The sequence below is a fragment of the Neomicrococcus aestuarii genome (assembly GCF_014201135.1).
Lineage (GTDB): Bacteria > Actinomycetota > Actinomycetes > Actinomycetales > Micrococcaceae > Neomicrococcus > Neomicrococcus aestuarii.
The window spans coordinates 1,095,757-1,153,427 of record NZ_JACHDR010000001.1 but is presented as its reverse complement, the minus strand read 5'-3'; the positions used below and the strand labels follow the sequence as shown (position 1 = coordinate 1,153,427).

The window sequence follows — 57,671 nt, the reverse complement described above, 5'->3', positions numbered from 1 at the left end:
GTTGGCAACGCCAATCCTCATGCGTGTGATCGGCGGAGCGCTGACCTCGGCTGCAAAGGAAATGGCTTCGGTCCTGTTCCGCATGTCCTACTCGTCGATCATCCGCGAATCTGAGGACTTGGGTGCGGGCCTCTTCGACAAGGAGGGCAATGTCCTTGCAGAATCGGACTCCACTCCTATGTTCATGGGCTCCATGCCGAAGATTGTGCGCGGTGTGATGTCAGTTCTCGGCGAGGACATCCACGAGGGTGACATCATCCTCCACAATGACCCGTATTTGGGTGCCACGCACTCGCCGGACGTCGCGATCATCACCCCGATCTTCCATGAGGGCGAGCTTGTTGGTTTCGCAGGCGCTTCGGGTCAGCTCATCGACAATGGTGGTGCGTTCTCCGGCCTCATGGTGGACATCCAAGACATTCAGTCTGAAGGCACCATCTTCCGCGCGGTCAAGATCCAGGAGAAGGGCGTTCGCCAGACCTCCTTGATCAACCACATCATGAACAACACCCGGACGCCGACTAGCAACCGCGGTGACATTGAAGCCATGATCGCCGCGTGCTCCTTGGCCTCTAAGCGCTACCTCGGTTTGATCGGCAAGTACGGCTTGGACGCGGTTCGTGAATCTGGCCAGGCGTGGATCGACTACTCCGAGCGCATGCTGCGTCAGGAAATCGCGAAGATCCCTGATGGTGAGTACGAGACCGAGGTCGGCTACTTGGATGACGATGGCCGCAACTACGGTAAGCAGTTGCCCATCAAGGTCAAGGTCATTGTTGAAGGGGATGAGATCACGTACGATCTCACCGGCTCTAGCGAGCAGGTCCCGACCGCCTACAACTGTGCGTTCGAAGGAACTACGGTCTCCGCGTTCACCTTCATCACCCGCATGATCTTCCTGGATGAGGTGGCGTTCCCGGTCTTCGTGCCACAGAACGAAGGTATGTTGAAGCCGCTCAAGGTGATTGCGCCGGAAGGCACGATCTTCAACCCCACCTACCCTGCGGCCACGTTCTCTCGCTTCTCGCAAGTGCAGCGTGCCGTTGACTTGGCGCTTCGCGCTCTGGCACCGGTTATTCCTGAAAAGGTCACGGCCGGCAACTCCGCGCACATTCACTTCATGTCCTACTCCGGCTGGGATCAGAACTCCGGCGAGTACTGGGTGTACCTCGAAGTGAATGAGGGCTCCTACGGTGGCCGCCACAACTCCGATGGTCCGGACTCCGTGGACAACCTGATCGCCAACACGCGTAACAACCCTATTGAAGAGCTCGAGTGGCGCTTCCCGATGCGCACGGATCGCTACGAGTTGCGTGACGATGTCGCGGCTGCCGGCGAATACCGCGGGGGCATCGGCATTGTTCGCGAGAACACCTTTCTGACGGACACCATCATCACGTGTGAGGGTGAGCGTCACGATTCGGACGTTCCTTGGGGTGCTTTCGGCGGACACGACGGCTTGAACGCTTCGCTGATCAAGAACCCGGGTCGCGATGGTGAAGAGTCTTGGCCGTCCAAGGTGACGGGACGTCAGATTCTTGCCGGCGATTCCATCCAGATTACGGTTCCTAGCTCCGGTGGTTTTGGGGATCCTCGCAAGCGCGTACCCGCTCAGGTTCTTGAGGACGTCCTGGACGGCTTCACGAACATTGAGGCTGCCGCTCGTGATTACGGCGTGGCCATTGTTGAGGTCGACGGCAAGCTACAGATTGATGAGGCCCGCACTGCTGATCTTCGTAATTCGATGGTCTCGCAGCAGGCCTAGGATCCGCTGAAATAAGGGCACATAGTAGTACGACGCCGCAGCTCGCGTCCCGTAGTTTCCTCAGTTTGATCGGGGGGTGACGAGGGGCACGGGCTGCGGCTTTCCGCGGCGTAACCTAAAGCTGATGACAAAAGAACACGATCCCCTGAACCTGCGCAATATTTTCAAACTCGGTCCTTCTGGTGAGGATCACTGGGTTGCTTTGCGCTGTGGAATTGGCGTTTTTCTGCCGCTAGTTTTCCTCTTGGTCATTGACCGTCTGGACCTCGCGATTTTCGCGGTGTTCGGTGCGTTCGTGAACGTTTACGGACGAGTTCCGGGACACCTGAACCGACTCATCGCTCAGTTAAAAACGGGTGCGCTGTTCTGGATCCTCATCCTGATCGCGTGGTTCGCCTCGACGTATTGGATTGAGCACGGAACCACGCGTGGACTGTGGACGCTGGTAGCGCTGACCTCCGTGGTGGCCGGCGTGTGTACTTACCTGACGTCGATCCTGCGGGTGCGCCCGGCAGGCTCGCTGTTCCACATCTTCGCGTTCGCAGCGATCGCTTCAGCGCCGAACCTACCTAGTGTTTCTGACAGCATGTTCACCACTACCTGCACCATCATGTTGGCGCTCTTCGTGGGGCTCGCGGGTCGATTGCTCCCTAGCCGTCGCACTGAGTGGCAAGTCAGCCCGGTCAAGCCGTTCACTGCGGAGCTCCAAAAAGCTTTCGCCATTGAATCGGCCCTATATTTTGTGGCCGCTGCGGCCGCAGGATCCTTGGCCACGTTGTTGTCACCAATTTTCCAGACCAGCCACAACTACTGGGCTATGGTCGCGGCGGTTGTTCCGTTGGTAGGTAAAACCATGCGACACCGACTTGCTCGCGGTGTCCACCGTATTTTGGGAACTCTCGTGGGCTTGGTTCTTATGGCGCTCATTGTGGCGATCAATCCAGGCGCCGTGGTCACGATTTTGATCATTGGTTTGATGCAGTTCACCGCCGAAATGTTCATTGCCAGGAACTACTTCTTCGCCCAAATCTTCGTCACGCCTCTGGCCTTGGTGGGCACAGGGTTGTCGTCGGGAACCACCGATGGACTCGTGTATGACCGGCTGGTGGAAACCGTTATCGGCGCGATCGTCGGCATCCTGACCATGGTCGTTGGTTCGATGATCGGCAATGCTATCCGTCGCCGCCTCTCAGCGAACGCAGCGTCTTCCGTCAACTAAGTCAGAGACGGTGGGGGAGCTGTGGAGAACCGCGCAATGAATTCGGTGGAAAAGAAGCTCTCCGTGGGATCAGAGTCCAGCGTGGTCTCGCCCAACATAGCCAGCGTCTTGCGGGCTGCGGCCGCGCCTTGAAGTCCTGGGAATTGGGCGATGGTGGTCAGGCCGAAGAGCTCGCCAATCTCATGACCGTCGATGCCGATCACGGAAATATCTCGGGGCACGTCGTAGCCCAGATCGCGAGCGGCCATGATAGCACCGAAGGCCATCTCGTCCGAAGCGCAAAAGAACGCCGTAGGTTTCAGTCGCGGATTGACCAGTAAGTTTCTCACGCGCTGATAAGCGGTCGCGGTGGTGTAATCCGCAGGGATGCGCCATTCGGGAGGAACTTCCAGCCTGGCGGCGTCCATGGCGTTGAGATAGCCGCGTTCACGCGAGCTCGTGAGCTGGAAGTCGGCGTCCACTACTTCAGGCGAGCCGACGAACGCGATGTTCTTGTGTCCCAGGCTCAAGAGGTGTTCCGTAGCCAGCTCAGCGATCGAGACTTCGTCGACGCGGATGGTGGCCACGTTCGGAATAGCGCCGCCAACGGCAATGAGCGGTCGGCCGACCTTCGCCAGCTGTTCGAGCTCATCCTCCGTTGGCTTGAGCGTCACAGAAATGACGGCATCGAGGCGTTTTCGCAAGAGGAAATCGGAGAAGATCTTGCGTCGATACAGTTCATCGTTCTCGGTGGTGTACAGCGCTAGGTCGTAGCCGGCCTTATTGAACTCACTCGCAACAGCTTGAAGCAGCGAGGAGTAGTACCAGCGGCCCACAGTGGGGAGCACGATGCCCACGTTTCGCGTGCGACCCGAGGCGAGTGCGGACGCGGTGACGGAGGCTACGTAGCCCAGGTCGCGCGCGGCGGATTCGACGGCCGATTTAGTGTTTGAGGAGACTTTGCCGCGCCCGGTGAGCGCTCGCGAAACGGTGGCAACCGAAACTCCGGCGCGTGACGCAACATCGCGAATACTGGGCATGCGCCAATCCTAAGCTAAACCGCGCCGAATGTAACCGTTTCCACTCGGCACTTTCGCAAGCCAGCGTCGTCGTACTCCCTAGATTTTCCGTTTTTGGCGCACTAAAGCGGTAGTAATCGATGTTTCGGAAAACTCTCGGTAAACAGGATGTGAACCGCTTCACTTTTTCCGGTGGACGTGGAATGTGAAAACGCTTACACTTGCGTTTGTAAATACCGTGTTACACGTCTGTGAAGCCAACGTTGGCTCCCACTGAACTGTGACCTGTAAGAAAGGTTCACCCAATGAAGGTGCGTTCCGAAACCCTCAACAAGAGTGTTACCCGTCGCGCGTTTGCGATCGGTTCTTTGGGCACGGCTGCTGCCGCCGCCCTTGCAGCATGTAGCGGTGGAACGAGCACGGCATCGTCGTCGTCCGCGTCCACCAGCGCAGCTGCCTCCTCCTCTTCCGCACCTACCGGCGCCGCCGCAACGTTGACGTTGTGGACCGATGCCGAGCGTTCCCCGGCTCTGAAGGATATTGCTGCCAAGTTCAAGGCAGACAAGGGCATTGAAGTGAAGCTCGTGGTCAAGGACTTCGCGTCCGTCCGCGACGACTTCATCACCCAGGCTCCTACGGGCAAGGGCCCGGACATCATCGTTGGCCCTCACGACTGGCTCGGCAAGCTGGTCCAAAACGGCGTCGTTGCACCCGTGCAGCTCGGCGACAAAGCCTCCCTGTTCAACCCGGTTGCCGTCAAGGCCTTCACTTACGAAGGACAGGTCTACGGCTTGCCATACGCCGTGGAAAACATTGGCCTCTTGCGCAACAAGAAGATCATTCCGGAAGCTGCAACCACCTTCGAAGAAGTCGTGGCAGCCGGTAAGAAGGCCGTTGCCGCCGGCGACGCCAAGTACCCATTCCTCGTGGGTCTTGACCCCAAGCAGGCCGACCCATACCACCTCTACCCACTGCAGACCTCGCTGGGTTCTGTGGTGTTTGAGACCGGAGCGGACGGCGGCTACGACGCCACCAAGCTGGGCCTCGACACCGAAGGCGGCGCAGCATTCGCTAAGAAGCTCGCTGAGTGGGGCGACAAGGGCACCAAGGTCTTCAACTCCAACATCACGGCAAACATTGCCAAGGAGAAGTTCAACAAGGGCGAGTCCGGCTACTTCCTCTCCGGCCCATGGAACGTTCCTGACGCAGTTAAGGGCGGCGTGGACCTCGTGGTCGACCCACTCCCGACGGCAGGTGACAAGCCAGCGCAGCCATTCGTGGGTGTCAACGGTTTCATGATCTCCGCGAAGTCCAAGAACGCGTTGGCCGCCAACGAGTTTGTGGTCAACTACTTGAGCCTCGCTGAAGCTCAGGATTCCCTCTTTGATCAGGGCGGACGTCCTCCAGCACTGATCGAGTCCTTCGACAAGGCTGCCGCTGACCCGATCGTCAAGGCCTTCGGTGAAATTGGCACCAACGGTCTCCCGATGCCGGCCATCCCGCAAATGGATGCCGTCTGGGCTGACTGGGGAGCAACCGAACTCAAGCTCATCAAGGGCGGCGTAGCCGATCCTGCAGCTGAGTGGAAGAAGATGGCCGCCAACATCGCGGCGAAGATCAAGTCCTAGCAACAGGTGTGCCGGGATGCCTTTTCGTAGCGTCGAAGAGGCATCCCGGCACTTCTTGTTCTTAACCCCGATGACCCACACCGTGGTGGTTCCAGTAGGTTCTGGCTGCCCCGGTGAATCGCACCCTTGTGAGGAAGAATTAGCGCATGTCCGGAGCATCTGCCGTAGGGACTCTCGAGGCTGAATCCCCGCAGCCGCCTGTCAAGAAACAACGCAAGCAACACGCACCGGACTCAGTTCTGGGCACGCTGGCCAAGATTGCCCTGCTGGGCATCGTGGACGCGGTCGCCGTGTATGTGCTGATCCAGCTGGCTTCACAGCACGAATGGCTGATCTTCGCGGTGGCGCTCGCAGTCACCCTGGTGATCAACTGGATCTACTTGCGCCGCGGTGGTCTTCCCGCGAAGTACCTCGCCCCGGGCGTCTTCTTCCTCTTGCTCTTCCAAGTTTTCGTGATGGCGTACTCCACGTACATTGCGTTCACGAACTACGGTGATGGCCACAACTCTTCGAAAGAAGACGCCATCACCTCCATCCAGCTGGCCGCTCAAGAGCGTGTTCCGGATTCACCGCAGTACGCCAACACGGTGCTGGAAAAGGATGGAACCTTCTACCTGCTGGTGACGGAACCGGACGGTACGGCGAAGCTCGGCACCACCGGCGAGCCGCTCCATGAAGTGACTCCGTCCACCACTTCATCCACCGGTCAGGCGACCGGCGTTGACGGGTATCGCACCCTCGCGTTCACGGACTTGCTGCAGAACCAGCAAGCCGTCACCGCTGTTAAGGCCCCGATCTCTGATAACCCGGCGGATGGCTCTCTTGCCACAAGCGATGGCTCCACGGCGTACGTCTTTGCTCCAAAGCTGAAGTACGACGCCGCCGCGGACACCTTCACGGACACCACGACCGGTGCCGTTTATAAGGACAACGGACAGGGCGCGTTCGCCACCGCGGATGGCCAGCAGCTCAGCACCGGTTGGAAAATCGACGTTGGGTTCTTGAACTTCCAGCGCGCTTTCACAGACCCCAACTTGTCCGGACCGCTCTGGCAAGTAACGCTCTGGACGTTCGCCTTCGCGTTCTTCTCCGTGCTGACGACGTTCGCACTTGGCCTCTTCTTGGCTATTGCTTTCAACCGTGCGGACCTGCGCGGAAAGCGCATCTACCGCGTGCTGATGATCTTGCCGTACGCCTTCCCCGCGTTCTTGTCCGGCCTGGTGTGGTCCGGCCTGTTGAACCCGGAATTCGGCTTCATCAACAACACGTTGCTGGGCGGAGCGGACATCCCGTGGCTCACGGATCCGTGGCTGGCTAAGTTCTCCGTGCTCTTGGTGAACCTGTGGCTGGGTTATCCCTACATGTTCTTGGTGTGCACGGGCGCTTTGCAGTCCTTGCCTGAAGAAGTGGACGAGGCCGCCCGCATGGACGGCGCGAGCGCATGGCGCATCTTCCGCTCCATCAAGCTCCCGCTCTTGCTGGTCTCCATTGCTCCGTTGCTGATTTCCAGCTTCGCGTTCAACTTCAACAACTTCAACGTGATCTACATGCTCACCGGCGGTGGGCCGCGCTTCGACGGCACCACGTATGACGTGGGCGCCACGGACATCCTGATCACCATGGTTTACAAGGTGGCGTTCGGTGGCACGGGCCGCGATTACGGCCTCGCGAGCGCGCTGGCCATCATCATCTTCATCATTGTGGCCGTGATTTCTACGGTCAGCTTCAACAAGACCAAGTCACTCGAGGAGATCAACTAATGAGCAGCGAAGTGGTTCCTCAGCGCAACACCAACGCCAACGGCGAGATCAAAATGCCGTTCGGCCGCTGGTTCCGTGAGAAGGGGTGGCGGCACATCGTGGCGATTGTCGCGATCATCTTCTCGATCTTCCCGCTGCTCTATGTGCTCTCGGCGGCGTTCGACTCCTCCGGCACCATGGCCGGTTCCAACAGCTTGTTCTCCCGCTTTGATCTTGGCAACTTCCAGCAGCTCTTCGCTGACACCGAGCGCCCGTTCGGCAAGTGGTTCATGAACACGCTGATCATCGGTCTGGTCACAAGCGCCCTGACGGTGTTCCTTGGCGCGCTCGCGGCCTACGCGTTCTCCCGCATGCGCTTCAAGGGTCGGCGCGTGGGACTGCTCTCCTTGCTCTTGCTGCAAATGTTCCCGCAGCTGCTCACCGTGGTGGCCATCTTCTTGCTGCTGAATTACCTCGGCGACATCATTCCCGCGATCGGTCTGGGCTCCAGCCTGGGCTTGATCATGGTGTACCTCGGTGGCGCGCTCGGCGTGAACACGTACCTCATGTACGGCTTCTTCAACACGGTTCCGCAATCACTCGACGAATCCGCCCGCATTGACGGCGCAAGCCACGTGCAGGTGTTCTTCCAGATCATCCTCCCGCTCGTGACTCCGATCCTCGCGGTGGTGGGTTTGCTGAGCTTCATTGGCATTTCCTCCGAGTTCGTGATCGCGTCCGTGGTGCTGACGGATCCGGAATCTCAGACGCTCGCGGTGGGCTTGTACTCCTACGTCTCTGAGCAGCGTTCGGAGAACTGGGGCGTCTTTGCTGCCGGTGCCGTCCTCGCCGCGCTTCCCGTGATGGCTCTGTTCTTGTTCTTGCAGCGTTACATCACCTCCGGCCTGACGGCTGGCGGCGTCAAAGGCTAGCGCTAACAGGACCGTTGCGCCGATCTCGGATAGGTTTGATTCATGCTCTTTCAGCCGCACCATGATGGCTCTGCTTTGTACGTTGATCAGTTGCATCCCGAGCTCGGTAGTACTGTCCGCGTTCGCTTGCGAGTGCCCGCCGGTTTCGGTGAGGTAGAGAAGGTGTGGTTGCGTTCCGTAAGGGACGCTGAACCCCATTACGACGCCGCAGATCGGCTCCCGTTTGAAGCCAACGGTGGGGCGGACCTTGAGGAAGAGGGCTCTGCTGATGCGGGTGCCGACCAGTGGTGGGAAGCCCACCTCACGGTCATCAACCCGGTGCAGAAGTACCGGTGGTTTGTGCAGTCCAGCGGACGTTCGTATTGGGTGAACGCGCAGGGCGTCTTTACGCATGACGTCCCGGACGCCTCCGATTTCCGTTTAGTGGCAGGTCCCGGCGCACCCGCGTGGGCGCCGCAGGCCGTGATGTACCAAATCTTTGTGGACCGCTTCGCGCGCTCGAGCCAAGCGGATCAGCACCCCACCCCCGAGTGGGCTATTGCGTGTTCGTGGGATGACACCCCGGTGATCGGACGTGGGCCGGAAACCCCGTATCAGTTCTACGGGGGAGACCTCGACGGTATCCGCGAAAAGCTGGACCACTTGGTGGCTGTCGGCGCTACCTTGGTGTACTTGACGCCGATGTTCGCGGCGCGCTCGAACCACCGCTACGACGCTTCCGCGTTCGCCGAGGTGGATCCCTTGCTCGGCGGCGACGATGCACTCGTGCGGTTGGTTGAAGAGATTCACGCGCGCGGCCTCAAGGTCATGGGCGATCTAACTACCAACCACTCGGGAGATATGCACGAGTGGTTCCGCGCCTCGTTCCGGAACCCGGAAGCGCCGGAATCGGAGATGTACTACTTCGGTGAAGGCAACGAGGATTACGTTGCCTGGCTGGGTGTTCCTTCACTTCCGAAGTTCAATTGGCACTCCGCGCATTTGCGTAAGCGCTTCGTCCTTGACGACGACTCCATGGTGGCGCGTTGGCTCAAGCCACCGTTCAACCTGGATGGCTGGCGCATCGACGTGGGCAACATGACCGGTCGCCACGGCCGGGATGACCTGAACTACGAGGTTGCCAAAATCATCCGTGAACGCGTGACCGAGCTGAACTCGGACGCGCTCCTCTTAGCGGAGTCCACATCCGATGCGAGCGCTGACTTCCAGGGTGAAACGTGGCACGGCGCCATGACGTACACCAACTTCACGCGTCCTGTGTGGCAGTGGCTCTCTCGAGGAGAGTGGCCAGAGCTGACTCAAGAACAAGTTGAAGAGGCAGCTGGCGTCAACACCGCCACGCTGCTGTCCGTCTCCGGTATCCCAGTGCCAGCCGTGCAAACGTGGCCGGACTTCTACGGGGTGCCACAAAAAGGTCCGGACCGGATCGAAGCCGAGGAACTACTGGCGACCCACTTGAACTTCATCGCAGGTTTCCCGTGGTCGGTGCGTTTGTGCAACATGAACGCCATCGACACCCATGACACGGCGCGCGCAGCGCTCGCAGTCATTCCCGGCGGGCAAGAAGTTGCTGCTGCACTGCAGTTCTCCTTGCCGGGCATTCCGCTGGTCTTCGCAGGAGACGAATTTGGGCTCGAAGGATTCAACGGCGAAGAGTCGCGAACTCCCATGCCATGGGATGATCCCAGCCGCATCAAACGGGACCTGCGCGGTATCTACCGCGCGCTTTCGGAGACGCGTCGTCGTCACCCAGTGTTGGCGGACGGTGGAATCCGATGGCTGTTTGCCGAAGGCGATGCACTCGCGTTCATCCGTGAAAGCGACGACGAGTCGGTGCTGTTCATGGCCACTCGAAAAGCGCTTGAAGAGGGCCTCGAACTCCCGGTGAAGGCGCTCTGCCATCCTGCGACAGACATTGAAACTCTCTTGACCATTGGCGAAGGTGCACCGACCCTCTCAACCTCACCCAGCGGCGTCGTACGGTGGAAATCATCCGGCCCGGGAGTATCGCTGTACCGACTCCCAGGAGTGAAGGCTCCCGCCTAAGCGAGGGGCTGCGACTAGTCCGCGCCCTCGGTGATGTCCCTCGAGTCCAACACGAGCGCGCGCTCGTCGCGACGGTGCGCCAGTACGTTTTGGACGTAGGACTGAACTGTCTCTGACAAGGGAACGTTCTGGCCGCGGTGCTCGGAGATGAACCAGCGGTGTTCCAGGACCTCGTGAACAATCTGCGCGGGTTCTAGCCGTGTACGCATGTCATCGGGAATGCCGCTCATGATCTTCTCAAAAGTGTCCTGCATCCACCAGGAGGCGCCCAGTTCTTCGGGCATGCCCGGGTGGCGGCGCGCGGCATAGGCGTCGATGTCATTGAGGATACGTCGAGCTTGGAGTTCGCCCACGTCAAGGCCGGTCAGGCGCATGAGGCGGCGGGTGTGGTGGCCCGGCTCCACCACGCGGGGGACCAGCGTCAAGCGGTGACCGTCGCCGGTGGTTTCGAGCGAGATCTCACCGACGTCAAAGCCCAGAGCATTGAGGGAACGGACGCGTTCGTCCACGCGCCATCGCTCGGAAATATCGAAAGAGTCCGGGTGGGTGAGCTCGGCCCAGAGCGCTCGGTAACGCTCTACCAGGAGCTGGCCGGTACCCACAGCGTCGAGTTCTTCTTCGGCGAGACCGCCCTCGGTGAGGTCCATGACTTCGCCGGCAATGTTTTCCATGGCGATCTGAACGTCGTAGTTACGTTGACCGCGGGAAAGTGACGGGTGCAGCTCGCCGGTTTCGGCGTCCACCAGGTAGGCGGCGAAGCCTTCCGCGTCTCGGCGGAACAGCACGTTGGACAGCGACACGTCGCCCCAGTAGAAGCCCACCAAGTGCAGCTTCACCAACAGGACCGCTAGGGCGTCAATCAGTCGGTGCAAGGTGTCTCGCCGCAATTGGCGGGAGAAGAGCGCACGGTAGGGCAAGGAGTATGACAAGTGGCGGGTGACCAGAGCGGCGCCCAAATCATCTCCGGTGGGGGAGCGGCGGTTCAGGACGATCGCCACGGGCTCCACGCTGGGAACCTTCAACGCGTTCAGCCGGCGCAGCATGTCATATTCGTGGCGGGCCGGCCGCTCCACGGTCTCTTTGACGGCCACCACTTCGGTACCCATGTAGGCGAATCGCACCACGTGGCGGGAGAGACCGCGGGGCATGGCGGCGAGGTTTCCCGCGGGCCACTCTTCAAGAGGAGTGTCCCACGGGAAATCCACGAGAGCAGGGTTGATTGACGCCGAGATAATCCGAACGTCGCTCACATTCTCACCCTGCTTTCACTGCCGATTCACTGCCGTGCTGTTCGTTCAGCAGTGCTCTTAGTCGAGCCGTGCTGTTCGCTACTTAGTGTGCGTCCTCGGTGAGACCCTGGAGCGCGTGAACGTCCGCCAGATCCGCCACCGGGGTATCCGCTGGGGTCTCAGCGCCCAATCGCAGGCCAGATTCGGCATCGAAGAGGTGCACGTGACCTTCGCGAGGAACCACGTGAATGGAATCGCCACCGCGCGGCGGCTTACGACCATCCACACGGATCACCATGTGCTGTTCGGATCCGCCTACATTGGAGCGTCCATACACGTACGCGTCCGCGCCGAGCTCTTCCACTACGTCAACATCGACGGCCAAGCCGGAACCGGCTGGAACCAGGTCGAGGTCTTCGGGGCGAACACCCAACGTGACCGTTTGGCCCGTGGCTGCGTTCAAGGTGGACGAAGACACCGGGTAAATGGTGTCACCGAACTTCACGCCGCCATCCACTACCGGAAGCTGCAGAAGGTTCATGGCAGGGGAGCCGATGAACCCGGCAACAAACACATTTGCGGGGTGGTCGTACAAATTGCGCGGCGTATCGACCTGCTGGAGCTGACCGTCCTTGAGCACGGCCACGCGGTCACCCATGGTCATGGCTTCCACTTGGTCGTGCGTCACGTAGACCGTGGTGACCTTAAGGCGGCGGGTCAGTGAGGCGATCTGGGTGCGAGTCTGCACGCGCAGCTTGGCATCCAAGTTGGAGAGCGGTTCATCCATGAGGAAGACCTGTGGGCTACGCACAATCGCGCGGCCCATGGCCACACGCTGACGCTGACCACCGGAGAGCTCTTTGGGCTTGCGCTTGAGGTACGGCTCGAGGTCCAGCAGCTTCGCTGCCTCGAGGACGCGAGCCTCACGCTCGGCCTTGTCGATGCCGGCAATCTTGAGCGCGAATCCCATGTTGTCGCCCACCGTCATGTGCGGGTAGAGCGCGTAGTTCTGGAAGACCATCGCGATGTCGCGATCCTTGGGCGGAACGTTGGTGACGTCGCGGTCACCAATCAAAACCCGTCCTGCGTTGATGTCTTCAAGTCCTGCGAGCATGCGCAACGCGGTGGACTTTCCGCAACCGGATGGTCCTACGAGAACCAAGAATTCGCCGTCCGCGATGCTCAGGTTGAGCGAGTCAACAGCAGGCTTGACGCTGTTGGGATAAATGCGCGTGGCATTGTCATACGTTACTGAAGCCATGGAAAAACAACCCTTCACGGGCAGGTACGTGCCCGACGATCCGTAGTGATAGGAGTCTCAGCTTCTCACATCAAGGACCAGTTGCAATAGGGCAGGAAGGGATTCGGGGCCGGAAATTCTGAACTCGGCGATAGTTTCCCCGGATCCCACCTTCACGGTGACGTCTTGACCGGCCTTCAGCGCGGCGAATCCTTGCTCATCTGTGACATCGTCTCCGGCGAAAAGGAGGCAGTCAGCCCCCGTTTGTTCGCGCAACCAAATGAGCCCCTCGCCCTTGCTTGAGTGCGCAACCGCGGCTTCAAGGATTTCCTTGCCGTGCTTGAGGCTCACTCCGTTGAGGCTCGCGAGGGCTTTTTCCGCCATGACCACGGCGCCGCTCGCCTCCTCTGCCCCCATTCCGCGAGTGTGCAACACGGTAGAGAGAGTCTTGTATTCGAGGAAGGAGCCAGGATGCTTGCTTTGGACGCTTTCAAGAACCTCAGTAACGGTCGCCAACAGTTCGCGTTGCGCTTCCGTGAGCGGAACTGCGGGGTCCACGTTCGCGGTGACGGGGGTGCGGAGTTCGGCGCCGTGACTTCCTACAAGGAAGGAATGCTCTCCAGGTTCCGCAACTACTTGCAAACTCGCGATGTCCCGGCCGGACACGAGCGCCAAGAAAGTTGGACGGGCACTCGCAACCGTTGCTGCGGCGAGCTCATCCAGCTTTCGTAGGAGTCTCGCGGTGGCGGGCAGCGCTCGAGCGTCCTCGGGGCGAGCGACCAGCGGCGAGATGGTGCCGTCGAAGTCGAGGGCTATCAAAAGACGCTCTGCATTCTGCAGTCGCGCTCCGAGTTCGCTTTCGCGGCGGAAATTTTCCGGTACGACGACGCGGCTCACTTCTCTGCCCCAACTTCAATTTCTTCGTTACTCAAGGAGCGCAAGAAGGTTTCCGACCACCGCGTGACGTCTTGGCTGAGGATGTGGCGTCGCATGATGCGCATCCGTCGCTTCGCTTCAGCTTCCGGCATCTCCACGGCTTGAACGATCGCGTCCTTGAGTCCGTCGATGTCATGAGGATTGACTTGGATGGCGTGGCGGAGCTGGTCGGCGGCGCCCGTGAATTCGGAGAGAACCAGGACGCCCACTTGGTCGTCTTGGGAGGCTACGTATTCTTTGGCCACCAAGTTCATGCCGTCGCGCAGCGCGGTCACCAGGATGACGTCGGCGACCATGTACATAGCCACCATCTCTTCCACCGGGTACGAGTGGTGCAAGTAGCGGATAGCCGTGTGGCTCAAGGTGTCATGCTCGCCGTTGATGCGGCCCACGAGCCCTTCTACTTCTTCGCGCAGGTTCAGGTAACTGCCCACGCGTTCGCGGCTGGGGCTAGCAACCTGCACCAAACACGCTTGGCCCACCGAGAGGCGGCCGTCGTCTAAAAGTTCTCCGAACGCCTTGATGCGGTGTGCAATGCCCTTGGTGTAATCAAGTCGGTCCACCCCGAGCAGGACCGTGTCCGGATTGCCGAGTTCGCTGCGGATCTGCTTGGCGCGCTCTTGCACCTCGGGGGATTTCGCGAGGTCAATGATGCGTTGGGTATCAATAGAAATGGGGTGCGCCTCAGCGCGAGAAATATGTGTCGGCGTGCCTGCGTCGTCGTGCACATGAACCGCAGAACCGCGCACAATATGGCCCCGCAAGCGACGAATGCTGCGCAAGAAGTTGTTTGCATCGCTTTGCCGCTGGAAGCCCACCAAATCCGCACCCAGCAAGCCGTCCAAAATGCGTGCGCGCCACGGCAGTTGCGCAAAAATCTCATAGGGCGGGAACGGAATGTGGTTGAAGAAGCCGATCTTCACGTCGGGTCGGGCTGATCGTAGCATCGCCGGAACCAACTGCAATTGGTAATCCTGCACCCACACCACGGCGTTGGGAGCGGCAATTTCACTCACGGCCTCCGCGAAGCGGCGATTCACGCGCTCGTACCGGTCCCACCAGGTGCGGTGATACTCCGGAGAAACAATTACGTCGTGATAGAGCGGCCAGAGGGTGGCGTTGGAGAAGCCTTCGTAATACATCTCAACGTCCTCGGCGGACAACGGGACCGGCACCAAGTGCATGTTGCCTTGATCGAAAGGTTCCACCGTCTCGTCCGGAGCGCCGTGCCAACCCACCCACGCGCCGTCGTTATTCTCCATGACCGGAGCCAAAGCAGTTACCAAGCCGCCGGGGGAACGCTGCCACACCGGTTCGCCGTCTGCGCCGATTTTCCGGTCTACCGGAAGCCTGTTGGCCACCACAATGAAGTCATAGGCGTTCGCGGATGTTGCTACTGTCACCGTGGTGCTCCTAATGCAAGTGTGCAGATGGTCATCAATGAGGCGATCTACTGATTCAATCTATCGCCTTTCGGCTTTCCTCAGCAGAGGAACTTGAATCCTCAAGAAACCCTGAGAACCTTGAATAAGCCTTTCCTCTAGACTTTGACCGAGGAATCTCGAATAAGAAGGAAGCAACGACACATGGCTAACAACTCGCCGACTCCACGTGGAGATAGTGCCGCAGCCTGTGAGAAAGCACGTCAGTTCAGTGCTCAGCAGGCGGCCTCGCAAAAACGTAAGGGACTTTGGGTCAAGATCGGCGTGCTCGTGGCCGTCGTTGCGATCATCGCGATCGTGGCCGCTATTGTCCTGCAGCAGAACAAGGGACAAGTCGCTGACGCCGGCCCCGTTCCAGCTGGTGGTAACACCAACGGTGGTATCACGTTGGTGACCTCGACTGAACTCGCGAGCACCGAATCCGGCCAGACCGTTGACCTTAACAACGCCGGCGCTACCCCCACTGCTGCCGGAACCCCAGCCCCTCGTGGCGTTGTGAAGGCCGAAGCTGGCGATCCGCTCCAGCTCATCATGTACGTGGACGCTAACTGCGTGTACTGTGCTGACTTCGAGAGCGAATACGGCGACGATCTCAAGACGTGGCTGGACGCTAAGGACATCACCCTCGAGTACCGCAATGTGGCCTTCCTGGACCGCGGTTCACCAACCAACTACTCTTCGCGCGGCGCTAACGCTTTCGCATGTGTAGCTAACGAAGCTCCTGCTTCCTACTTCAGCTTCGCCACCGCTGTGTTCGCTCACCACGCTGAGGGCGAGATGACCAACGCCGAGTTGGCTCAGATGGCCAAGGACAACGGCGCTGACGTTGAAAGCTGCATCGAGGACGGCACTTACCGTCCGTTCGTCAAGTACACCACGCAGGCTGCCTTGGCTGATTCCATCAGCGGCACCCCTTCGATGTTCTTGAACGGTGAAGAATGGAACGGCACGTCCGATCCTGACTTCAAGGCTTGGGCTCAGAGCATCATCGACGCTCACAAGGGCTAAAGTTTCGTAAAAAGAGAAGGCTCGCACTCGCCGGTTGGCGGTGCGAGCCTTCTCTTTGCTCTGAGAAGTATCTTCTTGAACCCGCTACTTTGCTTGCTCGCGTAAGACGAAGCGTTGGATCTTGCCGGACGGGGTCTTGGGCAAGCTCTCCACATAGACCACTCGGCGCGGGTAGGCGTGCGCGGAGTATTCAGACTTGACGTGCTTCTTGAGCTCGTCCGTCAACGCCTCCGAGCCTTCGTGGCCGTTGGCGAGCACTACATACGCCACTACAACCTCGCCGCGAATCTCATCTGGCTCGCCCACCACGGCAGACTCCTGCACGGCAGGGTGCGTGGCCAGAGCTGACTCAACGTCGAACGGGCCAATGCGGTAGCCGGCCATCAAGATGATGTCGTCGTCGCGGGACTGGAAGTAGAAGTAACCGTCTTCGTCGCGGCGGCCAGCGTCGCCGGTGTAATACCACTTGCCGTCAGCGCTGAAACGTTGAGCGGTGCGCTCCGGGGCGTCTTTGTAACCGTGGAACCACGCGAGAGGAGACTCGGGGACGTTGACTGCAACCCGGCCCGGCTGGTTAGGGGCGGCGATCACGTCAGACTCGTTTTCGAGGACCTCGCACGTAAAGCCTGGAAGGGCATGCCCCATAGACAGTGGGCGAGCAACGCGCGCGAGCTCATCTGCCCATGCGTTCACAATGAACATGCCCAGTTCGGTCTGGCCGTACTGATCCAGGACCTCACTGCCCAAGTGCTCCTTGGACCAAACCGATACTTCGGGAGTCAGCGGCTCGCCAGCAGAGCTAGCTCGACGCAAGGAAAAGTTCGATCCCTCGGGAATTCCCGCGGCCCGCAAGCTGCGGTACATCGTGGGAGCTGACAAGAAGTTGGTGACCTTGAACTTCTCCATCACGGCAAAACACGTCTTCGCATCGAAGCCCGCGCGGAGGAAAAGGTTGCGTTTGCCGGAGACCATGGCTCCCAGAACGCCATAGTAGAGGCCCAAAGCCCAGCCCGGATCCGCGGCATTCCAGAACACGTCCTCATCCCGCACATCAAGGCTCGCCTCAATGTACTGGCGGAACGCGGCCAACGCGAAAATCGGAACCGGAACGCCCTTGGGGTGACCCGTGGTTCCGGACGTAAAGATCAGCACCAGCGGGGTGTCCTTCGTTCCCGCAAAGGCCGGGAAGCCCGGCTCCTCCTGCGCAACCAGCGCCTCAAGTGAGAGATCCTCGGGGACCTGAGCTGCGTCGTCGTACTCAGAAGCGGAACCAGAAATCACGACGGTAGCCGCGGTGTCCTCAATCTTGGTGCGCTGATCCGCGTCCACCACCACAACCTTCGCGGCGCTCGCGGTGAGCCGAAGCTCGATCGCAGGCCACGCAAACGCCGTGAACAGCGGAACCTCCACGGCGCCCAGACGCCAAATGCCCAACAGCGTGGCCAACATGTCTGCGGACTTACTCATGAGTGTCGCCACGTGATCGCCGGGCTTCACACCCAACTTGGACAGCGCGCTCGCAACCTTCTCAGAGCGCTCGCGAAGCTCACCATACGTCAGGTCAACAGCGTTCAAATCGGCATCAATGCACGTGAACGCAACCTTCGCAGGATCGTGGCGATCGTTGAGCAACTCTGCCGCGATCACCTTGTCAGTAGTCACGTCCGCCATATACTCGGCGACGGTAGGCAAACTGGTCATGCGCTTCCTCTCTCGAAGTCTCTCGTGAGTCTACGACTTTGCGCCCTGAAAATCCGTGGAAGAAACCCCGAATGAACTGATCTATCCGCGCGGCGGCCGGGTGGGATGTGGAGAGGCGATTCGTTCCGGTGCTGAAGTTCAGCTAACATTAACGGGTTGATAATTCGGGGGTTCGCCGCCGAATGTGAACGTGCCTCCTTAGCTCAGTTGGCCAGAGCACCTGTCTTGTAAACAGGGGGTCACCGGTTCGAATCCGGTAGGGGGCTCCACTTATGTCTGGAACGTCATGGCCTGACTCAATTCCACCGGATAGCGACCCGATTCGCTAGCTTTGGATCATGTCCAAGATCTGGAAGATCGTCCTCATCCTTTCGATAGCGCTGAACGTGCTGGGGCTTGCTGCTATTGGCTGGTACACGGCCCATGTTGGCCCTCGAACCGTGGCTGAACAGGCAGGGATCGTTGAGCCGCGTCGAACGGCCTTCCAGTTCTTCGCAGACGAAAGATTCGATGATTTACCTGGCGCAGACACGCTCGTTATTGGCGACTCCCTTGTAGAGCAAGGACGCTGGAGTGAACTGTTGGAGCGTCCGGTTGCCAACCGTGGAATTTACGGTGCAAAGACATCCGAAATTACGGGTTGGGCGTCCAAGATTCATCCTGAAACTCAAACAGTCATTGTGTGGGCCGGCACGAATGATGCGCTCGATTCCGTCGATTTTGCGCAAGACTACGAACAACTCCTGCGCGCCATCGAATCTGCAACGGATGCTCGCATAATTACACTCACGGCGCCTCCCGCTAGGGGGTTTGACACAAGCGCAGTCAACCTGACTATCAACGAAGTTTCCGCACAACATAACGCGGTTGTTGTCGACGTGACAGACGCGCTTTCGCAGGATGGAATGCTAGCAAACGACGGACTGCATCTCAGCGGCGCCGGGTACGTTCAAGTTGCGAAACTCTTGGCCTCAAAGTTATGAGTGAACGGGTCAAGGACCCTGTAGCGATCTAGAAGGATGCGGATCTCCGAAATCTTGTTGCAATGCGCGGTTAGAGTGCGCCACACCGTTGAAACCTCATCGAGCTATGGTGCTCCCGGAATTCGAAAAAACAAGTGCAAAGTGCGAACCGATATCCACTGCCGGCACCGTTATAACCGTGGAGTGACAGTGCAGTCATGTCCGCCGAAAATATCAACACTCCTACCGTCATGATCGCAGCGTTGCGGTCTAGATGTTGGGCAATTCCTGAGCGGGAATATAAAGCTCATGCGAGCCCTTGAATCACTCATTGACTTAAGAGATTTCGGTTTTATGGCGGGTGGTATTTGAAGCATTATAGTATAATTTTTGCACAGCATTTTCTCTATCAATATAGATAGCTCGAAACCACCCAACTCCATCCCATTGACCACCGCGACTATGCGGTGACACGCAGAGCATTAGAGGCGCGGGCTTCGCCCGTAGCTCTCATTTCACAACAGGAGAAGTCATGCAAAACCTCACGGTCCTCGGCACGGGTGTGCTCGGATCACAAATCGCTTTTCAGGCCGCATACAACGGTAAAGACGTTGTTGCCTACGATCTCACTGACGAGATTCTCACCAAGCTAGAGGCTCGCTGGGAGTACCTCAAGCCGTTGTACTTGCGTGACCTTCCGGACGCTACCCCAGAGAAGCTCGATGCTGCAGTAGCACGCATTCGCACCTCCAGTGATCTTGCACACGCGCTCTCTGACGCCGATCTCGTGATTGAAGCCGTTCCAGAAGTTCTAGAGATCAAGCGTGAGACGTGGGCCAAGGCCGGCGCTGTTGCGCCGGAAAAGACCATTTTTGCCACGAACTCGTCCACCCTGCTGCCAAGCGACATCGCAGACGCTTCGGGCCGTCCCGAGAAGTTCTTGGCCCTTCACTTCGCCAACGAAGTCTGGCGCCAGAACACCGGCGAAGTCATGGGGCACGCTGGTACGGATCCGCAGTACGCTGACGCCGTGGCACAGTTCGCCGAGGAAATTGGCATGGTAGCCATTCGCCTGAAGAAAGAGCAGCCAGGCTACATCGTGAACTCACTGTTGGTTCCACTGTTGACGGCAGCATCCAAGCTCTACGCGCGAGATGTGGCCGATTTCAAGGTCATCGACGAAACGTGGCGTCAGGCCACTGGCTCGCCGTACGGGCCTTTTGAAATTTACGACATCGTCGGGATGCTCACCCCGTACAACCTCAACGCCAACAGCCAGGACCCCGAAATGCGCGAATTCGCGGCGATCCTTAAGCGTGACTACATCGATAAGGGACGTTTGGGCCGGGCAACCGGCAAGGGCTTCTACGACTACGAGTAGTCGCATGGTGCGCTTGGCCTCCCAAAGGCTGGGCGCACCGCTTTTTTGTTTACTATCGCAAGCTTGCACTCTTCTGGACCACGAGCGAGCACCAGGCATTATTGATGTTTGAGGAACAATGGCTTCATGCGTCTCTGGAGCCTGCACCCTAGCTACCTCGATCGCCAAGCGCTCACGGGCGGTTGGCGTGAGGCGCTCTTGGCTCAGGCCGTGCTGGCGGAGCGCACCCGTGGGTACCGTTCGCACCCGCAACTCGAGCGCTTCCGAGAACACCAGAATCCTGCCGCAGCGATTGGTACGTTCTTGACCGCGCTCGCAGATGAAGCAACGTCGCGGGGCTACAACTTTGACCGCAGCCGCATTGATCGTCCCGCCGAACCCGGCGCGGAAACGGTGGCGAAGATCCCCGTTACGAGTGGCCAAATGGCGTACGAATGGCAGCACTTGTTAGCGAAACTTGAAAAACGCACGCCAGAAAAATGGGTGGAGCTGCGGCATCTTGAATTGCCGCAGCCCCACCCACTGTTCGTCAAAGTTCCTGGAGAGATCGCTTCTTGGGAGCGAGTCTCTTAGCTCGAGTTCGCCAACAAGAAGCTGGTGCGCAACATCAGGGGTTAACCGCACTCGGCTCCGCGGAGGGGCGGTTCAACTTGTGTTCCGGGGACACTACTATCGAAAGTAGGGTCCCCGGAGCCTCGAACGAGTATCGAGGACCAATTGCTGACACATGGAATCGGTTTCACCGGGGCAAAGTGGAAACCTTGTCAGCTTCGTGCTGGGAGGCCAACACGTGAGAGATAGCGGGGGTGGTTGCGGTGTATTCACAACGCGCAATCTTTATTGACGCAGGATTTTTGCATGCCGCCGGTGGCATGCACGTTGCAGGCACCAGCCTGCGCAAGGCCACCCGCATCGATCACGAACGGCTCATCAAGGGCATTCTCGAAACCACAGAAAAGCACAGCGGCCTGGACCTCTTGCGCCTCTATTGGTACGACGCCGCCAAGGACGCCCTCTTCACCCCCGAACACAAGAAAATCGGGCTGCTTCCCGGCGTCAAGGTCCGTCTGGGCCGGATGTCCTATGAGGGCAACCAAAAAGGTGTGGATCTCAAACTCGGGCTAGACCTCGTGGGAATCGCCAGAAACCGCGCCGCCTCCGTGGGCTACTTGCTCTCCGGCGACGATGATCTGGCCGAGGCCGTTGAGGAAGCCCAAGACTTGGGCATGAAAGTTGTTCTGGTGTGTCTAGAAGACGCCAGCAGTAGGCTCGGCGTCCGCTCGGTGGCAGAAAACCTTGCACTGCGCGTGGATAGCATCATCAACATTCCCAATTCGCTGATCGAAACAAGCTTCCTCCGCCAGGTTCTGGAATCCCCGGGTTCCGTGGAACCGCTACCTGGTGATCCAACCCAAGCCTCGCCTGTTGGCCCGGCCTCGGGGACCCCAGCTGCGTCGTCGTCCTCCGCGGATGCTCTTGCCTGCGCGCCGCAACCAGCGCGACCCACCCCGCTCAATATCAAACCCGCGCGGCCCAAGAAGCCGCTCGAGTACACGCCGCCACAGTTTGCGGTCTCAGAATCGACGCTCGTCTATAGCTCTACTCATCACAGCTCGGGGCTGGTACTGGGCTCGGAAGAGGACGCGCCGCTCAGCGTCGCCACAGAGGTAGGCGCCCGGGTGGCCACGCACTGGTACGGGACCGTGACGCAGCAAGAACTCAGCGACTTGCTGGTGGATCGGCCACTCTTGCCAGCGGATATTGACCGCGTTCTCCTCAAGGACTGCGCGCAAATCATCGGTGAATACAAGACGGACTACCGTTCTATTCGCCACGAGTTGCGGCGCGCGTTTTGGGCGGAACTCGAGGAACTGATCTCCGGAAAGCGAGTCTAAGCGAACCCCGGGAATCATTCACATGCATACGTTGTTGGATCAAGTAGTAAAGCAACAGCAATCTCATGGAGGATGACGGTGGAGGATCAGCAACCGCTGGCAACGTTAGGAATTCTTGGCGCCGGCCGCGTAGGTTCGGCGATCGCTAAACGTGCCGCCGAATCTGGAATCGACGTCAAAGTAGCTACCGCGAAGGATCCTCGCGAAATTTCGCTCATCCTCGAATTCATGGCGCCAGGCGCGAAAGCCGTGACGGCCGCCGAAGCGAGTGCCCAGGACGTGGTCATTCTTGCCGTCCCACTGCACAAATACGAGGACGTGGATCCAGCCTCGCTCGCCGGGAAGATCGTGGTGGATGCCATGAACTACTGGGCGCCCACGGATGGAACCGTAGACAAGTTTGAGAACGACCCACGCACGTCCTCGGAAGTGGTGCAGAGCCATTTCAGCGAATCCCGCGTGGTGAAGGCCTTCAACCACATTGGGTACCACGAGTTCGCCTCGGATGGGCGCCCTGCGGGGGATCCGGATCGCCGTGCGCTCGCGGTGGCTGGGGATGACGCCGCTGGGAAGGCTGCCGTAATGCAGATACTCGAGGTCATGGGGTACGACGCCGCGGATATCGGACCGCTGTCAGCTGGCGTCATTCTGGAGCCCGGAACGCGGATTTTTAGTGGCCGCCAGTCGTTGGATTCCTTGGTTGCGATTGTGGCTGAAGAGAGCGTCCTCGCGGGCTAATTCAGGTCCGCGAGCGATCGCGGAGTGGGTTTACGACGCAGCTCCCAATTTGGAGCCTGCCCGCATTTTGCGTAACCTATTCTGGTGCCGATTTCGGGAATCCGAATTTTGACACCTCGGTTCTTTAGCTCAGTTGGTTAGAGCGCTCGCTTCACACGTGAGAGGTCGCTGGTTCGAGTCCAGTAAGAACCACCCAGTATCAATAATGAACAACTTGGCGTCCGAGAGGGCGCCATTGTTGTTTCAGGGCTACGATCAATGTAGGTGCAGACTCGACCTTCATCAGCGGTACGCGTGAAAGGCCCACGTCATGATTCAGCCCGCAACGGATAATTCGCCAACTATTTCTGACAAGCCAAAACACCGCATTTTCCGAAACCTTGAGGTAGCGCTCGAGGAAAAACGAATTCCATCGGACAACCATTCGTTTCTCATTCAATTAATCGCAACGATCGACGTTCAAGAGATCAGCGAACGCTCCGCTTACATTCACGTCAAACGCCGCGAACCTGGCCCGGATATTCACATTCATTCAGGATGGACCGAAGGCTTTGCGTCGGCGCAAGAAATCACCAACGTGCATCCCACCGCCGAAATTCACGAGTACGGCACCAAGTTCAAACGCTGGTATGTGGTGCACCCGGAGAACCGTTTGCGCGGCCACGAAACAATGGCCGCGGCTGAGCGAATCCACGAAGTGTGCTCCGTGTGTTTCACTCAGCGCGCGGCCAATGGGACGTGCAGCTGCTATTAGCTTTTAGTCTTCGCTCAACATGTCAAGCACCATTGGCTTCACCTTGGTGCCCAACAGCTCCAGGCTCTTCATGAGGTAGGAGTGGGGGAGCGTTCCTTGGCTGTACTTGATGTCAATGCGGGACAGGCCAAGACCCTTGACCACGCGGACCATCTTGCGGGCCACCGTTTCTGGTGAGCCGGCCAGCATGTGACCGTTTTCGGCGAGGGCGGCACGCAACTCCATTTGTGATGCCTCTGGCCAGCCGCGCTCTTGACCAATGCGTGAGCGGTAGAACTGGTAGTGAGGCCACATCAGGTCAAAGACCTCTTCATCCGTCTCCGTCACGAGGCCGTGCAAGTGTGCGGAGATGGGCTGCTCGGCGTGGCCGAATTCCTGCAAGGAGCGGCGGTAGAGGCGCGTCAGTCCTTCGAAGGAGAGCGGGTTTCCGCCGATGATTGCGAGGGTGAGCGGCAGGTTGTGGCGAGCGGCGCGCACTACGGACTGCGGGCTTCCTCCAACACCCACCCAAGTCTTGATGGGGGCATTCTCAAGCAGCGGGTACACGGTCTGGTCGCGCAGCGGGGTGCGGGTCTCGCCGGACCACGTAACGGGTTCACCGGTGACAAGCTTGGCCAGCAAATCGAGCTTCTCTTCAAAGAGTTGTTCGTAGTTTTGCAGGTTGTAGCCAAAGAGCGGGAAGGACTCGATGAAGGATCCGCGGCCGGCGATGATTTCTGCGCGTCCGTTGGAAATGGCGTCCAGGGTTGCGAAGCGCTGGTAGAGGCGCACGGGATCATCCGAGCTCAACACGGTCACGGCGGTGCCCAAGTGGATGTTCTCGGTGCGGCTGGCGATGGCGGCCAAGACGATTTCCGGAGCTGAGACAGCCATATCATCGCGGTGGTGTTCGCCAACGCCGAAGAAGTCCAGTCCTACCTGATCGGCGAGGATGCCTTCGTTCACAACGTTGCGAAGCGCGTCCGCGTGAGATTCGAGCTGTCCGCTGTCGTCGAGCGCGATGTCACCGAAGGTCTCGGCGCCAATTTCAAGCTGTGCCATGGTGGGTATTCCCTTTTCGTTCAAATTTGTATGCATCTGAATGTACCAACGCAGGGTGTGCGCAGAGTATTCCCATTTCATCGGCATGTTTTCCGTCGTGTTTTCTACCACCTCAAGGGGCCGCTGACGCGCCTTACGTAGTAGCGTTATCCGCGAGAGATTGAGCGGCTAAACACGAGCAAGGGAGCGGCGTTGAGTAGCGTCCGGGACGGCGGCGAGGATGCGGAATTGCGCGCCTTGCAGGAAGCGGCTTTGGCCCGTGCAGAAGCGCGCCGCAAGTTAGGTTCAACCTCCCGCAAGGATTACGACGCCGCAGCTCCCGTTAAGCGGGACCCTGAAGTTAGTGCCGCTCGAGCAAGTGCCAGCGCGCGCACGGCGTGGAAGCGCATGTGGTCCGCCGATCAAGAACCCACGCAGGCTTTTTCCATCGTTGATCGTCTTGTGGGCAGCCCGTACGCCAATCCTCAAGTGCGGACCCTTCCGCAAGACGTCTTGGCCGTCAACACCATCGAATTTGTGTTGGATCTTGGCGAGCAGATGTTTCGCTTCGGCGCCGGCGCCCTTGAAGTTGAGACCAGCATGATCGCTGTCATGGCGTCCTTCGGTCTGCGCAACGTGGACGTGGACATCACCTACCAATCCATTCACGTCAACTACGCGCCACCGAACGGCGCTTCTCTGAGTTTGCTCCGAGTAGTGCGCTCATGGACCAACAACTACGCTGGCCTGGCCCTGGTGCACCAGTTGGTGACAGATATTGTCCAAGCCGGTGTGAGCCAGGCCGAGGCCGTGGAGCGCCTGCGTGACATCACGCGGCGACCTAAACCGTTCCCCAAATGGATCGTCAGCGCGGCCGGCGCAATTTTTGCTGGCCTCTTTGTGCTCTACATTGGTGGTTCGTTGGTGGGATCTTTGGTGGCTTTCGTGTCTTCTATCTTGGTGATGGAGATCGGCAAGCTTGGCTCTAAGTGGCGCGTTCCCGAATTCTTCGCCACCGCGGCCAGTGCGTTCGCAGCAACTGGCATTGCTATGGTGCTGTGGGCCTTTGACGCCTTGATTTCCCCGGCCATTGTGGTGGCCGGCGGCATCATGCTGTTACTCCCGAGCGCGCGCATTGTGTCCTCGGTTCAAGACGCGATCAACGGTTTCCCCGTGACAGCAGCAGGACGAGCGTTCTCGGCGATGATCACCTACGCGGCCATTGTGGCCGGCATCGTGAGCGCCTTGGTGATCGGTTCGCTTGGCGGAATCCCTAATCTCGATGTCGCCGAAGTGGTCAGTATCAGCTACCCGTGGTGGCTCATGCTCCTCATTGTGGGCGGGGCCAGCGCCGCAACTAGCGCCGTGGAGCAATCCGCAGTGCGACTCCTCTTGCCCACCGCGGCCATCGCGATGTTGGGCTTCATCGCCTACACGGTGAGCGACTGGATCGGCACCGGGGAACGGCTGACGCCAGCGATCGCCGCTGTAGTGATTGGTTTCGCGGCCCGACTTGTGGCGATGCGCATGAGCGCTCCGCAGCTGGTGATCGCCGTTCCGGCGATCGTGTTTCTCTTGCCCGGCCTGATGATCTTCCGCGCCATGTACGTCATCGCCATGAGCCCCTCCGAACTCGTAAACGGGCTCGCGGGCATGTTCAACGCGATGATGATCATCATGGCCATCGCCGCCGGAGTGGTTCTCGGCGATACCCTCGCCAGGCCCTTCACACGCGGCTGGTCCCGTAACGAGCGTCGCCGCATTAGGCGCCGCTAGACACGTTCCGTCTCAGTAAAAAAGACTCGCTTGCGCATCACCGGCAGGAATCTGCCAATCAATCGGCTCAGCGCCCTGCTCCACAAGGTACTGGTTGGTCCTGCTGAACGGGCACGAACCAAAGAATCCGCGCCGCGCGGACAGCGGTGATGGGTGGGCGCTCTGGATGAGAGGCGTCGAGCCAAACAGGGGCGCAAGAGTCTGCGCGGGTTTGCCCCACAAAATCCCCACAAGCGGATTCCCCATTGACGCCACTTCGCTCACGATCGCACTCGTGACCTCTTCCCAGCCCATCTTCTGATGAGCGCCCGCTTGCCCAGGAGCCACCGTGAGAACGCGATTCAGCAGCAGCACTCCTTGATCGACCCACACGGTGAGATCCCCGTGCTCTGCAGGGGCAATGCCCATGTCATCGTGGAGTTCCTTATAGACATTGCTCAAGCTGCGGGGGAGCGGCCGGACATGACGTTCGGTAGCGAACGCGAGCCCAATGGCGTGGCCTGGGGTCGGGTACGGATCCTGACCCAGTACGACGGCGCGCACCGCGGAAGGTGCCATCGCTAGGGACGCGAATACCCGCTCCGGTGCGGGCAAGTAAGCGGGAGCCGAGGCTGGGAGCCGGCTTGCGTCGTCGTATTGGGAATTTCGATCCTGAGAAGTCCTACCTTGGGAAGTCACACCCCGGGCAGAAATCCGAGCTGCAATTTGCGTGAGTTGCGGCTCAAAGCGCTCCAACAGCGGGAGCCAGTGCGGGTGAACCGCGGAAACATCGAAGCCGCCCAGAAAAGTACCCACAGTCATGTCTCCCATCTAACGCCGGAAATACAGCGAATGACAAGCGTGTAATTTGCGCCTAAACTGGAAAACTAGACTAAGAAGTGAGGATTTTAGCGTGAGTTCGGTAACGTCTCAGGCCGGCAACGCCGCCTTTGAATTCGATCAAACGTCATCGCTTTCTGAACTTGAACAGCGCATCTTGACGTTTGAGCGGCAGTGGTGGAAGCTTGCTGGCGCCAAAGAAGAAGCAATTCGTCAGCTGTTCGATCTTTCCGCGACCCACTATTATCAAACTCTGAACGCGTTAATCGACACGGAAGCGGCACTTGCCTACGATCCGATGTTGGTCAAGAGGCTTCGTCGCATGCGAAGCTCACGGCATAAGACGCGTTTGCAGCAGCGGCATCTTTCTGGCGCGTAGGTTCGCCCGCGCCCGCTGCGTCACTGGACGATGGAGAAGCGGACGTGCAATACCCTCAGGACGAGTTCGACAATATTCCGGAAGGCACCGGTAGCGCTGGTGCGCACCGGGGCTTTGGTGCGCCCCTTGCTGCGAGTTCAACCGCCGGGGCAGCAACTGCCGGAGCCGCTTCCGCGCCGTATGCCGCGAATTTGTCCGCCGATGATCCGCAGTACGCGGACGACTACGAATACATTTACGTCGATGACGAGCCCAGCCGCAAAGGCCTGCTCCCAATCCTGATCGCTGGAACTGCAGCGCTTGTGGTGGGTGCGTTGGCACTGTTCGTGGTTCCTAACCTGTTCAAGAACAACACCTCCACGCCTGTTCCAGTGGCATCGACGTCCACTGGATCATCGAGTCCTCTGAGCTCCTACACGTCTACTTGGACGCCGTCTTCTGATTCCACGGCCTCGTCTTCGTCTTCTTCTGCTTCGTCTTCGAAGGCGCCTGTGACCACGCAGGCTCCGCGAACCACCTACATCCCGCAGCCGACGCAGGCGCCGCGGACCACGCAGGCGCCGCGGACCACGCAGGCGCCTCGCACCACCACCAAGCCGAGCACCTCGAAAGCGCCGACCAGCACTAAGGCGCCGACGACCTCAGCGGCTCCAACGTCCGCGACGTCCGCGGCACCGACCACCACTAAGGCTCCGACGACTTCCGCTACTCCAACTTCTGTGAAGCCGTCGTCTCCAACGTCGACACCGCCGTCGACCAAGCCGACCGCTAGTTCTTCTTCGACAGCCTCGACGCCGCCTCAAAACGGAAACGGCGCATCGAAGACCACTACGCCAAAAAATCCATAGTCTTCGCGGGCTGTTCGCTCGTGGAAAGAATTCCTGCGCAAAGTGTCTCAGGAGTTTGCACTCGGTGACGGAGAGTGCCAACATGGAGTTAGCACTCACAGGCCGTGACTGCTAAGTTTCAGCCCTCGTGGTTGCACTTTGCGGATGCGGCCCCAGTGAACCCGGACTTCTCGATGAGGTTCTTGTGACTGCGGCTCCGTATGCCGTGGTGACTCGGCCGTCCGTCGCGGGCATTTGGAAGTCCATCAACGCATGAATGTTCCGAAAGGACCCTAGCCGTTATGGCCAAGATCATTGCATTTGATGAGGAAGCACGCCGCGGCCTCGAGCGTGGATTGAACACGCTCGCAGACGCCGTCAAGGTAACGCTCGGCCCACGTGGTCGCAACGTTGTTCTCGAGAAGAAGTGGGGCGCTCCCACCATCACGAACGACGGTGTTTCCATCGCTAAGGAAATCGAACTCGACGATCCGTACGAGAAGATCGGTGCGGAGCTCGTCAAGGAAGTTGCTAAGAAGACGGACGACGTCGCTGGTGACGGCACCACGACCGCTACCGTTCTTGCTCAGGCACTCGTGAAGGAAGGCCTGCGCAACGTTGCTGCCGGAGCCGACCCACTGTCCCTGAAGCGCGGCATCGAAAAGGCTGTTGAAGCTGTTACGGCTGAACTCCTTGCTTCCGCTAAGGAAATCGAAACCAAGGAAGAGATCGCCGCTACGGCATCGATCTCCGCTGGCGACTCCCAGATCGGCGAGCTCATCGCCGAGGCCCTCGACAAGGTGGGCAAGGAAGGCGTCATCACGGTCGAAGAGTCCAACACGTTTGGCCTTGACCTTGAACTGACCGAAGGTATGCGCTTCGACAAGGGCTACATCTCCGCTTACTTCGTCACCGACGCAGAGCGCCAGGAGACCGTCCTTGAAGATCCGTACATCCTGATCGTCAACTCGAAGATCTCCAACGTCAAGGACCTCGTTGCTGTCCTCGAGAAGGTCATGCAGTCCGGCAAGCCGCTGCTGATCATCGCCGAAGACATCGAAGGCGAAGCTCTTGCAACCCTCGTGGTCAACAAGATCCGTGGCCTCTTCAAGTCTGTTGCCGTTAAGGCTCCAGGCTTCGGCGACCGCCGCAAGGCCATGCTTGCTGACATCGCGATCCTCACGGGTGGCCAGGTCATCTCTGAAGAGGTTGGCCTCAAGCTTGAGAACGCTACCTTGGATCTCCTCGGTACCGCTCGCAAGGTTGTTGTCACCAAGGATGAGACCACCATCGTTGAGGGTGCTGGCTCTGCTGAGGAAATCGCCGGCCGCGTCAACCAGATTCGCGCCGAGATCGAGAACTCCGATTCCGATTACGACCGTGAGAAGCTTCAGGAGCGTCTCGCTAAGCTTGCTGGCGGCGTTGCTGTCATCAAGGCTGGCGCAGCTACCGAAGTTGAGCTCAAGGAACGTAAGCACCGCATTGAGGACGCTGTCCGCAACGCAAAGGCGGCTGTTGAAGAAGGCATCGTCGCCGGTGGTGGCGTGGCTCTGATTCAGGCTGGCGAGAAGGCTTTCGCAAAGCTCGTTCTTGAAGGTGACGAGGCTACCGGCGCTAACATCGTCAAGGTCGCCATCGAAGCTCCGCTCAAGCAGATCGCCTTCAACGCTGGCCTCGAGCCAGGCGTTGTTGCTGACAAGGTCAAGGGTCTCCCGGCTGGTCACGGCTTGAACGCTGCAACCGGCGAGTACGTTGACCTCCTTGCAGCAGGCATCAACGATCCTGTGAAGGTGACCCGCTCGGCTCTTCAGAACGCAGCTTCCATCGCTGGTCTCTTCTTGACCACCGAGGCCGTTGTTGCTGACAAGCCTGAGAAGTCTGCTCCTGCAATGCCAGGTGGAGACGAGATGGGCGGCATGGGCGGCTTCTAAGCCAACCGGACTTCCTTCCTAGGACGTCGCCCTCGCGTGAACCACACGCAATAAGTTCAGTAGAAGTGTCCAGCCGTCATGTGTGACGGCTGGACACTTCTGTTTTATAGGTGGGAGTTCGCCGTTAGAACCGCGCAATGAAGGCGTAACCGATGCTTGACCGTGCCCGTCATGTGCGAATGATGGAAGCGGAGGCCGCGGGCGGCTCGGCGAAGTGTGGGACGCCGTCGCCTCTCATTGGAGTGGCACACATAATTGGGAGTACTCATGACGGTTGCACAAGAAATCCTGGCCCATCTCGAACAAGAACTACCCTGGCAGCGCGAACTGTACGTAGACCTGCACCAACACCCCGAACTCAGCTTTCAAGAAACTCGTACCGCCGGAATCATCGAGGAAAGACTCGAATCCTTCGGCTTCGAAGTACAACGTGTCGGTGGCACTGGCGTCGTCGGAATCCTACGCAACGGCGAGGGTCCAACGGTCCTGTGCCGCGCGGACACCGATGCCCTGCCCGTCACGGAAGCCACCGGCTCTCCGTACGCGTCCACTGTGCGCACGGCACGTTCATTGCCCTGTTCCAGCCCGCCGAGGAAGTCGCCGACGGAGCAAACGCCATGCTGCATGACGGCTTGGTGAATCGCATTCCGCGCCCAGACGTGGCGCTGGCTCAGCACGTCATCAACTACGAGTCCGGGTACACGGGCATCAATGAAGGCCCCACCCTTTCGGCGGGCGACAGCATCAAGATCACGTTGTGGGGACGCGGTTCTCACGGATCCATGCCTCACAACTCCGTGGACCCGGCTGTTCTTGCCGCGTCCGTGGTTCTGCGACTCCAGAGCGTGGTCTCCCGTGAGCTGGCGCCCGGAACGTTCGCTGTGGTGACGGTGGGTTCCATTCAGGTGGGCTCCAAGAGCAACATCATCACGGATCACGCCACCTTGTTGCTGAACGTCCGCACGTACGATCTCGATGTGCGCGCCCACGTGCTCGCTGCGATCGAACGAATTGTGCGCGGTGAGTGCCAGGCTGCAGGATCGCCGGCGGAGCCTACGTTCGAGTACTACGACCAATTCCCGCTGACCTTGAATGACCCGACGGTGACGGAACACGTTCACTCCGCTTTGCGCGAGCACTACGGCGAGCAGTTGGTCTTCACCTCGAAGCCAGCCACGGCCTCTGAGGACTTCTCCAACATCCCGAACGCCTTCGGAACGCCTTACACGTATTGGACCTTCGGCGGAGCTGACCCGTACAGCTATCAGCAAGCGCTAGCATCCGGCCGGGTGGCTCTGGACATCCCAGCGAACCACTCGCCTTACTTCGCTCCGGTCATGGACCCAACGATCGGTACGGGAACCTCCAACGTGGTGGTTGCCGCGTGCGCCTACTTGGCCAAGTAGCGGGCACGGGCGTTTACGGGTCTTCGGTCCAGTGACCAGATTTTCTGGCTAAGGCTGTTTCCTTGGATTGCGCGGGCTACACGTTTCGTAGCTCGCGCAATTCTTGTTGGAGGTTCAAGCGGGCGCGAGACTCCCACAAAGTACGACCAGTACCTGTTTCGAAGAGGTGTGGCTTATCGAGAAGATCCTGGAGGATCTTCGCCCGGCCCTCACGGAAGAGCTCATCCGGAACGTGTCGGTATTCTTCCCGCACATCGTCCGTGTATCGCCGATAGTCCTTCTCGGCGCGCGCTAGAACTTCAAGGTCCGCGTCAACGAACACCTTGCCGGCTTGATCATCCGGGTCAGGGTCATGGGTTTTGGTGAGCAGGATCAGCCGGACGGTTTCGTCAATTACGGGTGCGTCCACGCCCATCTGGGACATCTCGGCAGCGGCCAGTTCGGCTGATTGTTCTTCGTCTGTACCGGGAACGCCGTTGTAGATGGCGTCGTGATACCACGCAGTGAACCCCTGGGCGCTGGGATACGTTCCGGGATCTTCGCTTCTAGATGACAAGAGTTCCAGTGCGTTCAGCACTGCCAGTAAGTGGGTGCTTGAGTGATAGTGGCGGTCCATGTGGGACCACCGTGCTACCAGCGCTCGCCCGACGTCCTCATGCCCGGGTGCCAGCTGATTCCACCGCCGCATGAGGATGGAATTCAGTTTCTCCGGCCGTTGGCGGGCCGGAACGCGCAATCCACTACGGACGAGACGACGAACCAGCTCAGTGCCTTGAACAGCTTCGGCGCCTCGAGAAACAAGCTCGTCATACCGGGCAAGTGGGACATCGTAATGATCTCTGTCGAACGCTCGGTGTGGCAGTTCTGCTGCTTGCGCGAAGGCGTGGAGCTCCTCAAGGGAGGAATCGGAGACCAAATGCGAAAAAACGGTTCCGTGGGCCGGCCACATCGGCGGATCAATCAGAATTGCCATGATGACAGCCTAGTGAACCGGATCCACGGACGGTGGACGGTGTCCCTCCGAAATGCCACCGTCCACCCGATCTCGTGCGTGAGAACAGACTGATTTAGAACGCAAACATGCTGGCGTTAGCCTGCTCGGCGTCGTCGTAATGCTGCGCGCTCTGGGTAAGAGCACGAGAAATCGAGTTCAACGATTCCTCAACCTGCATCTGGGTGGAGCGCCACTGCGCAACCACGCCTTGGAAATTGGCGCTCGCTACGCCCTGCCACGTGCCCTCGAGCTCCTGGAGGCTGGACTGCATGGTGTTGATGTCGGCGCGAATGCGTTCTGCGGTGGCCTGAATGTTGGCGCTCTTGGTGCGCATGTCTTCGGTGTTGGTGGCGAAATTGCTCATCATGGATCCCTTCACAGAGTCTCAAGCGGACCGGCTGGCCCGTCACCACCACGCTACGAAGACTCCAGAATCGGCGCAGACCGCAACCAGAAAATGTGGATAACCGCCGGCCCTCGGGCCACCGAAGAGATCCTTGTGGAAAACCAGGTCAGGGTTACCGATCAACTTTGAAGAACCGCTACGTCTTAGAACCGCAACTGCCTAGAACCGCTATTTCTTAGAACCCTTGTCCCGATTGCGCTGGAGGATTCCCGAGATGCGGTTGGTGCTCTCGGAACGGGTAGAGGACTCGGTGGCGGGTGCCTCTTCTGTGGAGCTATTCTCGGCATCCACATCTGCAGGTTCCAGCGGTTCAGCCGGAACGTGCGGCACGTGGATGGACATCGTGGCGCCGCCGCCATCGGTGTTGGTCAAACGGACCGAGCCGTCATGCTGTGCGGCGATGGCTGCCACGATGGCTAGTCCCAGTCCGGTGCCTCCGGTCTCGCGCTGACGCGAGGTGTCGGCGCGGTAGAAGCGTTCGAAGACGCGCTTGGCGTCAGCCTCAGAAATACCTGGCCCGTGGTCGCGGATCGCCAAGACGGAATCCGAGCGACCATTGATGACCGGCAAAACACCCACTGCGACCTCGATCGGAGATCCGGGCGGGGTGTAGCGCATGGCATTGGTCATGAGGTTTGCCACCACTTGGCGCAACCGAGCCTCATCGCCGCGCGTGGGCGCGGAGCGTGGTGGTCCTTCATCGATACCAATGAGTCGAACCACGCGGTCCGGAGCATTGACCTTGGCGTCTTCAACAGCGTCGGAGGCCAAGAGCAACAGGTCTACCGGTTTGACGTCCAGGGGGCGTTGCTCGTCCAGACGGGCAAGCGTCAGGAGGTCCTCCACGAGCTGGCCCATGCGCTTGGCTTCATTCTCAATGCGTCCCATCGCTTGAGCCACGTGCTCGGGTTCCTTGATGCCACCTTGGCGGTAGAGCTCAGAGTACCCGCGGATGGTGACAAGAGGTGTGCGAAGTTCGTGGGAGGCGTCCTGAATGAACTGGCGCATCTTCCGCTCGGACATGGCGCGAGCGCGGAAAGCCTGCTCAATGTGGGCAAGCATGGCGTTGAGCGAATGGGAGAGTCGGCCCACTTCGGTTTCTGGCGGGAAGTCCTCCACACGGCGGGACAGATCGCCGGCGGCGATGGCTGCGGCCGTGCGTTCCACCCGGATGAGCGGGCGGAAAGCGCGCGTGGTGGCTCCGTACGCGATCATCGAGACAATCAACGTGGAGAGCATCCCGGTGAACAGGATGGACGCGGTGGCTTGTTCCACGGTGTCTTTTGCCTGGTTCAGGGGCAGCGCGATGGTCATGTATCCCGAGTTGTCCGCGAGGGCGAACGTCTTCATACGCCAGCCATCGGATTGCGAGGACGTACCTGGGATGTCGAGGGAACGGTTCTCCAGCTCTTGAACTTGTTCAAGCGTGAGCGTGGGAATCTGCGGGGTATCCGTTTGCCCGGTGGTGGGAAGCGCGTAATAGACCGCGCCGTCCGGGGTCCGGATAGATCCGTTGAAGCGCAAGAGGCGCACGGTATCCGTGTTTGAGGGCTCGGAGTCAGAAGCATTTTGCTGATTCAACTGCAGCATCGAGTTCATGAGCGGACCCGAGTTCGCGGCCAAGTCCGAATCAATTTGTTGCATCAACGTGGACTGCAGGGTGTAGGACGTACCCCACGCGGTAGCCACGATGCCCAAAATCATGAGCCCAGACATGAGCGCCACGAGCTTTGAGCGCAACGAGATCTGGCGAAAAAACTTCTTGTAATGGTCCATGGGTCCCTATGAAAAAACGTCACCCGGCCGTCGAGACCGGGTGACAACAGCGTAGCTCTTAGCGGCGATCGGCTGTGCGCATCAAATAGCCCACACCGCGCTTGGTCTGAATGAGCGAAGGCCACTCGGGACGTGAATCGATCTTGCGGCGCAAGTAGGAAATGTAGGACTCCACGATGGAGGCATCCCCGTTGAAGTCGTACTCCCACACGTGATCCAAAATCTGAGCCTTGGAGAGCACGCGGTTGGGGTTCATCATGAGGTAGCGCAAGAGCTTGAACTCGGTGGGGGAGAGGTCAATGATTTCCCCAGCGCGGCGGACCTCGTGAGCGTCATCGTCCAGTTCAAGGTCATCAACGCGCAAGATTGCCGCATCATCATCAACGGACTGAGTGCGGCGGAGCACGGCGCGGATTCGGGCCACGACTTCGTCCAGGCTGAAAGGCTTTGTGACGTAATCGTCGCCGCCCACGGTCAGGCCGGTGACCTTGTCATCCGTGTCATCTCGGGCCGTCAGGAACAAGACCGGGAAGTGGCGTCCTGCGGCACGCAATTTACGAGTGACAGTAAAGCCGTCCATGTCAGGAAGCATTACGTCGAGAACCGCGAGATCCGGCTGTTCGCGCTCTACAGCTGCGAGGGCTTCGCGGCCATCGGCAGCCGCAACCACGTCGAATCCAGCGAATCGCAAAGACGTTGACAGTAGTTCGCGAATGTTTGGTTCGTCATCGACAACCAGCAACTTAGCCTCGGCATTTCTGGAATTCATATGACCATGGTGGAGGAGAAAGCTGGGAATCGACTGTGAGTCACCTTTATGAAATATCTACTAACGCTCCATGGCAGCGGTAGCCGAGCTGCGTCGTCGTGCTCGCAAAGAAACCAACAAATACGCAATCAGGAACATGAACGCCACCGGCAAGCCGTACAAGCCAATCGCAATCAGTCCGGGCCACGGCGTCACGCTCATCGCGTAGAGCACCAACGTGACAAAAAGCGCAATCAGTGACAGGCTCGCCACCCCCACCGCCAACAGGAGCAGGGTGCGAGAAACCGACGAAGTGGGAGTGGGATTTTCTGCAGCTTTCACGCACACAGCCTACAGCGAACACCGCCTCTGAGCCCGGTCTTCAAGCTGACTACAAGGCCTCGATAGCGTAACCTTTAAAGACTGACTTTTACGGTGCTATGCCTTTTTGCGCACCGCGAGGAGCTCTCACCGAAGACGAAAGCGCGGCGCACGCCGCAGAGGAACGCCCCGGATCATGCCGGGGCTGTTGTTTGATTAGAAGAGGTTTTGACGTGCCTACCGGCAAAGTGAAGTGGTTTGAACCCGCGAAGGGTTTTGGATTCTTGGTGACCGATGACGGCCAAGAAGTGTACTTGCACGCGTCCGCCCTCGAAGACGGCGTCACCAGCGTCCGAGGCGGCGCACGCATGGAGTTCGGCATTGCTCAGGGCCGCAAGGGTGCTCAGGCGCTCTCTGCGCGCTTGCTCGATGAAATGCCGTCCGTGGCTCGCGCCAAGCGTAAGCCTGCCGATGAGCAAGCCATTTTGGTTGAGGACCTTATCAAGTTGCTTGACGGTATTTCTAATGGATTGCGGCGGGGTCGATACCCTGAGAAGGCGCAGGGTGCAAAGATTGCAGCCGTACTGCGTGCCGTTGCTGATGATTTGGATGCCTAATGATTCGAAAAGCCAAGCTTGATGACTTCCTCGCCCAAGCGGTGGATGTTGCGCGTGATCGCCTTCTAGAGGTTGTGGACGCGGATCAGCTTGGCGAGCACCTCTCCGCCACTGCTGACGGCGAACGCCTGGTCACCCACAGATTTGCCGGCAACGTGGCGGGCTACGTGGGCTGGGTGTGGTTCGTGAGCATCGCGCGCGTGCCCCGCTCCAAGGTGATCACCGTGTGCGATCTGGGATTGATCCCGGGCGAAGGCGCGTTGCTGGCTCCCGAGTGGGTGCCGTGGTCCGCGCGCGTGACGCCGGAGGATATTGAGGCGGATGAGGCGGAGCACGACGACGCAGCTTCCGCAGGTGAGCAGCCTGCGGACACGTCGGCAGAGCAGGCAGAGGAGGCTGCTACCGATGAGGAGGCGGCTGAGTCTGAAGCGGCTGAAGCATCCACTCACTAGAAGATATTGAAGACGACGAAGGCCGGTTACCGCGAGAAGCTTGATGCGGTGACCGGCCTTCGGTGTCTGTGTCCCTCAGTGCGACGAGGGCTAGCGCCCCAGAGACGTTTAGAGGTTTTCGAGCACGTAGTCGATGCTGCGGGTCAACTGGCTGATGTCTTCGGGGTCGATGGCCACGAAGGTTGCAATGCGCAGTTGGTTGCGGCCGAGCTTGCGGTACGGCTCCGTGTCCACAATGCCGTTGGCGCGAAGAACCTTGGCAACAGCCGCAGCGTCCACGCTGTCATCGAAATCGATGGTCGCGATGACGTTGGAACGCTCTTCAGCGTTGACCACAAACGGGGTGGCCTTCTGGTGAGCCTCGGCCCACGAGTACACGCGGTTGGCGGAATCGGCTGTGCGGGCGCTCGCCCAAGATGGGCCACCGTTCTCATTGAGCCACTGAACCTGATTATCCAAGCTGACCAGGGTGGTGAGGCTTGGGGTGTTGTACGTCTGGTTCTTGAGCGAGTTATCCACTGTGGTGCTCAAGTCAAGGAAGTCCGGGATCCAGCGGTCCGTGCTCTTGATTTGCGCAACGCGTTCTAGTGCTGCGGGGGAGAACAAGGCGAGCCAGAGGCCGCCGTCGGACGCGAAATTCTTCTGAGGGGCGAAGTAGTACACGTCAGACTCGGAAACATCTACATGCAAGCCACCGGCGGCTGACGTTGCGTCAACAACCACAAGGGCGTCGGCATCGGCGCCCGCAACTCGCTGGACAGGAGCGAAAACGCCGGTGGACGTTTCATTGTGCGGCCAGGCGTAGACGTCCACACCTTCTTCGGCCACGGGAGCGGGACGCGTTCCTGGCTCCGACTTCAAAATGGAAGAAGCGTCAAGGAACGGCGCCTTGTTGGTGGCCGCGGCGAACTTGGAGCCAAACTCACCAAAGGACAAGTGCTGTGCCTTCGAGCGAACCAGACCAAAGCTTGCGGCATCCCAGAACGCGGTAGATCCGCCGAGGCCCATGATGACTTCGTAGCCTTCAGGGGCGCCAAAGAACTCTTTGAGTCCTTCTTGAACGCTCTTGACGAGGTTTTTGACGGGGGCCTGTCGGTGGGACGTACCCAGAATAGTGCGCTGCGCGTCGACGATCGCCTGGATCTGCTCGTCGCGGACCTTAGAGGGGCCAGCACCGAATCGTCCATCGAGGGGCAGGAGCTCTTGCGGGATGGTGATGTTGGTCAAGACGTGGACCTTTCAGGGGGGTGTGGGGTGAGACGTTAGAACTGTAAGGAAGTAACGCTTCCCTATATTTTGTGCAATTAGCCTGTGGATGTCGCATCCGTGCCCAGAATGTGAACACTTCAGAAACCACGGCTAAAGTAGTGGAGACGTTCAGGCGGCGGGAAGCTCGTTCCTGCACGAAGTTCCGGGAGATGCAATGACTGACTTGATCGATACCACTGAGATGTACTTGCGCACCATCTTGGAGCTCGAAGAAGAGAGCATTACTCCTTTGCGTGCCCGCATTGCCGAACGCTTGGGACATTCCGGGCCTACGGTATCTCAAACAGTGGCCCGCATGGAGCGTGACGATCTTGTCCACGTATCCGGAGACCGCCACTTGGAGCTCACGGAGACCGGCCGAACCCTTGCCACCGAGGTCATGCGAAAGCACCGTCTCGCTGAGCGACTGCTAGCCGACGTCATTGGTCTTGAGTGGGAATATGTCCACGATGAAGCGTGCCGGTGGGAACACGTCATGAGCGAGCGAGTCGAACGCCGTCTCTTTGAACTATTGGGAAAGCCGGAGGTCTCTCCGTACGGCAATCCCATTCCGGGCCTAGAAGTTTTGGGCGGACCGGGTTGGGCTGACATTGCTGTCCCCGTGACGAATCTTGATGCCGCGCTGGACGCCGGCGCAACGGGCCCTATGGTGGTGCTGCGCTTGGCTGAAACCATTCAGGTGGAACCGGAACTGCTCACGCAGCTGAACGAAGGCGGTATCCGCCCGGGAGCCACTATTACCCTTGAGCGCTCACCCGGATACATCTTGGTTCGCGTCGAGGGCGTCGAGGGAGCACTGGAACTTCCAGCCGAAGTTTCACAGCACATTTTTGTGCGCACTCCTGGTGCCTAATAACGGCCATGTTTCGCACCATTACGGTGTAACGAAACAATAACGCGCCCCGTTGATTAAGCGCTGTGGATTTCTTTAATCCTGTGCGTGATGGGTAGGAGCCTTGAATTCGTGCGGAACTTTAGACGATCGTCTAATTTCCCGTGATCATTCCGTCTCCTTTTCGTGATCAGAATGTGACATTGAAACTTTTATCAAGTACCGTTTAAAGCGTGCTCGGACGAAATGGAAGGGCACCCTTGAGTGGGAAGCCGAACATCGCCGCTGCTCGAGGTCCGTTCGCAAGAAAGCTATTGGCGATGGCGGGGGACCCATTTGGGCCTCACACACTTTGGGCCCTTGGGGTTAAGCACACAAACTCTCTTAGCGATAGACGTGTGTCGAAGACGAAAGTCTTCGAACCCGACAGCTCACCTCGCAGGCGCTGGGAGAGGTACTAAATTGTCGAAGCGTATTGCTTTGGGTCGGCGTCGAGCCGGCACTACCCGTTCAAACTCTATTGCGGGTATCTCTAAGGCCGTGGCCACGAACGCTGGTTCGATTGGTCGCTCCGCGGCTGTCGTCGCGGCTGCTTCGGGCATGGTCCTGACCCTGGGCGTTCCAGCTCAGGCAAACCCCGCAGCTCGTGAAGCTGCTGCAGCACCGATGGATGCACTGAACATCGAGCGTGTTGCTCTTCAGTCCACCGTTGTATCGGCTGTTGTTGCTCCTTCCGTCAAGGAAAAGAAGGCTGTTGCTCCGGTTCGCGCTTCTGTAAAGACCGCGCCGGCACCAAAGCCAAAGCCAAAGCCTGTTGTAGTTGAGGTTCCAGAGGTTGCTGTTACCAACAGCCCAGCTCTTGAAGCTGAGACCGAGGAAACGTCTTCCGTTCAGGAAAACACCTCTGCTCAGTCCACCGCTTCGGCGCAGACGGCAACGTCCAACACCCGGACTGCAACGTCCAACACCCGGACTTCTACGTCTAACACTCAGTCTTCGACGTCCTCCAGCTCCTCGGTTGCTCCAGTAACCCGTAGCTCGGCTTCGTCGACTTCTTCCGCTACAGCAGCCACCAGCGTTGCTCCAGTAACCCGTAGCTCGGCATCGTCGACGTCCTCGGCTGCCGCAACTAAGAGCGTTGCTCCAGTTGCTCCCTCCGTGAACACGGCAAACCTCAGCGGCATCGCTGCTACGGCTTCCCGTTACTCGGGTGTTCCATACGTTTGGGGCGGATCTTCCCCATCCGGTTGGGACTGCTCCGGTTTCCTGCAGTGGGTTTACAAGCAGCACGGCATCAGCATTTCCCGCGGCACCTCCGCAATCCTTGGCTCGGGCCAGTTCGTTCGCACGAGCAACCCTAAGCCAGGCGACCTTGTCTTCCAGAACGGTGGCGGCCACGTTGGCATCTACCTTGGAAACGGCATGATGATCGGTGCGCAGAACCCCACCGTGGACACCATGATCCACTCGGTCTCGCGTAACCCGCTCTACGGCTACTACACCCTCGCTGGCTAATAGCTACAGAGACAATGACATTCAAAAGAACCCCCGGTTTTCCGGGGGTTCTTTTGTTTTCCACCTGCAAGAAGACCAGGCAATCGCACGGCGTGAGTTGCGACACGCCCGTGCGCGCGGGTGGGAGAAATCTGCGCTCTGACGCGCAAGCGCTAATCTAGAAAGTGATCCCACGCTCGAAGTTGCGGCTAGAGCACAGGACGTAGCCGCAACGCTCAGGACCCCAGAGGACCGCACATGCGAACTCTTGTACTGAATGCTGGATATGAACCGCTCGCGGTAGTGACCTTCCGCCGAGCGCTTTTGCTTGTGCTCACTGGCAAAGCGAGCATCCTCGCCGAGGACTACGAAGACCCTGTGGTGGGTCCACAAGAAATCTTGTCTCGACCCACTGTCATCCTGCTCAATAGGTACGTGCGCGTCCCCTACCGCGAAGCCGTACATGTCACGCGTCGCGGAGTGCTTCGACGAGATTCCCACCGATGCGTGTACTGTGGGCGCACCGCTACCACCGTGGATCATGTGCACCCACGATCCCTTGGCGGCGAAGACTCGTGGGAGAACCTCGTTGCCTGCTGCTTGCCTTGCAATAACAAGAAGGGCAACAAAACTCTGCGACAAATGGGCTGGACCCTACCTCGGAAGCCCGTTCGGCCGGTAGGCCCGCAGTGGTACATCACCGAGTTGGAAAAGCCAGCCCCCAGCTGGAATGCTTTCTTGGATGCACACGCCGCCTAACGCCCCCGAAGAGACCACCGGCCGGACGGGAGCCTCGATGCAATCTATTGCGGCAGTGGTCATGGCTGGTGGCGCGGGTTCACGGATGGGCGGCGTCAACAAGCCTTTACTGAGGCGTTCCGGGATCACCCTGCTCGGCGGAGTTCTGGATGCTGTCAACGAAACATTCAGAGCGGACCTGTGGCACACGGTCGTCGTGGGACCACCGAGCCTTGACCAAGAACTCTCGGCCAGGCACAACACCACCCGCGTCCAAGAGAGCCCCGAGCTCGCCGGACCCGCAGCCGCCGCGGCCTGCGCTACCGAATCACTGACCAACCGCGCGCAAGAAACGGGAACGCAACCAGACGTCGTCGCACTCCTTGCGGCAGATTTTGTGGACCCATGCCAAGCCCTCTCCCGAATGCGGCACGAAATCGAGCGTCACCCCGGCCGGCTGGTGGTGCCCAGGGACGCGCAGGGGTACCCGCAGTGGCTCATGAGCGCCGTCCCGTACGCACAACTGTTGGATCGAGTCGCCGAGGAACGTGCCGCTTCCACGGCAGGACATTCTGGGAAGGATCCGTTCGTGGGTCAGAGTTTGCGGTGGCTTCTGGGCGCGGATACCGCCGTGTTCGTCGATCTTCCGGCCTCTGCGAGCGACGCTACCCAGGACATTGATTCACCCGAGGACGCCCGCCGCTTCGGCGTTGACCTCCCGTAAGGTCAGGACACAGGGGACGGGCTTTTGCTGGAAGTCCCTAGACTAGATGTTTGGCTTTGATTTGTGGCCAAGCGCATCAGGAGGACACATGGAAAATACTTCGCCGGAGCTGACTCAGGAGCAGAAGGACCGCGTGCTTCGCGAATGGTCCCGCGAACTCTTGGACCGGTTTGAACTCGAAGACGTGGACCTGGACATTGATGCGTTGTTGGGCCTGGCCGGCGTCGCCGCCCACCAAGTGATTCGCCCCGCTGCACCCTTGACCACGTTCGTGGTGGGTCTTGCCGCCGGAATGGCCGCGGCCTCCGGGCAGACCACCGTGGATAACGCAATTTCCTCCGCCGTGAAGCACGCGCGCTCCATCATCAAGAGCCGCAGCGAAACTGCATGATCCACGATGTGGCGTGGGAAACCGCGCGACTCCTCGCTTACGAGCTCGGCACCCTGGTGCGCGAGCGGATTCCGCACGAGGAACTGGTTCCACTCTCTAGAGCTTCGGGCCGCACGCTTGCACGGGACGTGACCGCGCTCCAAGGAATTCCGCATTACGCGTCCTCCGCAATGGATGGGTGGGCGGTGGCTGGCTCGGGACCGTGGCGGATCCAGCCCCGTGCCGCGCAGGACGAGCCCCACGCGGCCAGCGACACGCTGGGCGATCATCAGGCCCGCGTCATTCTTACCGGCGGCGCGCTGCCGCACGGTTGCACGGCTGTGGTCCGTTCCGAGGCTGCTTCGGAGTACGACGGCGTGCTCTCGGCTCCGGAGCCACGCTGGGGCGCCGATATTCGCCCGGCAGAGCGCGAAGCGAAGGCTGGCGACGTGCTGTTGGCTGCCGGTACCGTCCTGACACCGCCACGGCTCGCCGTCATTGCCGCGAGCGGCTGGGACGACGTGCACGTGGTTATTTCGCCGCCGGTGGGGCTGGTATTGAGCGGCCGCGAAGTGGTGACGTCCGGCGTGCCGCTTCCGGGACAAGTGCGCGATAGCTTCTCTGAGTTCCTCCCACCGGTGTTGACCGCGTGGGGCGCCGCCGAGGCCACACCCTTTGTGCAGCGCATCGGGGACGATCTAGCATCGACGCTCAGGGCCATCGAAACGACTGACGCTCAGATCATCCTCTCCACGGGCGGGACAGGGCACTCGGACCACGACTTTTTGCGGAAGGCCGCTGAGGACCTGGGCGCTCGCATTCTGGTTCCTTCGGTCGCCATGCGGCCCGGACATCCCGCGTTCTTGGCGCAGCTTCCCGACGATCGCGTCATTGTGGGTCTGCCGGGTAACCCGCTGGCGGCGTTCATGGCTGCCCTCACCATCCTGCAGCCGCTCTTGGATGGTGTTCTAGCGCGCTCCTTTACCGAACCCCGCCAGATCCGCGTGGGGGAGCGCTTCACCGCATTGCCCGGACGAGTGCGACTAGTCCCAGCAGGACTGAGCACTGACGACACTGCAGGGAACAGCCACCACGAACTCAGAGTTATCTCAAGAGAACACACCGGGCCCGCCATGTTGCGCGGTCTCGGCGACGCAGACGGCGTCATGGTCATTCCACCAGAAGGAACCGAACCGGGGGACAGTGTCCGCTGGTTGGAGCTCCCGTGGTGAGCTTGCGTCGTCGTCATCCTCAACCTATGGGAGGAATATTGTGGGCCGACTAACGTCCCGAAAGCGCATCACCCGTCTTGGACTTGGTCCCGACGGTCAGGTCTTCTCGCGCGAGAAAGAGGAGACCATGGCCATGGAAGAGCCGCTAGAAATTCGGCTTGGACATAAGTCGTTTAGCGTCACCATGCGCACCCCGGGCCACGATTTTGACCTGGTTGCCGGGTTCTTGGTGTCCGAGGGCGTCATACGGGCCGCCGATCAACTCACCAGCATGAGGTTCTGTGCCGGCGAGGATGAGAACGGTCAGCAGACCTTCAACGTGGTGGAAGCCGGACTTGGCGCTGGCGCTGTTCCACCGGACCTAACCATGGAACGTCACGTCTACACGAGCTCAAGCTGCGGTATCTGCGGCACGGCATCCATTGAAGCGGTCGAGAAATCCGGAGGTTACGACCTCAGCGGCGACACCATGACGGTGAAGCTCGACACCCTGCTCAAGCTGCCGGACACCCTGCGCGAATCCCAAGCCCTGTTCTCCAAAACTGGTGGCGTTCACGCAGCCGGTCTCTTCACCGCCGACGGGGAGCTGCTCTGTCTGCGTGAAGATGTAGGACGTCATAATGCGGTGGATAAGGTGGTGGGCTGGGCGTTGCGGGAAGGCAAACTTCCGCTCTCCGGAACCATTCTTCAAGTCTCCGGGCGGGCGTCATTTGAGCTGGTCCAGAAGGCATGGATGGCCGGAATTCCCGTATTGTCAGCCGTGAGCGCCCCATCGTCCTTGGCGGTGGAGCTCGCCGAGCGGGCGCAACTAACGCTTGCAGGTTTCAGCAGAACTAGTACGGTGAACGTATATACGGGTGTCCATCGCATTGTCGTGCCCACAACGATCGATGCGCTCACATAAAGAGGTTGTGAAATGTCGCTGAGCAAACCAGCTCCGATTCAAGATATTAACGAGGACCAGCTCAAAGTTGGCGCCCCGAAGACCAGCGCCGCAGGAGTCAAAGCGGTCACCGTAGCCTTGGAACGTGGATTGAGTGCCGCCGGCGTGACGCGTACGGTTCGTTCCCTCGCTCGCATCAACCAGCGCGGCGGCTTCGACTGCCCCGGTTGTGCGTGGCCAGAATCCATTACGGGTGCCCGTAAGCCCGCCGAGTTCTGTGAAAACGGAGCCAAGGCGGTTGCTGAAGAAAACACCACCCGCGTAGTCACTCCAGAGTGGTGGGCACAGCACTCGATCGCTGATCTTGAAGACAAGACCGAGTACTGGTTGGGCAATCAGGGTCGAATCACCCACCCCATGATCATTCGCGAAGGCGACACCCACTATTCGCCGATCTCGTGGAACGAAGCGTTCGCGACCATCGGTGAACACATCAACCACACCACCCCGGACCGCTGCGTGTTCTACACCTCGGGACGTACCGCAAACGAGACCGCGTTCATGTACCAGCTGTTCGCGCGCTCCCTGGGTACCAACAACCTTCCAGACTGCTCCAACATGTGCCACGAATCCTCGGGATCGGCCATGCGCCCCACCGTGGGCATCGGCAAGGGCACTGTCTCCCTCGATGACTTCGAGCACGCAGAACTGATCTTCGTGGTGGGCCAGAACCCTGGCACCAACCACCCGCGCATGCTCTCCGCGCTCGCGGACGCCCGCAAGAAGGGCGCAGTAGTGGTGGCCGTGAACCCGCTTCCCGAAGCTGGCCTGATGGCGTTCAAGGACCCTCAGTCCGTCGAGGGTGTGGTGGGCGATGGCACCACCATCTCCGATCACTTCTTGCAGATCAAAGTGGGCGGCGACTTGGCCCTCTTCCAAGCGTTCGGTTACTTGCTCTTGCAAGAGGAAGCCCGCAACCCGGGATCCATTGTGGATCGGGCGTTTGTGGATGCTCAGACCGTTGGCTTTGACGAATATCTTGCCGCTCGCGCGGAGATCGACTGGGACGCTACGGAAGAAGCCACGGGGCTCTCCCGTCTGGAAATCTCCACGATCGCTAACTTGTTGGCGAAGTCCAAAGCCACCATCATCTGCTGGGCTCTGGGACTGACGCAGCAGCCACACTCCGTTCCTACCTTGCGCGAAATCATCAACATCTTGCTCATGCAGGGCAACTTCGGCAAGCCCGGCGCTGGTGCGTGCCCGGTCCGCGGACACTCCAACGTGCAGGGCGACCGCACTATGGGCATTTGGGAAAAGCCCACCGAAGCCATGCTTGAGGCCATCGATAGAGAATTTAAGATCACCTCGCCGCGCGAATTCGGCGTGGACTCCACCGAAGCTCTCGAGAGCTTCGAAAAGGATGAGGTCGACGTCTTCGTCTCCATGGGCGGCAACTTTGCGCTGGCCAACGCGGATACGGAAGCTCTCGAAGCCGGCATGCGCCGCGCCGGACTCACGGTGCACATCTCCACCAAGCCCAACCGCTCCCACGTAGTGCACGGCAAGACGTCCATCATCTTGCCGACGCTTGGCCGCACGGACCGCGACGACAAGCACCCCAACGGGCCGCAATTCTTGTCCGTGGAAGACTCCATGTCCGTCATCCACTCCACTCAGGGACGCCTCAAGCCTGTCTCTGAGCACTTGTTGGCCGAACCCGTCATCATCGCTCGCATGGCCACCGCCACCTTCGGGGAGGATCACGTGGTGGACTGGAAGGCCATGGCCGAGGATTACGACGTCATTCGCGATCACATCTCCCGCGTTGTTCCAGGATTCGAAGACTTCAACCTGCGCGTGCGCCAAAAGAACGGCTTCGTGCTGCCTAACCCGCCGCGTGACACCCGCTCCTTCGCAACGGACATCGGTAAGGCTCGCTTCACCGTGAGCCCACTCGAATACCTGAGCGCACCAGAAGGACACCTGATCCTTCAGACCATGCGAAGCCACGACCAGTACAACACCACGTTCTACGGATTGGACGACCGCTACCGCGGCATCTCCAACGGCCGTCGCGTGCTGCTGGTACACCCGGAAGACATTGAGGCGTTGGGCTTCAAGGACCGTGACATGGTGGACGTGATCTCCACGTTCAAGGGTGAAGAGCGTCGCGCCAACAAGTTCCGTCTGGTGTCATACCCCACCGCGAAGGGATGTGCGGCAGCGTACTTCCCGGAGGCGAACGCACTGGTACACCGTGAACTCGTGGCCCGCGAATCGAACACCCCGGGCTTCAAGGCCATGACGGTTCGGTTTATCCCGCACGAGCAGGACGCTGACAAGCGCTACGACGAGTCCCGCGCCGCGGCTCGCTAGCCACTAGCTACTCGAATTCTCCAGTCGGCTAAATCGTCCGGAACGAACTACTCTGACGGGGATAATTGAAGAAAGACAAAAGCGCCCGCACTTTTGTGTGGGCGCTTTTGCATTCGCAGGTGTGCTCTCGTGACCAGAGAATCTCTCTGGAGAGCAGAAAGGCTCGGTAACTGTTGTGAGCATGGAAGGCGCCGCCCACGGTTCGCTCTGGCGAATGTCGATGGCCGCAGAAAAATCCTCCTACCGCCCGGGGACACCACGACGTGTTCTCGAGTTCGCAAGCCGCTACAAAGGCAAACTGACCGCGTTCGTCATCGTCTCCGTGATCGGAGCCGCGCTCGCCGTGGCAACCCCGGTGCTTGCTGGCCGCGTGATCGACGCAATTGTGGCAGGGGAGCCGAGCAGCGTCGTCGTATTCCTCGCCGTGATCATTGCGGTGATTGCGCTCGCGGATGCCGCGATTGGGCTCGTGAATCGCTGGCTGTCCGCGAATCTGGGCGAAGGCGTGATTTTCGATCTGCGCACGCAAGTCTTTGACCATGTGCAAAAGATGCCCATCGCCTTCTTCAGCCGCACTCGAACGGGCGCGCTGGTCTCCCGCTTGAACAATGACGTGATCGGTGCGCAGGCCGCGTTCGCTGGAACGCTCTCTGGCGTGGTCAGCAACATCGTGGCCCTCGTCCTCACGCTGATCGTCATGCTCTCCACGTCCTGGCAAGTCACCGTGCTCGCGGTCATTTTGTTGCCGGTGTTCTTGATGCCTGCGCGGCGTATGGGCCGTTCGCTCGCGCGCTTGCGCCGCGAAGCCGCCGAATACAACGCCACCATGGGCACCCAGATGACCGAGCGCTTCTCCGCTCCCGGCGCCACGCTGGTAAAGCTGTTTGGTCGCCCCGATTTTGAGTCCCAAGAGTTCTCTCGCCGCGCCGCGAGCGTGCGCGATATTGGCGTGAAGACCGCCATGAGGCAGTTCGTATTCGTGACCGCTCTGACGCTGGTGGCAGCTCTCGCACTCGCCCTCGTCTATGGCCTTGGCGGCGTGTACGCGCTGCGCGGGGAACTCGCGGCAGGCGACGTGGTGACGCTCGCGATGCTCTTGACGCGCCTCTACGCGCCACTCACCGGACTTGCGAACGCGCGCGTGGAAATCATGAGCGCGCTCGTGAGCTTTGATCGCGTTTTCGAGATCATGGACTTGAAGCCCATGATCGTTGAAAAGCCGGATGCTCGCCCGTTGCCCGCAGGACCTCTGTCCGTTGCGGTCAAGGACGTCAGCTTCGCCTACCCCAGCGCGGATCAGGTCTCCTTGGCCTCTCTTGAGGATGTCGCCGTGTTGGATTCGCGGCAGTCAGCGACAGTGCTGAAGGGGATTTCCTTTACGGTTCCTGCAGGCAGTACGACGGCGCTGGTGGGGTCTAGCGGTGCCGGCAAGTCCACCATCGCGCAGCTCGTGTCACGGCTCTACGACGTGGAGGCGGGAAGCATTGAACTAGGGGAGATGAACGTAAAGGATGCGACGTTCGCGTCCATGCGCTCTTCCATAGGCATGGTCACGCAAGACGGCCACATGTTCCACGACACAATTCGTAATAACTTGTTGCTTGCTGCGCCTGAGGCCAGTGAAGACGAGGTGTGGGACGCGTTGCGACGCGCCCGGCTGGAGCCGTTGGTCCGGGCGATGCCGGACGGACTGGACACCGTGGTGGGCGAGCGCGGCTACCGTCTCTCCGGTGGCGAGCGCCAGCGAATGACGATTGCGCGATTGCTGTTGCAGGCACCGCGCATTGTGATTCTCGACGAAGCCACAGCCGCGCTGGACTCCACGAATGAGGCGGCAGTTCAGGCCGCTCTGGCCGAAGCGCTTCAGGGTCGAACTGCGATTATCATCGCCCACCGGTTGTCGACAATTCGAGATGCGGACAGCATTTTGGTGGTTGAAGATGGCGAAATAATCGAACAAGGTAACCATTACGAGCTTCTCGAGCTAAAGGGCCGCTACGCAGAATTGCACGAAACGCAATTCTCACGGCATTGATTAGCGAAAACTATGGATTTTCGTTTTAGACTGAATAAAAGTGTGACACCGCAAGTTTTGGGGGTTGTGTTCAGTCACGCGCTGCGCGTCAGATGACGTACTCAACAGGAGGACCTAATGCAACGCGGTAGTAATCTGGAACGTCTCGGAGACTACAACCAAGCCGTAATTTTGGAAGGTATTCGACTCGCCCCCGAGGGAATTAGCCGAGTCGAATTGGCGGAGGAAACGAAGCTTTCACCACAGACTGTTTCAAACGTCGTGCGCCGACTGCTCGACGATGGAATGGTTCGCGAAGATCGCACCATCATTAACGGACCGGGCAAGCCCCGGACAGTACTTCAGCTGGAAAATAACCGACTCCTCGGAGTGGGTATCCACCTTGATCCCGGAGTGATGACTCTTGTAGCGGTCAATCTCGCAGGCGAGAAGGTCGCGGAAGAATCACGCCCTATTCCCGTGGGATCTCAGAACGAGATTATTCGCGAGATCACGGATGCCGTGAACGTGCTGATTCGCTCGAATCGCCACAAGCGCGCAAATTATGTAGGCGTGGGCATTGCTGCCCCTGGCCCTATTGACGTAGAAAACGGTCGCTTGATCAATCCGCCACTCCTGAACGGGTGGAAGGGTATTGAGCTGGTAGGACCGCTCTCTAAGTCTTTGCGCATGCCGGTAACGCTCGCGAAAGACACCGTTGCCATGACCATCGCCGAACAGTGGATCGGCGGCGGTCAGGGTCACCACAACTTCATCTTCACCTACGTCGGTTCAGGAATTGGCGTGGGCATGGTCATTGACGGCCAGGTAGTTCACGGCGTCAGCGGCAACGCCGGCGAGATCGGCCACTTTGTGGTGGGCGAGACCGGCGTCGAATGTGGCGTTTGTGGCCGTTCTGATTGCGTCGCGAGCACCCTTGACCGCACGTTCTTGCTTGGCTTGGCCAAGGAAGACGGAGTGGACTTGGGAATGAGCGAAGAAGATATCGCCGCAGATCCCAACGCGGCACTTGGTCGACTCGCTGAGATTGCCCGCGAGGGTGACGAAGCGGCGAAGAAGATCATCTTGATGGTGGCCGAGCGTCTGGGTTCCGCTTTGGGAACCCTGGTCTCCGTCATGGATCTTAATACGGTCTTTGTTGGCGGCCATACCTGGAACGACGTCTCAGAATTCGTGCTGGAGCCAGTGGCGGCAGTGATTAACCGCCACTTCTTGGGCGCAGGATCGCATGCAGTCACCGTGCAGAACACGGCCCTTGGCACCTCGGTGGGCGCCATGGGTGGAGCGTGCCTGATTCTGGATTCGCATATTTCTCCGCGGGCTAGCTCGCTGCTCTTGCGGTAGCCGAATCGCTCTGCGGTTAATGGCCTACAGTGTCCACGTTCAAAACGGACACTATAGGCCATTGCTATGTCAGCCTCAAAGAACCCTTAAATATAACGTTTTAACTTATTGTCGGCCGGTAGGAAAAATCTCCCCTGTTATATGAGGGAAGAAATGTAACATTTTGGCCACGATGGTTGACTTCGGTCTATCCAGTGCTTTTAGATATATGTATTGGCTTGGCGGAGATTGCTTGCCCGCTGCGGTGGGAAGGATGCTTAGGGCCCAGCTATTGCAGCGGGAGAACGGCTTGCTTTTTCCGGGGGACTTAGTCAATGGAGCCGCCAGAGTGGCTGTTGGGGACGCGAGATGGAGTCGTACCCTGCGGGCACTCTGGCGGCATTTTATTAGTACGACGACGCAGCTTGCGTTCCGCCGTCAGGCAACCTCGGTTGGGGCTTGCGAGAAAAACTGCAGGAGACGCTAGAACAGCGGCCATGGCACCGCGGGCATGTCACCCCTGGGCGCTGGAAACCTCTTCACTGAACTTAAGCGCTCACAGCGTGCCGCAAGGGCCGCGATTTCTTCAGCGGTCAGCAATTCTGCCAACTGTTGCCCCAACTCGCCGTCCAGTCCCTCGCTGACGCGAGCTACGGCGTCGTGCTCCTCATCGCTCAGGAAATCACCCATCCAACCCCACAGGACCGTGCGCAGTTTGTGCTCCGGGTGGAAGGTGAGGCCGTGATCTACCCCGTAGCGGTGCCCGCCAGGCATCTCAAGGATGTGGTTGCCCTTGCGGTCGGCGTTATTGACGATCACATCGAAGACAGCCGTGCGGCGGAGCGTTTGCGAATCCTCGTGCACCAAGGCCACCAAGCGCCCGCTCTCATCTTGACCCTTCAAGACCTCGCGCCAACCGCTCTCCGGCACCTCATCCACGGCAACAAGATCCACAGCGGATTGGGCCGGATCCTCGTCCTGCCAGAGCTGCACCATACCTTCGCCCAGCGGACCGTCGCGTAACCACGTCTGAGGCACCAAATCGCCGCCAAACGCCTGAGACACCAGATACGCAGCCACCTCGCGGTGCGCCAATACGGCGCCCGGGAAATCCCACAACGGACTTTCCCCAGCGATGGGCTTATAGACCACGCTCACGTCACCGATGTTGCCCACGAACGTGGCGTTGGATGCGGTGGTAATCTTGCCGGTAAGCGTCAGTTCGGCGGTCTCAAGATCCGTGGCTGGCATTAGACCTCGGGGGTGCCGCAGATGTGTCCGCTGGGATCCATGGGGAAACCGCACAGCGGGCAGAGCGGACGGCCTGCGCCCACGACTTCGCGAGTGCGCTTGGCAAACGCGCGCGCCGCGCCTACCGGTATCCGCACGCGAAGTACTTCCGAAGGCTCCTCGAAGGACTTTTCTAGGCTGCTTTCGTCCTCGGGGTCCACCTCCACAATGGGGTAAGCCTCGATGATGATCTGAGCGCTACTGGGGTCCCAGCCCAGGCTCATGATGCCAATACGAAATTGCTCCTCAACCGGTTCCAGTGGCTCGTTATCCACGAGCTCAACGGGGATGCTGGTGGGAACGCTGTAAGGGTTGCCAGCAATTTCAATGAGATCGTCGAGGACTTCGTCGATCTTGTTAGCCAGTTCCGCGGACTGTTGTTTCTCCATGACGAAGCTCGTGAGCTTGGCGCCTGCGCGCGCTTGAAGATAGAACGTGCGCGCTCCCGGCTCACCAATGGTGCCGACGACGAACCGATCCGGCCAGTCAAAATCGTGAACAAGTGTAGGCATATCTGTACTTTAGTCTCCCGTGCTTCACGTCGTTTGTGGCGTTACATCGTTGCTGGTGTTGCCCGCTCCGCCGCCGACGGGGGCGTCCGCGGATTTCAATCCTCCGGCAAGCCATGAGAGGTCGCCGGCCTCCGTATTGGTGGCCAAAACGCTGGGCCTGCTGGCGCCGTAATTGACGATGGAAATCGATGCCGGGCCCACGTTGATCCTCTGGAACAGGTCAAGGTGCATTCCGAACGCGTCGGCGAGGATGGATTTGATGATGTCTCCGTGGCTCACCGCGACCCACACGGCTCCCGGTCCGTGCTGGGCTTCAATCGCGGCATCGTGGCGCCGCATTGCTGCCACGGCCCGTGCCTGCATGGCGGCCATGGCTTCACCGCCAGGGAAGACGACGGCGGATGGTTGCGATTGCACGACAGGCCACAGTGCTTCGGTGGCGAGCTCACTGAGCGGACGTCCCTGCCACTGGCCGTAATCGCACTCGGTGAGATCCGCTTCTATGAGTGGGGCGAGCGCTTCTGTTTGCCGATCCAGAATGTATTGGGAGGTCTGTTGGCAGCGTTCGAGCGGGCTCGTGACAACGCTAGCCAGGGGGACGCTCGCGAGCCGATCCGCCGACTGAGCGGCCTGATCTTGACCCACTTGATCCAAGCTGACGCCTTCTGCCCGGCCGGCCAAAATTCCGGTGGCATTTGCGGTGGTGCGACCATGCCGCACAAGAATGACTGTGGCCATACATCCAGCCTAGTCACCATGGCGCCAACTAGTCGGACGCAGGACGCCGCCGGTAGCTTTTGGTTTCAGAGCGCAAGCGCTTCGCTTGAAGACGACGACGCCGCGAACCGTTTGTGGGACGGCTCGCTCGGCGAATGATCGGGGGAGCCACGGCCTCGCGCAAGAGCGCGATCAACCGTTGTCGTGCGGCGGTGCGATTCATTCGTTGCGAACGATGCTCGGACGCGCTGATGGTGAGCACCGTGCCCGCGCTCCTGTCTGCCAGTTGGTCGACAACTCGATTACGTTGGGTCTCGTTCAGCGCCGTGGTGGTCGCCAAATCCAAGCTGAGCTGCACCCGGGAGTCTGTGGTGTTGACGCCCTGGCCACCCGGCCCGGAGGAGCGGGAGAACTGTTCTACAAGCTCGCTTGCGGGTATACGCAAGCCGTGAGGTGCACCGGGTGCCGGCGGTACGAACAGATCATCCACGTGACCATTGTGTCGTATCGCCGTGCTCCCGCTAGCCCTGTGCATCCTCAGCGATGGTGGTGATTCGGTGCGCCATTCGTTTAAAGATCACGCCATGGAATGGCAGCATGGACGCCCAGTACAGCCTTCCCGTGAGGCCCCTCGGGAAGAAAATGGCGCGTTGCCAGTAGCGGGATCCGTCCGAGTGCGGCTCAACGCCGAGCTCCAGCCATGCGTCCCCCGGGAGCAGCATCTCAGCCCGAAGGCGCAGGAGCTTCCCGGGGTCCATACGCTCTACTCGCCACACGTCGAGGGCGTCGCCTTCGCTGAGGACCTTCATGGATCGTCGACCGCGGCGCAGTCCCACGCCGCCCGCCACCCGGTCAATGAAACCGCGAACACTCCACAAGAATGAGGCCGAATACCATCCGGTGCGTCCGCCGATTTGCGTGATGACCTTCCACACCTCGGCAGTGCTCGCGGTGGAGAGCTTCTCATTGTTCGCCACGAAGACGGTGCGTCCGGCCCATTCGGGATCGCTAGGAAGTGGGTCGCTCGGCGCGTTGGCGATCCGTGCGTCCACCCAGCTGGTCTCGACATCATCTACGGCAATCCTGCCGAGTGCGAGCTTCACAGAATCCCGGTAGGACGTGAGCCCGCCCTCGGGAATCGGGACGGCGTCGTCGATCTCCCTATTTTTGACCACGCACTCATGCTGAAGCGATTCCACTAGCGGCCGGGCGATCTTTCGCGGCACCGGAGTAACAAGACCCACCCAATGTGAAGCGAGGCGAGGCGTGAGGACAGGAAGCGCGGCGATGACACGCTGGGGGAGACCAGCCTCGGCCGCGTAACCGTTCATCATGTCGCTATAGCGAAGGACGTCCGGTCCTCCCACATCGAAAGCTTGGTTGACTGAGGATGGCAAGCGGGCTGCCGCCAAGAGGTAATACAAGACGTCCCGCACGGCGATGGGCTGAATGCGGTTCAGCACCCACTTCGGCGCCGGCATATAGGGCAACACTTCGGTGAGGTGACGGATCATCTCGAAGGAAGCGGAGCCGGATCCAATAATCACGCCCGCTTGGAGCACCACGGTGGGCACCCCGGAACCTAGGAGGATCTCGCCCACTTCGGTGCGGGACGCAAGGTGCGGTGAAAGCTTTAAATCGTTGGGGTGCAATCCGCCAAGGTACACGATTCTTTGGACGCCGGCCTGCCGGGCGCACGAGGCAACATTCTCGGCAATGGACTGATCGAAAGCTTGGAAAGAGCCCTTGCTACTCATGGAGTGGATCAGGAAGTAGACCACGTCGACGTCGTCTGTTGCTCGCTGAATCGTGGAGCGGTCTAGGGCATCCCCGTGAATGATTTCAACGTTCTTGCTCCATGGCAGCGCCTTGACTCTCTCAACGGAGCGAGCTACTACGCGGACCCGATACCCGCTCGCGAGAAGGCGGGGGACCAACCGGCCGCCAACATAACCGGTGGCACCGAGGACAAGAACTCGCGGCATTTCTCCGGATTCTCGAGGCTGCGCGCGCAACTGCGGCTCTGTGCCGCGGGGGCTTGCAAGGAGTTGGTCTTCGGATTTGGGGTTCGAGAGTCCGGTGTCGGCGTGGTTAGGCGATTCGGGGTGAATGTCTGACGGCATGTTGCTTCCTTTTCTGCTGGCACTCGTTGGAGGTGCCGGCCGGTTGCCCGTCAGCGCATTCGGTCACTCAGGCTGTGACTCGTGGGACCACGGGGCGTTCTTGAGGGAAATTTCCTCGGTCATATCTCGGATAAAGCGGGTGACGGTCTCCCGCTCAGAGCTTGTCAGGCGGGCTGCTGCATGAAAGCGCCTGGATTGGAGCTTGCCAACAGTCTGCTTCGCCGAGGCTTCCGTCTCTTCGGTGATTTCAATGCGGAAGGCTCGACGATCAGTGGGGTGCAGCAATCGAATGATGTGGTGGTCGCGTTCCAACCGATTCAACAGTTTGGTGGTGGACGCAGCAGAAATTCGAAGATGAGCTGAAATCATTCCTGGGGTGACCAGTTCACCTTGTCGTTTCGCCGTAATCAGGTAGTGAAGCGCTCGCATGTCCTGATTGCTGAGCTTCATGAATCGACTCGACGCTTCCGAGACTCGCAACTCCGCTTCTCTGAGGTTCGCGAGGGCATTCATCAGAGTGCTTATTTCACTTCGCGCTTCTTCTGAAACGCCTTCTGCATTGACGACGTCGCTAGATCCCGCTCCTTTTCCCACGATATAGAGATTTTGGGCGATGTGATCTGTGCCGGTAGTCGATCCAACTTCTTTCATAGCTCAACCATAAATTGTTTACCTCCCTTATATAAAATATCCCAAGGTGTGCTATACAATCAAGTTTAAAATATTCTCAACGATAGTTTAGAAGGGTTAGGGAGCCATGGGTGCGAGCGAACAAGTGGTTCTGGTTGACGAAAACGGCGCGTACGTTGGGGTCGAAGATAAGTTGACCGTCCACTCAACCAGCACGCCATTGCACTTGGCATTCTCCGTGTACCTCTTCAACGACCACGGTGACTTGCTGATTACGCGGCGAGCGTTAGGAAAGATGACGTGGCCGGGCGTGTGGACCAACAGCTTTTGCGGCCACCCTCAACCCGGCGAGGACCTTGCCGACGCAGTGCGTCGAAGGGCGGACTATGAACTCGGTGCATCACTGAGCTCTCTTCGATTGATTCTTCCCGATTTCAGCTATAGGGCCGTGGACGCGTCTGGCATCGTGGAGAACGAGCTCTGCCCTGTGTTCTGCGCGACCAGCGATGGCAGGCTACAACCCCGCGCTGAAGAAGTTCTCGAATGGGAGTGGTCGAATCCGCAGCGGGTGGCGCTCGCAGCGGAGAATGCGCCGTTCGCGTTCAGCCCGTGGATGAGGACACAGCTTCCTGCGTTCCTTTCCCAACTGGAACCGAGCGGAGGCGGTAGTCGTGGTTGATGTCGCCGCGGATCGAAGTACTTACCCGCACTACACGGCTGAAATTGATGCCGTCCTTCAGAGGATCATGCTTCGCGGCCGGAACCGTTCCACGGCGTACGGACCGCAGTTTTCCCATATCTGGGACCTGGCGAACTCCTGTCTGACTGGCGGCAAGCTCCTGCGGCCGCGATTGCTCATGGAAGTTTTCGATGCGCTGACACCAGACCAGGATGGAATTCGATGGTTGAAAGAACCATCAACGAGCTCACGGGCTGAGGTTCGGCGGGACGCTGCTCTGGAGATCGCGGCCGGTATAGAGCTTTTGCACTATGCCTTCGTCATTCATGATGACTTGATCGACGAAGACCTCACGCGGCGTGGCAAGCCCAATCTCATGGGTTCTCTCTTGAAAGAGATGGAAGAACCTCGTGGGATGGAGACCCTCGGTGAGACGGAAAACCCCGTCCAGAACCAGAGCAAAGACGTACATTTTGTGCGCAGCGTTGGCCTGCTGGTGGGAGACCTCATGCTCTCCTCCGCCCATCATGTCTTTGCAACCGCAGATCTTCCACGATCAGCCCGGCTACGTTTGCTGGATCTTGTTGAACACACGGTCACCGAATCTTGCGTCGGTGAACTGAAAGATGTTGGTCTTAGTGACGGTGTGCTGGATCCCGCTCTTGAGGCAACGCTCGAGATGACTCGCCTCAAAACGGCGACCTATACGTTTGAGTTTCCCTTGCGAGCTGCCGCCATTTTGGCCGGCGCATCCATCGACATTGAAGCAACCCTCGCATCCATTGGCAGGGACTTAGGCGTGGCTTTTCAGCTCCAGGATGACATTTTGTCAGCTTTCGGTGACGAGTTCGTCCACGGTAAAGACGCGTACTCGGATTTTCGTGAGGGGAAGGAAACTCCGCTTATCGCTTTTGCGCGCACCACGAACGCGTGGCCAGCCATCCAGCAACGGTTTGGGGCGGACGACTTCAAGGGCTCAGACGGTGAGCTTTTGAGTTCACTTCTTCGCGAATGCGGGGCAGAGGAGTTCGTTAGGACAATGATCTCGGAGCTCTTTGAACGAGTCGTCACATCTGCTTCCTCCAGGCTTGCCGCGAGTAGCCCGTCTTTGGCGCGCTGCATCGTGGACCTTGCAGCTTCTCTCGAGGGGAGAGCAACGTGAAGGATCTAGCCACTGTCACAAACTCTGGCTCAGGCAACGAGGCGTTGCGCCGTTACACCCAAGCATCAGAGCGGGCAGCATCTCAGATCATCGCCGCCTACTCCACCTCTTTTGGTATAGCTACGCGGCTGTTGGGACCCCGTCATCGTCAGCACGTGCGTAACGTCTACGCTCTGGTTCGGGTTGCAGATGAG

General features: G+C 59.4%; 54 protein-coding genes, 2 tRNA genes and 1 riboswitch (2 of these 57 only partly in view). Of the genes, 36 read left to right on the top strand and 20 right to left on the bottom strand.

The genetic code is table 11. The annotated features are described in order from the left end of the window. Positions 1-1,765: the 3' end of a hydantoinase B/oxoprolinase family protein gene (locus HD598_RS05125; RefSeq protein WP_183664277.1), read on the top strand. Its footprint begins 2,099 nt before the window's first position; only the last 1,765 of its 3,864 coding nucleotides appear in the window; its start codon lies beyond the left edge, outside the window; the stop codon is at positions 1,763-1,765. Positions 1,766-1,889: 124 nt separating this feature from the next. Beyond that, positions 1,890-2,984 carry an FUSC family protein gene (locus HD598_RS05120; RefSeq protein ID WP_183664275.1) on the top strand — a complete coding sequence of 365 codons (1,095 nt, stop codon included), beginning with the start codon at positions 1,890-1,892 and terminating at the stop codon, positions 2,982-2,984. Here HD598_RS05120 and HD598_RS05115 read toward each other — a convergent pair. Continuing rightward, positions 2,981-4,003, bottom strand: coding sequence for a LacI family DNA-binding transcriptional regulator (locus HD598_RS05115; RefSeq protein WP_183664273.1), 1,023 nt, complete (start codon positions 4,001-4,003; stop codon positions 2,981-2,983). The two genes, HD598_RS05120 and HD598_RS05115, sit on opposite strands and share 4 nt — an antisense overlap. Positions 4,004-4,287: 284 nt before the next feature. On the opposite strand from HD598_RS05115, the gene HD598_RS05110 reads away from it, so the two are divergent. The 4 genes from HD598_RS05110 to HD598_RS05095 all read left to right on the top strand — a co-directional run bounded on the left by HD598_RS05110 (position 4,288) and on the right by HD598_RS05095 (position 10,327). Continuing rightward, on the top strand, positions 4,288-5,610 hold the full coding sequence (locus HD598_RS05110) for a sugar ABC transporter substrate-binding protein (protein ID WP_183664271.1): 1,323 nt from the start codon (positions 4,288-4,290) through the stop codon (positions 5,608-5,610). 146 nt (positions 5,611-5,756) lie between these two features. Continuing rightward, positions 5,757-7,370, top strand: coding sequence for an ABC transporter permease subunit (locus HD598_RS05105; protein ID WP_071894124.1), 1,614 nt, complete (start codon positions 5,757-5,759; stop codon positions 7,368-7,370). Then, positions 7,370-8,281 (top strand): sugar ABC transporter permease, encoded by a 912-nt coding sequence (locus tag HD598_RS05100; protein ID WP_071894123.1) that lies wholly within the window; start codon positions 7,370-7,372, stop codon positions 8,279-8,281. Before HD598_RS05105 ends, HD598_RS05100 begins: the two co-directional genes overlap by 1 nt. A 42-nt stretch (positions 8,282-8,323) precedes the next feature. After that, a complete protein-coding gene (locus HD598_RS05095; RefSeq protein WP_183664268.1) occupies positions 8,324-10,327 on the top strand; it encodes a glycoside hydrolase family 13 protein in 2,004 nt (667 codons plus the stop codon). Positions 10,328-10,341: 14 nt separating this feature from the next. Here HD598_RS05095 and HD598_RS05090 read toward each other — a convergent pair whose 3' ends face one another. From HD598_RS05090 to otsA, 4 genes are all read right to left on the bottom strand, one after another. Next, entirely contained in the window at positions 10,342-11,577 is a 1,236-nt protein-coding gene (locus HD598_RS05090) for a DUF4032 domain-containing protein (protein ID WP_183664266.1), read from the bottom strand. Between the two features lie 82 nt (positions 11,578-11,659). Then, the gene (locus HD598_RS05085; RefSeq protein WP_071894120.1) at positions 11,660-12,817 is read right to left on the bottom strand and encodes an ABC transporter ATP-binding protein; all 1,158 of its coding nucleotides are present in this window, start codon (positions 12,815-12,817) and stop codon (positions 11,660-11,662) included. Positions 12,818-12,874: 57 nt separating this feature from the next. Continuing rightward, on the bottom strand, positions 12,875-13,693 hold the full coding sequence (gene otsB, locus HD598_RS05080; RefSeq protein WP_183664264.1) for a trehalose-phosphatase: 819 nt from the start codon (positions 13,691-13,693) through the stop codon (positions 12,875-12,877). Continuing rightward, complete coding sequence (otsA, locus tag HD598_RS05075) at positions 13,690-15,135, bottom strand: alpha,alpha-trehalose-phosphate synthase (UDP-forming) (protein WP_311538958.1); 1,446 nt, start codon at positions 15,133-15,135, stop codon at positions 13,690-13,692. Before otsA ends, otsB begins: the two co-directional genes overlap by 4 nt. A 183-nt stretch (positions 15,136-15,318) precedes the next feature. On the opposite strand from otsA, the gene HD598_RS05070 reads away from it, so the two are divergent. Beyond that, the gene (locus HD598_RS05070; RefSeq protein ID WP_183664262.1) at positions 15,319-16,182 is read left to right on the top strand and encodes a DsbA family protein; all 864 of its coding nucleotides are present in this window, start codon (positions 15,319-15,321) and stop codon (positions 16,180-16,182) included. An 84-nt stretch (positions 16,183-16,266) separates the two neighbouring features. On the opposite strand, the gene HD598_RS05065 is transcribed toward HD598_RS05070, so the two are convergent. Continuing rightward, positions 16,267-17,883 (bottom strand): AMP-binding protein, encoded by a 1,617-nt coding sequence (locus tag HD598_RS05065; protein WP_183664261.1) that lies wholly within the window; start codon positions 17,881-17,883, stop codon positions 16,267-16,269. Between the two features lie 192 nt (positions 17,884-18,075). On the opposite strand from HD598_RS05065, the gene HD598_RS05060 reads away from it, so the two are divergent. The 8 genes from HD598_RS05060 (at position 18,076) to HD598_RS05025 (ending at position 23,613) form a co-directional block, all read left to right on the top strand. Then, positions 18,076-18,152 (top strand) — tRNA-Thr (locus HD598_RS05060). A 69-nt stretch (positions 18,153-18,221) separates the two neighbouring features. Then, positions 18,222-18,866 (top strand): SGNH/GDSL hydrolase family protein, encoded by a 645-nt coding sequence (locus HD598_RS05055; protein ID WP_183664259.1) that lies wholly within the window; start codon positions 18,222-18,224, stop codon positions 18,864-18,866. A gap of 511 nt (positions 18,867-19,377) precedes the next feature. Next, positions 19,378-20,226 (top strand): 3-hydroxyacyl-CoA dehydrogenase, encoded by an 849-nt coding sequence (locus HD598_RS05050; RefSeq protein ID WP_183664257.1) that lies wholly within the window; start codon positions 19,378-19,380, stop codon positions 20,224-20,226. A gap of 126 nt (positions 20,227-20,352) precedes the next feature. Then, positions 20,353-20,799 carry a pyrimidine dimer DNA glycosylase/endonuclease V gene (locus tag HD598_RS05045; RefSeq protein WP_183664254.1) on the top strand — a complete coding sequence of 149 codons (447 nt, stop codon included), beginning with the start codon at positions 20,353-20,355 and terminating at the stop codon, positions 20,797-20,799. Positions 20,800-21,041: 242 nt separating this feature from the next. Continuing rightward, positions 21,042-22,121 (top strand): NYN domain-containing protein, encoded by a 1,080-nt coding sequence (locus tag HD598_RS05040; RefSeq protein ID WP_183664252.1) that lies wholly within the window; start codon positions 21,042-21,044, stop codon positions 22,119-22,121. Positions 22,122-22,193: 72 nt separating this feature from the next. Further along, positions 22,194-22,859 carry an NADPH-dependent F420 reductase gene (locus HD598_RS05035; protein WP_183664250.1) on the top strand — a complete coding sequence of 222 codons (666 nt, stop codon included), beginning with the start codon at positions 22,194-22,196 and terminating at the stop codon, positions 22,857-22,859. Between the two features lie 118 nt (positions 22,860-22,977). Then, positions 22,978-23,051, top strand: a tRNA-Val gene (locus tag HD598_RS05030). Between the two features lie 118 nt (positions 23,052-23,169). Then, positions 23,170-23,613: a hypothetical protein gene (locus HD598_RS05025; RefSeq protein ID WP_071894111.1), complete on the top strand. Its 444-nt coding sequence runs from the start codon at positions 23,170-23,172 to the stop codon at positions 23,611-23,613. A 3-nt stretch (positions 23,614-23,616) separates the two neighbouring features. Here HD598_RS05025 and HD598_RS05020 read toward each other — a convergent pair whose 3' ends face one another. After that, positions 23,617-24,654, bottom strand: coding sequence for an LLM class flavin-dependent oxidoreductase (locus HD598_RS05020; protein ID WP_183664248.1), 1,038 nt, complete (start codon positions 24,652-24,654; stop codon positions 23,617-23,619). A 192-nt stretch (positions 24,655-24,846) separates the two neighbouring features. Here HD598_RS05020 and HD598_RS05015 point away from each other — a divergent pair, with 192 nt between their 5' ends. Then, positions 24,847-26,409, top strand: a complete 1,563-nt coding sequence (locus HD598_RS05015) for a threonine/serine exporter family protein (RefSeq protein WP_183664246.1) — start codon at positions 24,847-24,849, stop codon at positions 26,407-26,409. Between the two features lie 12 nt (positions 26,410-26,421). Here HD598_RS05015 and HD598_RS05010 read toward each other — a convergent pair whose 3' ends face one another. Next, the gene (locus HD598_RS05010) at positions 26,422-27,210 is read right to left on the bottom strand and encodes a uracil-DNA glycosylase (RefSeq protein ID WP_183664244.1); all 789 of its coding nucleotides are present in this window, start codon (positions 27,208-27,210) and stop codon (positions 26,422-26,424) included. A gap of 91 nt (positions 27,211-27,301) precedes the next feature. Here HD598_RS05010 and HD598_RS05005 point away from each other — a divergent pair, with 91 nt between their 5' ends. The 5 genes from HD598_RS05005 (at position 27,302) to HD598_RS04990 (ending at position 31,771) form a co-directional block, all read left to right on the top strand. Further along, positions 27,302-27,607 carry a DUF3263 domain-containing protein gene (locus tag HD598_RS05005; RefSeq protein WP_183664242.1) on the top strand — a complete coding sequence of 102 codons (306 nt, stop codon included), beginning with the start codon at positions 27,302-27,304 and terminating at the stop codon, positions 27,605-27,607. Positions 27,608-27,651: 44 nt separating this feature from the next. Further along, a complete protein-coding gene (locus HD598_RS05000; protein WP_183664240.1) occupies positions 27,652-28,455 on the top strand; it encodes a hypothetical protein in 804 nt (267 codons plus the stop codon). Positions 28,456-28,736: 281 nt separating this feature from the next. Continuing rightward, on the top strand, positions 28,737-30,365 hold the full coding sequence (gene groL, locus HD598_RS04995) for a chaperonin GroEL (RefSeq protein ID WP_071894107.1): 1,629 nt from the start codon (positions 28,737-28,739) through the stop codon (positions 30,363-30,365). A 267-nt stretch (positions 30,366-30,632) separates the two neighbouring features. Next, a complete protein-coding gene (locus tag HD598_RS13720) occupies positions 30,633-31,004 on the top strand; it encodes a zinc-binding metallopeptidase family protein (RefSeq protein ID WP_311538956.1) in 372 nt (123 codons plus the stop codon). After that, positions 30,983-31,771 (top strand): M20/M25/M40 family metallo-hydrolase, encoded by a 789-nt coding sequence (locus tag HD598_RS04990; protein ID WP_311538955.1) that lies wholly within the window; start codon positions 30,983-30,985, stop codon positions 31,769-31,771. The genes HD598_RS13720 and HD598_RS04990 overlap by 22 nt, the downstream gene beginning before the upstream one ends. 76 nt (positions 31,772-31,847) lie before the next feature. Here the strand turns inward: HD598_RS04990 and HD598_RS04985 are convergent, their stop codons facing one another. From HD598_RS04985 to HD598_RS04965, 5 genes are all read right to left on the bottom strand, one after another. Continuing rightward, on the bottom strand, positions 31,848-32,744 hold the full coding sequence (locus tag HD598_RS04985; protein ID WP_183664239.1) for a DUF4031 domain-containing protein: 897 nt from the start codon (positions 32,742-32,744) through the stop codon (positions 31,848-31,850). Between the two features lie 94 nt (positions 32,745-32,838). Then, on the bottom strand, positions 32,839-33,132 hold the full coding sequence (locus HD598_RS04980; RefSeq protein WP_260170496.1) for a WXG100 family type VII secretion target: 294 nt from the start codon (positions 33,130-33,132) through the stop codon (positions 32,839-32,841). A gap of 207 nt (positions 33,133-33,339) precedes the next feature. Beyond that, the gene (locus HD598_RS04975) at positions 33,340-34,947 is read right to left on the bottom strand and encodes a sensor histidine kinase (RefSeq protein WP_183664237.1); all 1,608 of its coding nucleotides are present in this window, start codon (positions 34,945-34,947) and stop codon (positions 33,340-33,342) included. Between the two features lie 58 nt (positions 34,948-35,005). Further along, positions 35,006-35,716, bottom strand: a complete 711-nt coding sequence (locus HD598_RS04970; protein WP_071894103.1) for a response regulator transcription factor — start codon at positions 35,714-35,716, stop codon at positions 35,006-35,008. Between the two features lie 60 nt (positions 35,717-35,776). Then, positions 35,777-36,037 (bottom strand): hypothetical protein, encoded by a 261-nt coding sequence (locus HD598_RS04965; protein ID WP_157103233.1) that lies wholly within the window; start codon positions 36,035-36,037, stop codon positions 35,777-35,779. A 212-nt stretch (positions 36,038-36,249) separates the two neighbouring features. Here HD598_RS04965 and HD598_RS04960 point away from each other — a divergent pair, with 212 nt between their 5' ends. Together HD598_RS04960 and HD598_RS04955 are read left to right on the top strand one after the other, a co-directional pair. After that, complete coding sequence (locus HD598_RS04960) at positions 36,250-36,633, top strand: cold-shock protein (RefSeq protein WP_071894101.1); 384 nt, start codon at positions 36,250-36,252, stop codon at positions 36,631-36,633. After that, positions 36,633-37,085 (top strand): DUF3027 domain-containing protein, encoded by a 453-nt coding sequence (locus HD598_RS04955; protein WP_183664235.1) that lies wholly within the window; start codon positions 36,633-36,635, stop codon positions 37,083-37,085. The genes HD598_RS04960 and HD598_RS04955 overlap by 1 nt, the downstream gene beginning before the upstream one ends. Before the next feature lie 108 nt (positions 37,086-37,193). Here the strand turns inward: HD598_RS04955 and serC are convergent, their stop codons facing one another. Further along, positions 37,194-38,312, bottom strand: a complete 1,119-nt coding sequence (gene serC / locus HD598_RS04950; protein WP_183664233.1) for a phosphoserine transaminase — start codon at positions 38,310-38,312, stop codon at positions 37,194-37,196. Positions 38,313-38,508: 196 nt separating this feature from the next. Between serC and HD598_RS04945 the strand changes: the two genes are divergently transcribed. The 10 genes from HD598_RS04945 (at position 38,509) to HD598_RS04900 (ending at position 50,385) form a co-directional block, all read left to right on the top strand. Continuing rightward, the gene (locus tag HD598_RS04945) at positions 38,509-39,207 is read left to right on the top strand and encodes a metal-dependent transcriptional regulator (protein ID WP_183664231.1); all 699 of its coding nucleotides are present in this window, start codon (positions 38,509-38,511) and stop codon (positions 39,205-39,207) included. A gap of 249 nt (positions 39,208-39,456) precedes the next feature. Further along, a riboswitch (cyclic di-AMP (ydaO/yuaA leader) is annotated at positions 39,457-39,645 on the top strand. Between the two features lie 3 nt (positions 39,646-39,648). After that, positions 39,649-40,701: a C40 family peptidase gene (locus HD598_RS04940; RefSeq protein WP_260170495.1), complete on the top strand. Its 1,053-nt coding sequence runs from the start codon at positions 39,649-39,651 to the stop codon at positions 40,699-40,701. A 237-nt stretch (positions 40,702-40,938) separates the two neighbouring features. Continuing rightward, entirely contained in the window at positions 40,939-41,439 is a 501-nt protein-coding gene (locus HD598_RS04935) for an HNH endonuclease (RefSeq protein ID WP_071894096.1), read from the top strand. Then, positions 41,423-42,142, top strand: coding sequence for a nucleotidyltransferase family protein (locus tag HD598_RS04930; RefSeq protein WP_183664229.1), 720 nt, complete (start codon positions 41,423-41,425; stop codon positions 42,140-42,142). Before HD598_RS04935 ends, HD598_RS04930 begins: the two co-directional genes overlap by 17 nt. A gap of 88 nt (positions 42,143-42,230) precedes the next feature. Continuing rightward, positions 42,231-42,533, top strand: a complete 303-nt coding sequence (locus HD598_RS04925; protein WP_183664227.1) for a DUF6457 domain-containing protein — start codon at positions 42,231-42,233, stop codon at positions 42,531-42,533. Beyond that, complete coding sequence (locus tag HD598_RS04920; protein WP_183664225.1) at positions 42,530-43,744, top strand: molybdopterin molybdotransferase MoeA; 1,215 nt, start codon at positions 42,530-42,532, stop codon at positions 43,742-43,744. Before HD598_RS04925 ends, HD598_RS04920 begins: the two co-directional genes overlap by 4 nt. Positions 43,745-43,784: 40 nt before the next feature. Next, positions 43,785-44,648 (top strand): formate dehydrogenase accessory sulfurtransferase FdhD, encoded by an 864-nt coding sequence (fdhD, locus tag HD598_RS04915; protein ID WP_183664223.1) that lies wholly within the window; start codon positions 43,785-43,787, stop codon positions 44,646-44,648. A gap of 12 nt (positions 44,649-44,660) precedes the next feature. Next, entirely contained in the window at positions 44,661-47,006 is a 2,346-nt protein-coding gene (locus tag HD598_RS04910) for an FdhF/YdeP family oxidoreductase (RefSeq protein ID WP_183664221.1), read from the top strand. A 175-nt stretch (positions 47,007-47,181) separates the two neighbouring features. Continuing rightward, the gene (locus HD598_RS04905) at positions 47,182-49,041 is read left to right on the top strand and encodes an ABC transporter ATP-binding protein (protein WP_071894090.1); all 1,860 of its coding nucleotides are present in this window, start codon (positions 47,182-47,184) and stop codon (positions 49,039-49,041) included. 117 nt (positions 49,042-49,158) lie between these two features. Further along, on the top strand, positions 49,159-50,385 hold the full coding sequence (locus HD598_RS04900) for an ROK family transcriptional regulator (protein ID WP_183664219.1): 1,227 nt from the start codon (positions 49,159-49,161) through the stop codon (positions 50,383-50,385). Between the two features lie 462 nt (positions 50,386-50,847). On the opposite strand, the gene HD598_RS04895 is transcribed toward HD598_RS04900, so the two are convergent. From HD598_RS04895 to HD598_RS04870, 6 genes are all read right to left on the bottom strand, one after another. Then, positions 50,848-51,615, bottom strand: a complete 768-nt coding sequence (locus HD598_RS04895) for an SCO1664 family protein (RefSeq protein ID WP_183664217.1) — start codon at positions 51,613-51,615, stop codon at positions 50,848-50,850. Further along, positions 51,615-52,166 carry a DUF3090 domain-containing protein gene (locus tag HD598_RS04890; protein ID WP_183664215.1) on the bottom strand — a complete coding sequence of 184 codons (552 nt, stop codon included), beginning with the start codon at positions 52,164-52,166 and terminating at the stop codon, positions 51,615-51,617. Before HD598_RS04890 ends, HD598_RS04895 begins: the two co-directional genes overlap by 1 nt. Before the next feature lie 24 nt (positions 52,167-52,190). Then, on the bottom strand, positions 52,191-52,904 hold the full coding sequence (locus HD598_RS04885; RefSeq protein ID WP_183664213.1) for an MSMEG_4193 family putative phosphomutase: 714 nt from the start codon (positions 52,902-52,904) through the stop codon (positions 52,191-52,193). 28 nt (positions 52,905-52,932) lie between these two features. Further along, a complete protein-coding gene (gene arfB, locus HD598_RS04880) occupies positions 52,933-53,373 on the bottom strand; it encodes an alternative ribosome rescue aminoacyl-tRNA hydrolase ArfB (RefSeq protein WP_071894085.1) in 441 nt (146 codons plus the stop codon). A gap of 31 nt (positions 53,374-53,404) precedes the next feature. Further along, on the bottom strand, positions 53,405-54,868 hold the full coding sequence (locus HD598_RS04875) for an SDR family oxidoreductase (protein WP_260170651.1): 1,464 nt from the start codon (positions 54,866-54,868) through the stop codon (positions 53,405-53,407). 201 nt (positions 54,869-55,069) lie between these two features. Continuing rightward, positions 55,070-55,456 carry a MarR family winged helix-turn-helix transcriptional regulator gene (locus HD598_RS04870; RefSeq protein WP_260170494.1) on the bottom strand — a complete coding sequence of 129 codons (387 nt, stop codon included), beginning with the start codon at positions 55,454-55,456 and terminating at the stop codon, positions 55,070-55,072. A gap of 307 nt (positions 55,457-55,763) precedes the next feature. On the opposite strand from HD598_RS04870, the gene idi reads away from it, so the two are divergent. The 3 genes in view from idi to HD598_RS04855 are tightly spaced (each overlapping or abutting the next) and all read left to right on the top strand, a layout consistent with a single transcriptional unit that may run on beyond the window. Then, positions 55,764-56,315, top strand: a complete 552-nt coding sequence (idi, locus tag HD598_RS04865; RefSeq protein WP_183664206.1) for an isopentenyl-diphosphate Delta-isomerase — start codon at positions 55,764-55,766, stop codon at positions 56,313-56,315. After that, positions 56,308-57,477 carry a polyprenyl synthetase family protein gene (locus tag HD598_RS04860; protein WP_311538953.1) on the top strand — a complete coding sequence of 390 codons (1,170 nt, stop codon included), beginning with the start codon at positions 56,308-56,310 and terminating at the stop codon, positions 57,475-57,477. The genes idi and HD598_RS04860 overlap by 8 nt, the downstream gene beginning before the upstream one ends. Continuing rightward, on the top strand, positions 57,474-57,671 hold the beginning of the coding sequence (locus HD598_RS04855) for a phytoene/squalene synthase family protein (protein WP_311538952.1). It continues 753 nt past the right edge of the window; the window shows 198 of its 951 coding nt (coding positions 1-198); it begins with the start codon at positions 57,474-57,476; its stop codon lies beyond the right edge, outside the window. The genes HD598_RS04860 and HD598_RS04855 overlap by 4 nt, the downstream gene beginning before the upstream one ends.

Coding starts and splice junctions, on each gene's coding strand:
- HD598_RS05010 (WP_183664244.1), bottom strand. CDS start 27,210: ATGACTGTGGGTACTTTTCTGGGCGGCTTCGATGTTTCCGCGGTTCAC.
- HD598_RS04985 (WP_183664239.1), bottom strand. CDS start 32,744: ATGGCAATTCTGATTGATCCGCCGATGTGGCCGGCCCACGGAACCGTT.
- HD598_RS05055 (WP_183664259.1), top strand. CDS start 18,222: ATGTCCAAGATCTGGAAGATCGTCCTCATCCTTTCGATAGCGCTGAAC.
- HD598_RS04955 (WP_183664235.1), top strand. CDS start 36,633: ATGATTCGAAAAGCCAAGCTTGATGACTTCCTCGCCCAAGCGGTGGAT.
- HD598_RS05025 (WP_071894111.1), top strand. CDS start 23,170: ATGATTCAGCCCGCAACGGATAATTCGCCAACTATTTCTGACAAGCCA.
- HD598_RS13720 (WP_311538956.1), top strand. CDS start 30,633: ATGACGGTTGCACAAGAAATCCTGGCCCATCTCGAACAAGAACTACCC.
- HD598_RS04900 (WP_183664219.1), top strand. CDS start 49,159: ATGCAACGCGGTAGTAATCTGGAACGTCTCGGAGACTACAACCAAGCC.
- HD598_RS04930 (WP_183664229.1), top strand. CDS start 41,423: ATGCACACGCCGCCTAACGCCCCCGAAGAGACCACCGGCCGGACGGGA.
- HD598_RS05105 (WP_071894124.1), top strand. CDS start 5,757: ATGTCCGGAGCATCTGCCGTAGGGACTCTCGAGGCTGAATCCCCGCAG.
- HD598_RS05045 (WP_183664254.1), top strand. CDS start 20,353: ATGCGTCTCTGGAGCCTGCACCCTAGCTACCTCGATCGCCAAGCGCTC.
- HD598_RS05035 (WP_183664250.1), top strand. CDS start 22,194: ATGACGGTGGAGGATCAGCAACCGCTGGCAACGTTAGGAATTCTTGGC.
- HD598_RS05050 (WP_183664257.1), top strand. CDS start 19,378: ATGCAAAACCTCACGGTCCTCGGCACGGGTGTGCTCGGATCACAAATC.
- HD598_RS04910 (WP_183664221.1), top strand. CDS start 44,661: ATGTCGCTGAGCAAACCAGCTCCGATTCAAGATATTAACGAGGACCAG.
- idi (WP_183664206.1), top strand. CDS start 55,764: ATGGGTGCGAGCGAACAAGTGGTTCTGGTTGACGAAAACGGCGCGTAC.
- HD598_RS05070 (WP_183664262.1), top strand. CDS start 15,319: ATGGCTAACAACTCGCCGACTCCACGTGGAGATAGTGCCGCAGCCTGT.
- HD598_RS05020 (WP_183664248.1), bottom strand. CDS start 24,654: ATGGCACAGCTTGAAATTGGCGCCGAGACCTTCGGTGACATCGCGCTC.
- HD598_RS04990 (WP_311538955.1), top strand. CDS start 30,983: ATGCTGCATGACGGCTTGGTGAATCGCATTCCGCGCCCAGACGTGGCG.
- HD598_RS04885 (WP_183664213.1), bottom strand. CDS start 52,904: ATGGCCACAGTCATTCTTGTGCGGCATGGTCGCACCACCGCAAATGCC.
- HD598_RS04875 (WP_260170651.1), bottom strand. CDS start 54,868: ATGCCGCGAGTTCTTGTCCTCGGTGCCACCGGTTATGTTGGCGGCCGG.
- HD598_RS05115 (WP_183664273.1), bottom strand. CDS start 4,003: ATGCCCAGTATTCGCGATGTTGCGTCACGCGCCGGAGTTTCGGTTGCC.
- HD598_RS05120 (WP_183664275.1), top strand. CDS start 1,890: ATGACAAAAGAACACGATCCCCTGAACCTGCGCAATATTTTCAAACTC.
- HD598_RS05100 (WP_071894123.1), top strand. CDS start 7,370: ATGAGCAGCGAAGTGGTTCCTCAGCGCAACACCAACGCCAACGGCGAG.
- HD598_RS04970 (WP_071894103.1), bottom strand. CDS start 35,716: ATGAATTCCAGAAATGCCGAGGCTAAGTTGCTGGTTGTCGATGACGAA.
- groL (WP_071894107.1), top strand. CDS start 28,737: ATGGCCAAGATCATTGCATTTGATGAGGAAGCACGCCGCGGCCTCGAG.
- HD598_RS05110 (WP_183664271.1), top strand. CDS start 4,288: ATGAAGGTGCGTTCCGAAACCCTCAACAAGAGTGTTACCCGTCGCGCG.
- HD598_RS04935 (WP_071894096.1), top strand. CDS start 40,939: ATGCGAACTCTTGTACTGAATGCTGGATATGAACCGCTCGCGGTAGTG.
- HD598_RS05095 (WP_183664268.1), top strand. CDS start 8,324: ATGCTCTTTCAGCCGCACCATGATGGCTCTGCTTTGTACGTTGATCAG.
- HD598_RS05085 (WP_071894120.1), bottom strand. CDS start 12,817: ATGGCTTCAGTAACGTATGACAATGCCACGCGCATTTATCCCAACAGC.
- HD598_RS04895 (WP_183664217.1), bottom strand. CDS start 51,615: ATGCCAGCCACGGATCTTGAGACCGCCGAACTGACGCTTACCGGCAAG.
- HD598_RS04925 (WP_183664227.1), top strand. CDS start 42,231: ATGGAAAATACTTCGCCGGAGCTGACTCAGGAGCAGAAGGACCGCGTG.
- HD598_RS04980 (WP_260170496.1), bottom strand. CDS start 33,132: ATGATGAGCAATTTCGCCACCAACACCGAAGACATGCGCACCAAGAGC.
- HD598_RS04945 (WP_183664231.1), top strand. CDS start 38,509: ATGACTGACTTGATCGATACCACTGAGATGTACTTGCGCACCATCTTG.
- HD598_RS04920 (WP_183664225.1), top strand. CDS start 42,530: ATGATCCACGATGTGGCGTGGGAAACCGCGCGACTCCTCGCTTACGAG.
- HD598_RS04975 (WP_183664237.1), bottom strand. CDS start 34,947: ATGGACCATTACAAGAAGTTTTTTCGCCAGATCTCGTTGCGCTCAAAG.
- HD598_RS04870 (WP_260170494.1), bottom strand. CDS start 55,456: ATGAAGCTCAGCAATCAGGACATGCGAGCGCTTCACTACCTGATTACG.
- HD598_RS04890 (WP_183664215.1), bottom strand. CDS start 52,166: ATGCCTACACTTGTTCACGATTTTGACTGGCCGGATCGGTTCGTCGTC.
- HD598_RS05065 (WP_183664261.1), bottom strand. CDS start 17,883: ATGACCAGTTTGCCTACCGTCGCCGAGTATATGGCGGACGTGACTACT.